Raw genomic sequence first — 46362 nt, forward strand, 5'->3', positions numbered from 1 at the left:
CCAGATGCCCACGGCGCCCTCGGCCGTGCGTGCCCGCTTGTTGAACCGCGACCACGCGGGGCGGTGGGCCTGCCCCGGCGCCGACGCGTACGAGTAGAGCTTCTCGAGCGACGACCAGTACTGCACGAGGTACGGGCCCCGCGCACCCAGCAGAACGGTGAATCCCTTCAGCCCCGATTCGGGGTCGGTGCTCAGCTCGCGCAGCATCGGGCCCATCTCGCCGAGGATCGGCATCCATTTGTCGGGGCGGTACCAGCGGTTGATCGTCATGCCGATGTGGAAGACGACGAGTTCGCCCTCGTGGTGGTGGGTCATGCGACCGCGGAGAAGGGATGCCATGGCTCGTCCTTACTGGATAGTGGTGCTATCTAGTGTTGGATAGTCTTGCTATCGAGTCAAGGGGGAAGTGATGCGCATCTCGGAATTGGCGATGACGAGCGGGGTCTCCGTCCCGACGATCAAGTACTACCTCCGTGAGAAGCTCCTGCCCGAGGGGGAGCGCACCTCGCCCACGCAGGCCTCGTACGGCGAGGCCCACCTGCAGCGCCTCGGGGTGATTCGTGCCCTCGTCGACGCGGGAGTCGGGATCGCGGGCGTGCGCCGCGTCGTCACGGTGCTCGAGGATCCGCCGCAGAACCCCTACGACCTGCTCGGCGCCGCCAACGCCGCGGTGACCCCCGAGATCACCGCGGATGTCGACCTCACCGAGGCCACCGCACTGCTCGTGCGCATGGGGGGCAGCCCCGAGAAATGCTTCCCCGACCAGATCGCGGCCGTGGCCCACGCGTTGGCCGCTCTGGATCGCGCCGGGTTCACGGTGCCGGAAGCGGTGATGTCGGCGTACGTCGAACACCTGTCGGCGATCGGTGAGGCCGAGCTCGCCGCGACGCCCGACACCTCCCTCGAGGATGCGGTGCGCTACGTCGTGCTGGGAACGGCGCTGGTCGAACCGCTCGTGCTGGCCCTTCGGCGGGTGGCCGAGCAGATCGCCGCCTCGCGACGGTTCGGCGCCGGCTGACCCGTACCGCGCGTGCGGCGGCCGGGTCGTCGCGCCCGCGCGTCAGCCGTTCGGATTCGTCGCTGCTCCGTCGAGCCAGAGCGTGTCGCTCGCATCGCCGTGGGGACCGGCCCGACCGACGTGGGCGTCGGAGATCCTCGGCCCCTTCGTGATGACGTGCACGAGCGCCATCCCGTGACCGCGACCGAGGTCGTAATCGTCTTTGAGCCACTGCAGGATGGGCGTCGCCTTCGTTCCGGCGCCGAACCCTCGTTCTTCGGCGAGGGCGACGAACTGTCGCGGGGTGAGGCCCGTCTTGGTCTCGATGTTGTCGAGGTACGACTGGAAGGACATGACCGGAGGTTAGCGTCCGCCTCCGACATTGGTCTAGGTCCTTCGAGCCGCATCAGAGCGATGCCGCGCTGGTTCGGCCGCCTCGCGGCTCGCGGCCCCGGTGCGACGATGTCGGGCGCCCGCGATACGGTCGGATGATGGCCGTCATCCTGCACCGGGCGCCCGTCGCCGAGATCGACCCCCGCACCCTCTACCGCATCCTCTGGCTGCGCGTGGCGGTGTTCGTCGTCGAGCAAGAGGCCGCGTACCCCGAGATCGACGGCCGAGACATCGAAGAGGGGTCGGAGCTGCTCTGGGCGACCGAGGGCGACGACGTCCTGGCGACCCTCCGCCTGCTGCGTGAGCCCGCCAACACGCGCATCGGTCGCGTCGCCACCGCGACCGCCGCACGCGGGCGCGGTATCGCGGCCGACCTCATGCGCGCCGCCGTCGACGTGCTCGACGCCGAGGCTCCCGGCATCCCGATCCTGCTCGACGCGCAGGCGCACCTCGCCCCCTGGTACGCCCGCTTCGGCTTCGTCGTGTCGGGGCCGCCGTTCGCCGAAGACGGTATTCCGCACCTGCCCATGCGGCGCACCCGCCTCGCCACCGATCGCCTGGTGCTGCGCGATTGGACCCGCTTCGACGAGGACCGCGCGTTCCTGTTCGACATGTACCGTCGGCCCGAGGTGCGGCGGTACCTCGGCACCGGAGACGTGATGACCGACACCGCCGAGGTCGACGCCCTGCTCGATCGTTGGGTCGGTCTGGCCGACGGCATCCTGGGGGTGCGTGCCGTCGAGACGACCGACGGTCGCCGCCTCGGCTCGGTGCTGCTGAAGCGCATCCCGTGGTCGTCCGGGGCGGGCGACGGTCGGCCCGAAGACATCGAGATCGGTTGGCACTTCCACCCCGACGCGTGGGGGGCCGGCTACGCCACCGAAGCGGCCTCGGCCGTGCGCGCGCTCGCCGAACGCCAGGGGATCCGTGGTCTCGTCGCGGTGACGAACCCGGCGAACACCGCGTCGGGTGCGGTCGCCGAACGCATCGGCCTGCGCCCGGCGGGCGAGACGCGCGACTACTACAACGCCACCTGCGCCCTGTACGTCGGGCTCGGCGGCGACGCGTGAGGTTCCGTCCGCTCGTCACCACCGCACTCGCCCTCGTCTGCGTGGTCGTGCTCGCGGGGTGCGACCTGCGGTTCTCGCTCGGTTTCGGTACGGGATCCGACGGCTCGTTCGATGGGGACGAGATCACGGTCCCGGTGCTGTACGCCCACGGCGCGAAGGGCGGCGTCACCTCCCAGCGCATCACCGCGGCCTCGGCCGACGGCGGCGATCTGAGCATCGACATCACCGAGAACGACGTCTCGGGGGTCGCCCCCGTCACCCAGTCCGCGACCTGGACCGCCGTCGCCGCGGCGACGCTGCTCACCGGCGCCCGTCCCGACACCGCCTACACCTTCGGCCTCGACGCGCGCATCGACACTCCCGGGGCCGGCGCCGTCACCGCGGTCGGGGTGCTGGCGCTGTACTACGGCACCGAGGTGCAGCCCGGGGTCGCGCTCGCCGGTGGGGTCACCCCCTTCGGAACGGTGAGCCCCGTCGCCGGACTGCCGGAACAGGTGTCGGCGGCGATCGAGGCCGGCGGAATCGACACGATCCTCGTGCCCGCGGGGCAGCGCATCGCGGTCGACGCCGACGGGGCGGCCGTCGACCTCGACCAGCTCGCGGCGACGGGCGGAATGACGATCGCCGAGGTCGCCGACGTCGCGAGCGCCTACGCGGTCATGACCGGCGAAGACCTTCCCGAGGCGTCGTTCCCCACCCCGGCGGCCTCGCCGACGCCGCTGCCCAGCGCGACGGAGGGCTCCGAGTCACTCGCCGACGCACCCGGGTCAGAGGCCATTGCCGCCGCCGTCGACGACGCGCGAGCGCGGGCCGACACCGCCCTCGCTGCAACGGTCGACGACGCCCGAGCGGTACCCGCGCGAGCGGCCCTCGCCCGCGCGCAGGCTCTGCGCGAGGCGGGTGACGAGGCCGGCGCGCTGTCGGCTGCGGTGTCGGCGGCCGACCTCGCCGCGGTCGCGGCGGCCTCCGCGGTCTCGGTCGAGGACGCGATGGCATCCGCCACGGCGACGCGCGCGGCGGCCGCCGAGCTCCTCGCGACGTGGGCCCAGAACCCGCCCGACACCCTCGACGTGGCCGACCTCGCCCTCGAGGGCATCGGTGCTGCGGCAGAGGCGTACGCGCTGGCCGGGTACGCCGGCAGCGCCCTGGCGGAGCAGCCTGCGTCGGACGACGCCGACGACGGCGACCTCGAGGGGGGACGCACCGCCTCGGCGCTGGCATCGTCGTCGCTGGCGACGGCGCAGGCGAGCATCGACCGTCGCGACGTCGCCGATGACGGCGCGGGAGCGCTCGACCGCGACGCCGACCTCGACGGTCTCGCGTCGCTCCTGCGTCGCGCGGCGATCGCGGCCTCCGACGCCTACGACGCGCGAGCCGGAGACGGTCCCGTCGCCGCCGATGATCTGGCCGCCCTCCGTTCCCGAGCGCTCGCGGCGTCGCGCGACGACCTCGCGGCGCTCGCCGGCGACGACGGCAGCTGGCTCGCCGTGGCGATCGCGACGCTGTCGTTCGCACGCAGTACCCCACCGCTGCTGGCGCAATCCCGCGTCCGCGTCCCCGACGGGGTCGACCCGGCCGTCGCCGTGCAGCAGCGGATCGCGGTGGGCGACGAGTACGCCGTACGCGCGGTCGAGGCGCTCGCCGACGCCGGCGCCGCGGTGCCTCTCGTGCGTGGAGCGCTCGCGGACGCGACCGCCACCGCCGTCGCGTCGCCCACGCCGGGCGCCTCGACGGTCTACGCCACCCCGTTCCTTCGGGCCCGCGTGTTGGCGTTCGCCGCCGGGGTGGAGCGCGACTGAGTCGATGACCGGCCGCGTGATCGGCCGAGTCCCGCGTCAGTGCGGAGCGTGGTACTCGGCTGTGCCGCGCTTCCAGTAGCCCTTCACGACGGTCGCGGCGGGGTCGCCCGACCACCGGTCGAGAAGCAGGGCGCGCCCCGCGCGGACGATCGCCTGCTCCGCCGCGACGAAGCCGAACACGCACCCGTCGGGCTGCTCCTCGATGTCGAGCGCGTCGAGCCAGTCGGCGAGCTCCGCGCCGGGTGCGCGATCGCCGCGGTGCACCTGCACGACCTCCACGCCCGCGGGAGCGGCGACCGGGAGGTCGTGCGCGGCGTCGGGCACCTCGATCGCGATGCGGCCCACGGCGTCGTCGTCCATCGCCGCCGCGAAGCGACGGATCGCCGGAACGGCCGTCTCGTCGCCGGCGAGCAACCACGCATCGGGTCGGCCGACCAGCACCAGGGATCCGCGGGGTCCGCCGACGCCCGCCGGGGCGCCGAGGGGAGCGTGCTCGGCCCACCGGCTGCCGACGCCGTTCGCGTGCAGGGCGACGTCGATGTCGAGCCAGCCCGCCGCGGCGTCCCAGCTCACCGGCGTGTACTCGCGGTTGGGGGAGTCGCGCAGGTCGTCGGTGGGCGTGGCCGGGAAGAACACGCGGATGTGATCGTCGGCCCCCGGGGAGTCGAATCCGCGCAACTCCGCGCCCTCCAGGCGCAGGCGCACGTACGCCGGGGTCAGGAAGGTGCGGCGCGCGAGGGTCGCGGAGCGGAACACCAGCTCGTGACGGCGGGGCTCCAGACGGGCTCCGAGGGTCGGGTTCGACATCTTCACAAAGCTAAGGCTAACCTAACTTCTCGACCCGTCTCGGCATTCCCGTCGCGGCTCGAACCGACACAGCACTGGAGAGATTCGCATGAGTATCCGCCTGTTCCGTCCCCTCGCCGCCGCCTCCCTTGTGGCCACCCTCGCGCTCACCGGCTGCGCCGCGGGTGCTGCCGCCCCCGGCGACACCCCCGCCGCCGCGACCACCGTCACAGTCGAGGACAACCACGGCTCGATCGAGGTGCCCGTCGCGCCCGAGCGCGTGGTCGCGCTCGACAACACGACGTTCCAGACTCTCAGTGACTGGGGTGTCACGCTCGTCGCTGCACCCAAGCCGCTCATGTACGACCTGTGGCCCTCGCTGTCGGGCGGCGACGAGGTGCTCGATGTGGGTCTGCACCGCGAGCCCGACATCGAAGCCGTCCTGGCGGCCGAGCCCGACCTCATCGTCGGGGGCTACCGCTTCCGTGAGATCTACGCGCAGCTCAAGGACATCCAGCCCGCGACGATCGAGACGAGCCCGCGCGACGGTCAGGATCACATGACCGAGCTGAAGCGTCAGACGGCCATCCTCGGCCAGGTGTTCGACAAGAACGACGAGGCCACCCAGCTCTCCGCCGACCTGGATGCCGCGATCGCCGACGCCCGTGCGGCCTACGACCCGTCGCAGAGCGTCATGGGCCTCATCACCTCGGGCGGCAAGATCGCCTACGCCGCGCCCGGCGAGGGTCGGGGCGTCGGCACGCTGTTCCCGACTCTCGGCCTGACCCCCGCGCTCGAACGCTCCGCCGAGGATGCGTCGCACGGCGACGACATCAGCGTCGAGGCCATCGCCGCGGCGAACCCGGAGTGGCTCTTCGTGCTCGACCGCGACGCGATGTTCGGCGAAGACGGCTACGTCTCGGCGAAGGACCTCATCGACAACGCCGAAGCGCTGAAGAACGTCCCCGCCGTCCAGAAGGACCAGGTCGTCTACCTCGACGGCAGCTTCTACCTCGACGAGGGCATCCAGGCGTACACGAAGCTCTACCGCTCGGCCGCCGAGGCCTTCGCCTCCTGAAGCCCGACCCCACCCCCGCTCGCGCGACGGGTCGAGAATCCGACCCCTCGCGCGAGCGGGGAGGGAGGGATGCCATGACCGCCACCGCCCTCCGCCCTCGTGCGCGGCTCGCGTTGCCCGCCGCTTTCGCAGGCGTCGCCGCCCTCGTCGTGCTCTCGCTGTTCGTCGGCGTCTACGACATCGCCGGCGACGGCTTCGGCGCCGAGATGTTCCTCATCTCGCGCGTGCCCCGCACCCTCGCGCTCGTGCTCGCCGGCTGCGCGATGGCCGTGTCCGGCCTCATCATGCAGTTGCTCACGCAGAACCGTTTCGTCGAACCGTCGACCACGGGCACGTCCGAGTGGGCCGCGCTGGGGCTGCTGGTCACGGTGCTCGTCGCCCCGGCCGCGCCTCTTCCGGTGCGCATGGTCGCGGCATCCGTCGCCGCCTTCGTCGGGACGATGGTCTTCATCGGCATCCTGCAGCGCATCTCGCTGCGTTCCTCGCTCGTCGTGCCGCTCATCGGGATCATGCTCGGCGCCGTCATCTCGGCGTTCACCACCTACCTCGCCGTCTCGACGAACTCGCTGCAGATGCTCGGCACCTGGTTCATGGGCAGCTTCACCTCGATCGTCCGCGGACGCTACGAAGTGCTGTGGATCGTCGCGCTCATCGTCGTGCTCGTGTTCCTCTACGCCGACCGCATCACCGTCGCCGGTCTCGGCCGCGACCTCGCGACCTCGGTGGGCCTCGACCACACCCGCGTCCTGCTCGTCGGCACCGCCCTCGTCGCCGTCGCCACGGGAGTGACGACCGTGGTCGTGGGCTTCCTCCCCTTCCTCGGGCTCGTCGTTCCCAACCTCGTGTCGATGTGGCGCGGCGACAACGCGCGCGCGAACCTCCCCTGGGTGTGCCTCGGGGGAGTCGCGGTCGTCGTCGTCTGCGACATCGTCGGCCGTGTCGTAAGGATGCCGTTCGAGGTGCCCGTCTCGATGATCCTCGGCGTGGTCGGCTCCGCGGTGTTCATCACGCTGCTGCTGAGGATGCGTGCCCGTGGCTGAGATCCTGACCCGCCCCGCGCCCGCCCGCGCGGCCCGCCGTCGGCGGATCGGCCTGCGTTTCGGCATCCTGGCCCTCATCGTGATCGTGGCCGCCGTCGGCGTGCTCACGTGGAACGTGCCGGGCGTGCCCGGCTCGCGGGGGTTCTGGATCGCGGTGAACCTGCGCGTGGTGAGCGTCGCCACGATCGCCCTCGTCGCCTGTTGCCAGGCGGTGGCGACCGTGCTGTTCCACACCGCCACCGCCAACCGCATCCTGACGCCGTCGATCATGGGTTTCGACGCTCTGTACGTCGTGATGCAGACCGCGTTGGTGTTCTTCTTCGGCAGCGCCGCCCTGTCGGCGACCGACGGGCTGCTCAAAGTCGTCGTGCAGAGCGTGCTCATGGTGGGCTTCGCGACGCTCCTGTACGGCTGGTTGTTCGCGGGTCGCCGCGGCAACCTGCACATCATGCTGCTCGTCGGCGTCGTGCTGGGGGTCGGCTTCGGCTCGCTCTCGACCGTCATGCAACGACTGCTCACCCCCAGCGACTTCGACATCCTCTCTGCCCGCCTGTTCGGCAACCTGTCGAACTCGGATGCCGAGTACCTCCCGTGGGGAGCCCTGGTCGTCGCCGTGGTGCTCGCTCTCGTCTGGCGCGCCCGTCACCGACTCGATGTGCTGGCGCTGGGACGCGACACCTCGCTCAACCTCGGCCTGGCCTACCGTCGCGAGGTGATCGGGATGCTGGTCCTGGTCGCGGTGCTCATCTCGGTCTCGACGACGATGGTGGGACCCATGACGTTCTTCGGCTTCATCGTCGCCACCCTGGCGTACCAACTCGCCGGCAGCTCGCAGCACCGGGTCGTGCTGCCCTTCGCCGTGCTCCTCGGCATGGCGTCGCTGCTCGGCGGGTACTTCGTGCTGCGCCACGTGTTCTACGCCGCGGGCATGCTCTCGATCATCATCGAGTTCGTCGGTGGCGTGTTCTTCCTGGTCTACCTGCTGCGAAAGGGAAGTCTCTGATGCTCTCCTGCTCACCGGGGCGGTACGTCTCGTGATCTCCCTCACCGACGTCACCATGACCTACGGCGACCTGACCGTCCTGGGTCCCGTGACCCTCGACATCCCCGCCGGCGGCATCACGGCCCTCGTCGGCCCGAACGGCGCGGGCAAATCGACCCTGCTGACGATCGTGGGGCGCCTGGCGACCGCCACGAGCGGCCGCGCCACGATCGCGGGCAACGACGTCACCACCACGCCGGGTCGTGCCCTGGCGAAGATCGTGTCGATCCTGCGTCAGGAGAACCACTTCGTCACCCGCCTCACCGTGCGCGAGCTCGTGGGTTTCGGGCGCTTCCCGCACTCGCAGGGGCGCCTCACCGCCGAGGACCACGTGAAGATCGACGAGGCCATCGCGTTCCTCGATCTCACCGAGCTGTCGGGCCGCTACCTCGACCAGCTCTCGGGCGGGCAACGGCAACGCGCCTACGTCGCGATGGTGCTCGCTCAGGACACCGACTACATCCTGCTCGACGAGCCGCTCAACAACCTCGACATGAAGCACGCCGTGGCGATGATGGGCCAGCTCCGTCGCGCGGTCGACGAACTGGGCAAGACCATCGTCATCGTCGTCCACGACATCAACTTCGCCGCGGCCTACGCCGATCGCATCGTCGCGCTCGCCGACGGGCAGGTCGTGCACGTCGGGACCCCCGACGAACTCATGACCCCGACGACGCTCGAGCAGGTGTTCGGCACCCCCGTCGACGTGCGCCGAGACGGACCCTATCCGCTGGCGGTCTACTACCGATGACCTGCACGCACCGCCGCCGCCCCGGCGTGCGCAGCGGGGAACGCCCGCGCGGGGGCGTCTTACAGCTGGATGCCGTTGTCGGGATCGTTGACGCCGACGTTGCGCCCTCGGCTGGATTCGTAGGCGATGAGCCACCCCACCGACACCGCCGCGGCGATGACGACACCGAGCCACACGTTCTGCCACACGAGTCCGAACAGGATGCCGAGACCCAGCAGCAGCAGGGTGCCGAGGATCCAGTACGTGCGTCCGCGCGGCCAGCCGGTCCCTGTCTGCATCATGCGCCCAGCCTAGGCGGCCGCGCGCGTCCGCGCCGGTCGTCGCCCACCCGTCCCCGAGAGAACGAGGAAGCCCGATGACCACACGCGTGAAGCCCGAGAAGAGCGAGCTGCTCACCCTGCACGTCCTGCGCCGGCAGCGGCTGTCGCCGTCGTTCGCCCGCGTCACCCTGGGCGGCGACGATCTCGCGCGCTTCGTGCCCCTCGGTCGCGACCAGTGGTTCCGCCTCTTCCTCCCGGTCGCCGAAGGCACCCTGACCCGCCTCCCGCAGCGCCTCGACTCGTTCGCGTACCTGCGGTACCTGGCGATCGCGAAAACGGAACGCCCGGTTCTGCGCAACTACACCGTCGCCGACTTCCGCCCGGCGGGGGAGCAGCTGGCGGAGCTCGACGTCGACTTCGTCCTGCACGGATCCGCCGCCGAGGGGACGGCGGGTCCGGCAGCAACGTGGGCCGAGACGTGCGCCCCGGGAGACGCCGTCGCCATCCTCGACGAGGGGGTGCTGTTCACCCCGCCCGCCGATCTCGCCGGCCCGATCGCCCTCGTCGGCGACGAGACCGCGCTGCCGGCGCTCGCCGGCATTCTGGCGTCGCTCGATCCCGCCGCGACGGGGACGGCCGTCGTCGAGGTTCCGGATGCCGGCGATGTGCGAACACTCGCCGCCCCGGACGGCGTCGACGTGCGGTGGGTCGTGCGCGCCGATCCGCACGCGACGCCGGGAGTGGCCGCGCGCGACGCGGCGACCGAGGCGGCGCCGGGTGATGGACTCCCGGCCTACGCGTGGGTGGCGGGCGAGCAGTCGCTGGTCAGCGCGATGCGTCGGCACTGGGTGCGGGCGGGCGTCGACAAACGGGCGATCTCGTTCACCGGCTATTGGCGGGCCCCGCGCGGACACTGACCCGGGGGGTCGGCGACGACCGCCGCCTCCCTGTGCCGCCCGCGGGGGGCGCCGCGCGTGCGCAGGCTCACTCCGCTTCGGCGATGACGACCATCCACGCGATCCCGAAGCGGTCGACGAGCGTGCCGTAGCGACCGCCCCAGGGAGGGGTGTCGAGCGGCATCTCGACCGTGCCGTCGACGGCGAGGGCCTCGAACCACCCCTCGAGCTTCTGCTCGTCGTCGCCGGTGAGCGCGATCGAGAACCCCGCCGCCGGCGTGTGGGGCATCTCGCTCGGAACATCGGATGCCATGAGCACGAAGCCGTCGTCGGTCCGCAGCCGCGCGTGCATGGTCAGCTGACCTTCGCCCTCACCGACCGGCATGCCGAAATCGTCGAACGAGGCGACGTCGAGCTGACCGCCGAAGACGCTGCGGTAGAACTCCATGGCCTCGCGGGTCTGGGAGCGGAAGTTCAGGTAGGTGATGAGCGCTGTCGTCATGGGGCCAGTGTGGCCCGCGCCACCGACATTGTCACCGTTGGTCCCGGGCTCGAGACGTCGACTCAGCGATCGCGGTGATCTTCGGGGTGCAGCCGCGGGCCGCGACGCGGTTCGAGGCCCGACCCGGCGTAGATCAACCGGATGACACGCTGACGGTGACCGGCGAACGGCTCGAGCAACTCGAGCATGCCGTCGTCGTCGGTGCGATGGCCCGTCAGCGCGAAACCGACCTGGTGGGCGAGGTGGTAGTCGCCCACGCTCACGGCATCCGGATCTCCGAACGCGCGGATGCGCGTTTCGGCGCTCGTCCAGATGCCGACGCCGCGCAGGCTGATGAAGACGCGGTCGCGGGCCTCGCCGTCGACCGCGGCGCTCGCCGCGCGCACGATCGTCGGGCCTCGACGCGCGGTCTCGACGATGGTCCGCGATTGCGGCGGCTCGAGGCCGGCCCGGTGCCAGGCCCACGACGGAACGTGGCGCCATCCCTCGATGTCGGGGGGAGCGAACAGGGGCCGCGGAGGGGGACCCGGTGCGCGCTCGCCGTACCAGGTGACGACGCTGCGCCAGGCCGAGAAGGCCTGCATGCTCGTGACCTTCTGCTCCATGATGGCGCTGACCAGGGCGTCGAACACCAGGTCGGTGCGGCCGATGCGCAGGTCGGGGTGCCGCCGGTGCCATTCGGCGACCAGGGGATGCCGGGAGGCGTCGAACCCGTCGGCCTCGTCGAGCTTTCCGCACAGCGCCGGCAGTTGGTCGATCGCCCACTCGGCGCCCGGTCCCCAGGCGGCGGCACGCACGGAACCGCCCATGCTCTGTCGGAGAGCCAGGGTCGCGACGCCGAGGGGCGTGCGGCTGGCCCGCCACACGACGCCTCCGTCGCGCAGGGGCGCCGTGGCGAAGAACGTGGGGTCGTTACGACCGTGCCGCTGCGCCGAGACCGCGCGACCGATGTCGACGGGCCGCGCGGGACGGTATTCCGACTCGATCGGGCGATCCGCGACGACCGGCGATTCGCGCGGTGACTGCCGCGCGCGCACCCCGGTCGATCTCATGCCGACACCCTACGTCGGCCCTCCGACATCGCGGCATCCGGGATGCCGTGGGGCCGTGGGGTTCGCGGCGCCGGTCGCGGCTGGTGTTCGGCTCATCTGCATGACCGAGCCATCCGCTCGCGTCCTTACACTCCCTCCCGTGCACTCCAGCCCCACCGATCATGCAGACTGACCGCGACCAGTGCGCACAGAACACCGGATGCGGCGGCGAGCGATCAGAAGCGGTCGGGCGAGGGGGTGCCGTGGCCGTAACGGATCGAGACGTCGGCGTGCCGGTCGAAGCGGTACCCGACGCCGCGGACCGTGCGCACGATGTCCTCGTAGGCGCCGAGCTTCGCACGCAGGCGCCGCACGTGCACGTCGATGGTGCGTTCGCCCGGGGCGTCGTCGTCGGTCGAGCCCTCCCACAGCGAAGCCACCAGTTCGGTGCGTTCGATCGTGCGCCCCTCGCGCAGCACGAGGTACTGCAACAGCTCGAACTCCTTGAAGGTGAAGGCGGCCGACTCGCCGTCGATGAGCACGCGCTTGCGCGAGATGTCGACGACCACGCCGCCGGGGGCACGGTCTTCTTCGACGGGTTCGTCCTTGGTGCGGGCGACGGCCGACGGCTCGTGCAGCGCGAGACGGACGACGTCGACGTCGCGGCCACCGGCGCCGGCCGGGGCGAGGGCCACCGTGGCGTAGGTCTCGGCGGCGGGGGCGAGCTCGCTGAGCGTGCGGCGGAGGGCCTCGACGAGGGTGCCGAGGCTGACACCGGCGGCGGCGGCCTTCTCTTCGTCGATGCCGACGTAGAGGGCGAAGCCGCGGGGGGCGGTCCCGGCGACGGGGCGCGGGGCGGCGGGTGCTTCGGCGGGGGCGGAAGCCTGCGTACGGACGGCGGAGGGCTGGGTGCGGTCGAGAACGGCGGAGATCGACATGAGTGATGAAGTCCTTGGGTGGTGAACCCGTGCGTCACGATGCGGGGTTCAGCGGGAGGTGAGGGCCGAGAGGGCCGGGGTGCGGTGTCGGGGTACGCGTGATCGACGCGGACGCCAGACGACCGGGGGACGAGGTCGGCGTTCAGAAACCGAGGTCGTCCGTACGAGGGGTCGCGGTTAGCGGCACATTCGACAACACATGACAACGCGGCCGGGCATCATCATGCCGGCAGTCCTGTTCGCCTCCCGGGCGGACAGAGAACGCGCGTTGACAGTCATGGGGGGATTATGACGCACCGAGTCGGATCGCGTCAAATCGAGCGATCGTGTGCCCCGTTGCGCATCATGCGCGATGTTCGTCGCGCACACGCGCACAATCCGAGCATTCTGCTGCATCGGCGCCCGGAGTCGCGAAGCGGCGTACCCTCGCGGAATGGCCGACCTGCACTTCGCCGATGACAAGACCGCCTCGCGATTCACCCTGCACGACGGCGACGACCTCGTGTCGGTGCTCGACTATCGCGACGACGGGCGCACCATCGCCCTCACGCGCGCGTTCACCATTCCCACTTTCCGTGGGCATGGGTACGCCGGTGTGGTGACCGAACGCGCCGTCGACGCGATCGAGGCGGCCGGTGGCCGCCGGATCCTGCCGGTGTGCTGGTACGTGGGGGAGTGGTTCGAGGCCCATCCGGAACGCGCCGGCCTCCTGCATACGCGGCCGTCCGCCTGAGGCGACGCCTATGCAGGAGCCGCAATGCCGTCAACCCCCGCTGCGGGGGACGGTGGCGCCGCGATGCTGGAGAGGTCGAAAGGGGAAGTCATGACAGACGACCGCGACCTGCCCGAGGGTGTCATCAACGCCGACCCGCCCGGTGGCTGGGAGAGTGGTGCCGTCGCCGACGGCGAGACCGCTCAGCAGAACGAGAACGCGAAGGGTTCGCCGCGCCTCAACGACGCCGAGCCCTCGGACCCGATCGAGGGGGATGCCGCCAGCCAGGGCATCGACCCCGACTTGAGCACGGAGGACTGACATGTCGGACGAGACCCGAGCCCCGCAACCTTCCGCCGGTCCCGACGGTGGCGCGTCGCCCGCCGACTCCGTGGGCGGTGCCGTGCACGAGGAGAGCAAGCGTCCCGCGCGCCCCGACGAGCAGTCGGAGCCGATGATGGACACCCACCCCACCGACGACGAGGCCCGCATCGCCGGCGTCGTGGTCCAGACCCGCGCCGACGTCGGCGGCAAGAGCGACGAGCGCGTCGCCGACGTCCTGCGTCAGCGTTTCGCCGACATCGGTCTCGATCTCGGAGACGACCGCATCCGCGCCCTCGTCGCCGAGGTCAACGGGGCCTGACAACCGATCGACGGNCAGGCAGGCGTTTGCTGCGAGCCGATGTCGGAGGTGCGACGTACCGTGTCTGCATGCGCATCCTGCACACCTCGGACTGGCACATCGGGCGATCGTTCCACGGGCACTCGACGCTCGACGCCCTGCGCGGCGTGCTCGATGCCCTCGTCGTCCAGGTCCGCGAGAACGACGTCGACGTGGTCATCGTCGCGGGCGACGTCTTCGACTCGGCCACTCCCGCAGCCGCGTGCTACCCGCTCCTGTCCCACACCCTGGCGGCGGTGACCGACGCGGGCGCCCGCGTCGTGGTCACCAGCGGCAACCACGATTCCGCCGCCCGTCTCGGCTTCCAATCGGCGCTGTTGCGCGACGACATCACCGTCGTCACCGATCCGCTGTCGGTGGGAACGCCGGTCACCGTGCACGACGAGCACGGGCCGGTCCACATCTACGGCATCCCCTACCTCGAACCCGCCATCGTGCGTCACCTGTGGGAGGGCGTCGAGCTGCGCAGCCAGGCGCAGACGATGGCGCACGCCCTCGACCTCGTGCGCGACGATCTGGCCGAACGCGGCGGCCGCTCCGTCGTCGCGGCGCACTGCTTCGCCGCGGGAGTGGAGGCCACCCCCGGCGTCGAGCGCGAGATCCGTCAGGGCGGCCTCGACGTCGTTCCCCTCTCGGCCTTCGACGGGCCCGACTATGTCGCGCTCGGGCACATCCACGGCCGGCAGCAGCTGTCCGATCGCGTGCGGTACGCGGGAGCACCGGTGCACTACAGCTTCGGCGAGGCGGGCAAACCGCGTGGTTCGTGGCTGGTTGAGCTCGACGGCGACGGTCTCGCCGACGTGCGGTGGCTCGATCTGCCCGTTCCGCGCCCCCTCGTCACCCTGCGTGCTTCTCTCGACGACCTCCTCTCCGACGAACGTTTCGACGGCCACGACGAGCACTGGGTGCGCGCCGAGTACACCGACGCGACTCCTCAGCCCGATCCCATGCGACGGCTGCAGGCACGATTCCCGTGGTGCGCCACCGTCGCGCACGTTCCGGCCGAGACCCGGGCCGACGACGGCGTCGGTTACGCGAGACGCGTGCGGGCGGCCCGCGACGACGCCGAAGTCATCGACGCGTTCCTCGCTCACGTGCGCGAGGGCGAGGGTGCCACCGAGGCCGAGCGATCCCTCATCCGCGAGGTCCTCGACACCCGAGCGGTCTCCGAGGCGCGCGCATGAAGCTCCACCGGCTCGAACTCGAGGGTTTCGGCCCGTTCCTCGACACGCAGGCGGTCGACTTCGACGCCTTCGCCGACGACGGCATCTTCCTCATCACGGGGCGCACGGGGGCGGGTAAGTCGAGCGTGCTCGACGGCGTCTGCTACGCCCTGTACGGGGGCGTGCCCCGCTACGACGGAGCGGAACGGCGCCTGCGCAGCGACCACTGCACCCCCGACGACCCGACGCGCGTCACGCTCGAGTTCAGCGCCGATGGCGAGAAATGGCGCATCACCCGCTCGCCCGAGTTCGAGCGGCCCAAGCGCCGTGGCGGCGGCACCACGAAAGAGCCGCACCGCGCCCTTCTCGAGGTGCAGACCCCGCAGGGCTGGACCGGCGTCGCGGCCCGCCCCGTCGACGTGGCGACCCGCCTCGACGAGATCGTGGGGCTGAGTCAGCAGCAGTTCCTCCAGGTCATCCTGCTGGCGCAGAACCGTTTCGCTCGATTCCTCCTGGCCAAGAACGACGAGCGACTGACGCTTCTGCGCACCCTGTTCGGCACGCGTTCGTTCGAGCAGTACACCGCAGATCTCGACGAACGTCGCAAGCGCGCCCAGGTGCGCCTCGCCGCCGAGGGGATCGAGGTCTCGACCCTCCTCGACGAGGCCGAGCGTCTGGCGGCGGAACTCGACGGCGGTGCCCCCGACTCCGAGGTCACGTCGTCGTCCGGCGATTCCCCGGCGTCCGACGACGCCCCCCGCGCCGTCGCCGACAGGCTGGCGTTCGTCGTCCGCGCCGTCGAGAGGGCCGCCTACCTCGTCGATACCCTCGCCCGAGATCGAGAGTCGGCCGATGCGGGTTTCGATGCGGCTCTCACGGCGGAACGCGAGGCCGCCACGCTGCACGAGCGTCAGCGCGACCGCGTGCGCGTGCGCCGGGAGCTCGCCACCCTCGAGGCGCAGAGCGACGCGGTCGAGCGCGCGCGCGACGAAGCGGCCGCGGCGGCCGCGGCCGAGGCGCTCCGGGCGACGGTCGACGCCGCGGAGCGGGCCGCGACCGCGGTGACCGCCGCAGAGAAGCGTCACGGGACAGCCCTCGACCGTGCGCGCGCCCTGGGTGAAGGCGACGCCGACACCGACGACGCCCTCGCCGCACGTGACGATGAGCTGACGGCACTGCTCGCCCAGGCCGAGGCCGCGCGTGTCGCCGAACAGCAACTGGTCGACGCCGACGCCGCGGTCGCGCAGGCCACCGCGCGCGTGCAGACGCTCGAGCGGCAGCGCGACGCCCTCGTCGAGGGACGCCGCGAGGTGCCCGACCTGCTCCAGACGCTCGACGAGCGCCTCACCACCCTCCAGGGCGCCCCCGACCGGCGACAGGCCGCGCTGGCAGCTCGCGACGAGGCTCGACGTCGGCTGGATGCCGCTCACCAGGCGTCGCGACTGCTCGAACAGCGCGACCAGGCCGACCTCTCCTCTCTCGTCCGCGCCGACGATCTGCAGCGCGCGGTCGACGCGTGGACGACGCTGCTGCGGCGTCGCCTGGCGGGCGCCGCCGCAGAACTCGCCCACGAGCTCGTCGACGGAGAACCGTGCTCCGTCTGCGGCTCCCGAGAGCACCCGGCCCCCGCCGTGGGCGGCGACGCCTCGGTCACCGACGAGCAGATCGCCGCCGCCGAAGATCGCAAGAACGCCGCGGTCGACGCCGACCGGCTCGCCTCCGACGCCGCCCGGATCGCCCGCGACGACCACGCTCTCGCCGCCGCTCGGGCGGGAGGAGACAGCGTCGCGACCCTGACCGACCGCCTCGCCACGGCCGAGACCGTGCTCGCGAGCGCTCTCGCCGACGTCGCCGACCTCGAGCATCTTCAGGCGGAGCGGGCGCGTGCCGTCGAGATCGACGTGGCCATCGCGGCGCGGATCGAGAGCCTGACGGCCGACCTCGCCACGGCGCGGCAGGATGCCGCCCTCGCGCAGCAGCGAGGCGACGCCCTGCGCGACGACGTGCGTCGGGCGCGCGGCGACTTCGCGACCGTCACCGAGCGACAGAACGACCTGCGGTCGCATCGGACGGCGGTGCGCGACCTGCTGACCGCGCGCGCCGATCTGGTCGCCGCGCGGGCCGCGCTCCTCGACGCCCGGACGACCCTCGACGACCTCGTGGCCGACACCTCGTTCGACGACATCGACGCGGTCGTCGGCGCCCTGCGGCCCGCCGCCGACCGCCGACGTCTCGACGCGCTCGTCGCCGAGCACGCGACGGCGATCACGTCCGCCCGTCAGCGCCTGTTCGACCTGGAACTGGCGCTCGTCGACGCGAGCGACGAGCCGCTCGATCTCGCGCCGTTCACCGCCTCCGTGCGGCAGGCGCGCGAGTCCGTGCAGCAGGCCGCCGCCGCGCACGCCGAGGCGCGGACTCTCGCTGACCGTCTGCGAGGCCTCGCCCAGCGCGCCGATGCCGGACACTCGGCCATCGCGGAGCTGGCCGAAGAGCACGCGGTCGTCGCCCGTCTGGCGGATACCCTCGCCGGACGCGCGCCCAACACCCGCCGCATGACGCTCGAGACCTTCGTGCTGGCCGCCGAGCTCGAAGAGATCGTCGTGGCCGCCAACCTGCGTCTCGAGCAGATGTCGTCGGGCCGCTACCGACTCCAGCACACCGACGCGCTCGCGGCCCGCGGGGCCGCCAGCGGGCTCGGGCTCGAGATCATGGACGCCTTCACCGGCCAGTGCCGTCCGCCGCACTCGCTCTCGGGCGGTGAGACCTTCCTGACGTCGCTCGCTTTGGCCCTCGGGCTCGCAGAGGTGGTCACGGCCCGGGCGGGGGGCATCCGGCTCGACACCCTCTTCATCGACGAAGGCTTCGGCTCGCTCGACGACGACACCCTCGATCTCGCCATGCGCACCCTCGACGAGCTGCGGCAAGGCGGCCGTACCGTGGGCGTCATCAGCCACGTGGCGTCGATGAGAGACCAGTTGCCCGCGCAGTTGCAGGTGACCGCGACACCGAGGGGACCGAGCGTCATCTCCCAGGATGCCGCCCTGCTCCCCGCCTAGGCTGGTCACATGCGCAAGAGCACCCTCTGGACCATCCTCGGCGTCATCGTCGCCGTGGTCATCGCCTGGGTCGTCGTGAACATCCTCCTGTCGATCCTCGCGTTCGCGTTCCGGGTGGTCGCCGTGGCGATCGTCGCGGTGATCGTGTTCTTCATCCTGCGCGCGGTCTTCGCTCGTCGCGACATCGACTGAGCGCGCGGAAGGCTCGGCGCCCCGGTCCTCGGGCGCCGGCGGCCCGCCGAGCGAGATCGTCCGCGATCACGGTGCCGGCGGGACGGTCCACGCAAGCCCGACCGTCGTGTCCGACCCCCGGAGTAGCGTGGCACGCGATGTCTGATCAGCCCCCTGCCCCCTCGGGCTCCGCCCATCCCCCCACGCGCGATATCGTCCTGTCGTCGAAGCATCGCTGGCGTGCCTATTGGGTCGCCGTGGCGGTCGCCGCGCTCACGATCCTCGACCTCACCAAGGTGAACGTCGCCCTGCCCTCGATCGAGGCGGCGTTGAACGCCGGGCCGACCGAGTTGCAGCTCGTGGTGTCGGGCTACATCCTCACCTTCGGTCTCGTGCTGGTGCCCGCCGGTCGTCTCGGAGACCTGCGCTCCCGGCGCGTGCTGTTCCTCGTCGGCCTGTCGCTGTTCCTCGTCACGAGCCTGGCGTGCGCCCTCGCCCCCAACACCGGAGTGCTGCTGGTCGCCCGGCTGCTGCAGGGGGTGGCCGCCGGCATCCAGATGCCGCAGGTCCTCGGGCTGGTGCAGCAGCTGTTCCAGGGCAAAGAACGCGGTCGCGCCTTCGGACTGTTCGGGGCCACCATCGGCATCGCCACCGCGTTCGGTCCCACGCTCGGCGGTCTGCTCATCGCCCTGGGAGGCGAGACCGACGGCTGGCGTCTGATCTTCTGGATCAACATCCCGCTCGTCGCGATCGTCATCGCCCTGGCCGCCTGGTTGCTGCCCGACACCCGCACCAAGTCGCGTCGCAAGCTCGACCTCGACCCCGTCGGCGTGCTGCTGTTCGCGCTCACGATCCTGGCCCTCATGTGGCCGTTCCTCTTCACCACGGGTGCGCCCGGCGACGATCCCCGCCGCTGGTGGCTGCTCGTGGTGTCGGTCGTCTTCGCCGCCGGCTTCGTGTTCTGGGAGCGCCGGTACGCGGATCGGGGCGGGATGCCGCTCATGCCGTTCTCGATCTTCGGTCTGTCGTCGTATCGGAACGGTGTGCTGATCTCGACCGCGTACTTCGCTGCGATCCCCGCGATGTTCCTGCTCGGCACCCTTTTCCTGCAGGGCGGGCTGGGACTCGAACCCGTGTTCGCAGGCATGGTGACGATCGGGTTCGCGGTCGCATCGGCGTGGAGCTCGTGGATCGGCGGCAATCTGGTCACGCGTCTGGGGCGCCCGCTGGTGGTGTGGGGCATCCTGGGCATGGTCGCCACGGCCGCCGGTCTCGTGCTGGTCGCGTTGTTCACCGCACCCGAGTGGACGCCGTGGGCGATGGCCGGGGTGATGGTCGTCGGCGGGTTCGCCGGCGGTCTGGTGATCTCGCCCAATCAGACCCTCACGCTCGCCGACATTCCCGTCACCAGCGGGGGTGTCGCGGGCTCGGTGGGTCAGTTGGGACAACGCATCGGCACCGCCGTGGGCACGGCCATCGCGCTCGCACTTTTCTACGCGACGGTCTATCGCGAGCAGGACACCGCCGACATGACGGTGGTCTACCACGACGCCTACGCGTCCGGCATGATCACCGTGGGCGTCTTCCTGGGTATCGCGCTGATCGTGGGCGTCGGCGATCTGGCGGGTCGGGCTCGCTCGGGGTCTCAGACCCCGTAGAGCTCGCCGACTTTCGCGCGCAGCTCGTGGCTGCAGCGCTCGACGACGACATCCCACAGTTCGGTCGCGCCGTCTTGCGCGCGGTCCGAGACGGCCCGCAGGATGCGGATCGGCACGTCGAACTGCTGCGCGACCCAGATGAGCGCGTACGACTCCATGTCGACCAGCCGCGCTCCGAGGCCGCGAATGAGCCGAACCGCCTCGGCGTCGTCGACGAAGTGGTCGCCGGTGGCGATGACGAGCCCTTCGGCGCCGGTGTCCACCCGCGTCGGCAGTGACACGTGCTCGCCGAACGTCCCGTCGAGCCCCTTCACGTCGTGCTGGATGGCTCCGGCGATCTCGTAGATGCCCCCCTCGACGTCATCGTCGATCGCCCCCGCCGTGCCGACGACGACGATCTCGTCGTAGTCGCCCTCGCAAAGGGCGCGTGTGAGGGCGTAGGCCGCGGGGATCTTCCCCACGCCCGTCAGCAGCCGGGTGAAGCCGGGGATGTCCTCCTCGAAGGCGACGAGTTCGGACACATGGGCGGCGACGAGGAGCTTCACCCCTCCATTGTCGTCGATGACGTCACGACGATGACGTCACGAGGATGACGCGCTCGGGCGTCGCCCGACCGCCGGGGTCCGAAGACGCAGCGAGGCCCCGACACGGTGCGTGCCGGGGCCTCACTGCGATCGACGTCAGTCCTGCGCGGCGTCCGACGCCCGCGACAGGTGGGCGAGCTCGTCGACGCTGAGCTCGAGGCGCGCGCTCGCGAGCAGATCGGCGACCTGCTCGACCTTCGACGCGCTGGCGATCGGGGCGGCCACCGCGGGCTGCGCGCGCAGCCACGCCAGCGCGGTCGTCGCGATGGAAGCGCCGTGGGCGTCTCCGACTTCCTCGAGCGCGTCGATCAGCGCGAGGCCGGCGGGGGTGGCGAGTTTCGCGGCGCCCTCGGCACGGGGCGAGTCGCCCGTGGCATCCGCCGTCCGGTACTTGCCGGTCAGGAAGCCACTGGCCAGGGCGAAATACGGCACGAGTGACATGCCGTACTGCTCGGCGACGGGCACGATGTCGCGCTCGACGTCGGTGCGGTGCACGAGGTTGTAGTGCGGCTGGATGGCGACGGGCAGGGCGACGCCCGAGGCCTCGGCCAGCGAGACCCATTCGCGGATGCGCTCGGCGGTGTAGTTCGACACGGCCACGTGGCGCACGAGACCGTCGGACACGAGGTCGCCGAAGGCGGCCACGGTCTCTTCGAGCGGGGTCTCGGCGTCGTCGAAGTGGGCGTAGTACAGGTCGATGGTGTCGACACCCAGGCGCTGCAGCGAGGCTTCGGCCGCCGCGCGCACGTTCGCCGCCGACAGGCCGCGGAAGTCGGGGTGGGTGCTCACCTTCGTCGCGACGACGACGTTCGACGGCTTGCGTGACGCGAGCCACTCGCCGATCAACGTCTCGCTCTCTCCGCCGGAGTTGCCCGGGACCCACGCGCTGTAGCCGTCAGCCGTGTCGATGAAGTTCCCGCCCCCGGCATGGAAGGCGTCCAGTACGGCGAACGAGGTGTCGCGGTCGGCGGTCCAACCGAAGACGTTCCCGCCGAGCGAGAGGGGGAGGATGTCGAGGTCGCTGCGTCCAAGGCGCGTCATGATGCCCTTCCTGTCGAGGTTCGTTGACCTCAGGGACAACGATGCTCGGCAGCGGGCATTCCCTCGACGCGCCGTGACCCGCCGTGCGGCAGGGGCGGCCGGCCCGGGGCTCAGCGGAGTGGGCTCAGCCCCGCCGACTCACGAACCGCCCGACAGGATGCCGATGAGGCCGCTGATGAGCAGCCAGAGGCCGATCCCCGCACCGGCGATCCAGATGACGACCGTGCCGGTCGGGTACTTCTTCTTGCCGTCGGGGCGGTCGGAGCCATCGGGGACGCTCACGAGCGCACCATCGTCACGATCGATACGACAAGCACGGTGAGACCTCCGATGACGGCGATGGCGGCGATGATGGGGCCGCCGCCGGCGAGGAACGCGGCGACGCCGAGCGCGAGGAAGAGGACGGCGAGCACGATGCCGCTCACCTGGTAGACGCGGAACCTGCCCCCGCCGTCTGTGACTTTCTGTTCGCTCACGTCGACCCCCTGCTCCCAGGCTACCGAAAAGCCGGATGTCTCCCGTGACGGCGAACGCACGATCAGATCTCGATCCGCATCCCGCCCCGAGGCGTAGCGTAGGGATATGGTGCGCCCCGTTCCCGATCCCGTCCGCCCCGGCCAGGAGTCCGTGTGGGACTACCCCCGCCCGCCTCGCGTCGAGACCGTGCGAAAGCGCGTGCAGATCGACTTCGGCGGGGTGCGCATCGTCGACACCGATGACGTCGTCCGCGTGCTCGAGACGAGCCACCCGCCCGTCTACTACCTGCCGATCGCCGCCTTCGGTGAGGCGTTGACCCTGGGCGAGGGCGCGTCGTTCTGCGAGTACAAGGGCGGAGCGCGCTACTTCGACGTGCACGGTGGTGGGGGAGCGGTGGCCGCGCGCGCGGCGTGGAACTATCCGAACCCCATGCCGGGGTACGAGATGCTGGCTGACCGCGTGGCCGTCTACGCCGGGCCGCTGGACCGCGTGGTGCTGGGCGGAGAGACGGTGCAGCCGCAACCCGGAGGCTTCTACGGCGGGTGGGTGACGAAGGACCTCGCGGGCCCGTTCAAGGGTGTTCCGGGGTCGATGGGCTGGTGACCCGGGGTCGCCCTCGCCCGCGTTCCGCTATACCGATGACGGAGTGACCGGCTTCGTTGGGCGGAGAGACCGCGTCAGTCGTCGAACGCCTGCGGAACGGCGGCGTGCAGGTCGGCGAGCCAGGCCCGCGCGTTGCCGTCGGACGGCGCCCTCCAATCGCCGCGCGGTGACAGTGAACCGGCGGGAGAGACCTTGGGGCCGTTCGGGATGGCCGTGCGCTTGAACTGCGCGAATCCGAAGAACCGTTGCAGGAACACCTCGAGCCACCGCGCGACCGTCACGAGGTCGTACGCCGGCCGCTCACCCTCGGGATAACCCGCGGGCCAGGTTCCGGCATCCGCATCCTTCCAGGCGTGCGCGGCGAGGAACGCGACCTTCGACGGGCGGAACCCGAATCGCAGCACGTGGTACAGCGTGAAGTCGTGGAGGTTGTACGGACCGATGCGGTCTTCGGTGGACTGCATGCGCCCGTCCTGACCGGCCGGGACGAGCTCGGGGCTGATCTCGGTGTCGAGCACGGCCTGCAACACCTCGACGGTGTCCGCGCTCAGCTCGCCGGCCGAGATCACCCAGCGGATGACGTGCTGGATGAGGGTCTTCGGTATGCCGGGATTGACCGAGTAGTGGCTCATCTGGTCGCCCACGCCGTAGGTCGACCAGCCGAGGGCGATCTCGGACAGGTCGCCCGTGCCCACGACGATGCCGCCGTTCTGATTGGCCAGACGGAAGAGGTAGTCGGTGCGGAGCCCCGCCTGCACGTTCTCGAAGGTGACGTCGTGCACCGGCTGCCCCGAGGCGAAGGGATGCCCCATGCGGGCGAGCATCTCGGATGCCGCGGGTCGGATGTCGATCTCTTCGATCGAGGCGCCGACGGCCTCGGCGAGGGCGATGGCATTGCGCTTGGTCTTCTCGCTCGTCGCGAAGCCCGGGAGCGTGTACGTGAGGATGTCGCTGCGGGGACGCCCCATGCGATCCATCGCCTGAGCGATGACGAGCAGCGCATGGGTGGAGTCGAGGCCACCGCTCACACCGAGGACGGGCTTTGGATCGCCGATCGCCCGCAGACGCTGCACGAGCCCCGACACCTGGATGTTGAAGGCCTCGTAGCAGTCCTGAGCGAGACGAGCGGGGTCGTCGGGCACGAACGGGAAGCGGTCGAGGGTGCGGCGCAGGCCGATGTCGGTCGCGGGCGGCGCGAGCTCGAACGACACGGTGCGGAACTGCGGGCCGACCGTGCGACGGTTGTCGTCGAAGGTGCCCTGACGCAGGCGGTCCTGACGCAATCGATCGAGATCGACGTCGGCGACGCTCCGGCGTGGACCATCGGGGAAGCGCTCGGTCGTCGCGAGCAGCTGTCCGCCCTCGTAGATCATCGTCTGGCCGTCCCACGAGACGTCGTTGGTCGACTCGCCCTGGCCCGCGGCGGCGTAGACGTACGCCGCGAGGCACCGCAGCGACTGCGACTGCGACAGCAGGGTGCGGTCGTCGGCACGGCCGATCGTGATGGGACTGCCCGAGAGGTTCGCGAGCACCGTGGCTCCGGCCAGAGCCGCACCCGACGACGGCGGGATCGGAACCCAGACGTCTTCGCACACCTCGGCGTGCAGCGTCAGCCCCGGCACGTCGACGGCGTCGAACAGCAGATCGGGGCCGAACGGCACGGTGGCGCCGGCGACGGTGATGTGCTGGCCCGCCTGGTCGTCGCCGCGGGCGTACCAGCGCTGCTCGTAGAACTCGCGATAGGTGGGCAGGTAGGCCTTGGGGACGACGCCGAGCACCCGACCGCGGTGGATGACCACGGCGCAGTTGAACAGCCGATTGCCGTGCCGCAGGGGAGCGCCCACCATCAGCACCGGGAGGAGGTCTGCGGATGCCACGACGAGACGCCCGAGCGCCGCCTCGACCGCGTCGAGCAGGGGGTCCTGCATGACGAGGTCGTCGATCGAGTAACCCGTGAGGCACAACTCGGGGAACACCGCGACGGCCACGCCCTCGGCGTCGCACGCGCGGGCGGAGTCGAGCACGGCGTCGGCGTTCGTCGCCGGGTCGGCCAGGGCGACGGGGATCGTGCACGCGGCGACCCGAGCGAAGCCGTGCCGGTAGACGCTCTCGAACGGCAGGTCGGTGATCACCCGTCCAGTCTGTCAGGTGCCTCCGACACGATGGCAGTCCCTTCGCGGCCCGGTCCGGCCTGTGGAGGCACGGATCGTGATGTCGGTGGTCCCCGTTAGCGTGGGTTCCCATGCGGTACATCGAACAAGACGGGCGGATCGTCTGGAGCGCCAGCGATCTCAAGGCGGCGGCCGAGTGCGAATTCGCGTGGCTGCGCGCCATCGACGCCAAGATCGGCCGCATCGCCCCCGTCGACGACCCCGCAGACGCCACGCTCGAACGCGCCGCACAGCTGGGCACCGCGCACGAACTGCGGGTGCTCGACGACTACCGGGCCCGTCTCGGCGGCGCGGTCCGCGAGATCCCCGCCGCGCGTTCCTCCGACGCGGTCGCGCTCGCCGAGGCCGTGCGCCTCACCGACGCGGCCCTCGCCGACCCCACCGCCGAGGTCGTCTACCAGGCCGCCTTCGCCACCGACGAGTTTGTCGGTTTCGCCGACTTCCTCGTGCGCGAGACCCACCCCCGCCCCGACGGCACGCGGCCCTGGGTCGTGCAAGACACGAAGCTCGCCCGCCGCGCCCGCGTCACCGCCCTCATGCAGCTCGCCGCCTACGTCGACCAGCTCGATCGCCTGGGCGTCGCGCGCTCCGACCGCGTGGAGCTGCTGCTGGGCGACGGCTCGACGAGCACGCACCGTGTCGACGACCTGCTGCCGGTCTTCGGGCTGCGGCGCACGCGTCTTCGCGCTCTCATCGCCGACCGCCGCGTCGGGCTCGGTGTCGCCGGCCCGGTCATCGAATGGGGCGACGCGCGGGGTGACCTGGGCGTCGTGGCCTGCGGCCGCTGCGCCACCTGCGAGCTCGAGGTCGTCGCGCACCGTGATCTGCTGCTGGTCGCCGGCATGCGTCCGGTGCAGCGCGATCGGTTGCGCGCGGGCGGCATCCCCACCATCGACGCGCTCGCCAGCGCGACCGAGCCCCCGGCCGCCATGGGATCCGACACCTTCGTCTCGCTTCGCACCCAGGCGCGACTGCAGCTCGACAGCCCGGCGGGCGTCCCCACCGACGCGACGCCGGCGCACGCCGTGCCCACCTACGAGGTCGTCGCACCCAAGTCGCTGGGAGTGCTGCCGCGCCCCGACCACGGTGACCTGTTCTTCGACTTCGAGGGCGACCCGCTCTACACCGAGGGCGTCGGCGCGCACTGGGGCATCGACTACCTGTTCGGTTGGGTCGACACGCGCGAGACCTACGGGGCGCTCTGGGCCCACACATTCGACGAAGAGCGCGTCGCGCTCGAGCGCTTCCTCGACATGGTGGCGCTGCGCCGTCAGCAGTACCCCGGAATGCACATCTACCACTACGCCCCCTACGAGCCCACCCATCTGCTCACGATGGCGGCCACCTACGGGGTGCGCGAAGCCGACGTCGATCGACTGCTGCGCGACGGGATCTTCGTCGACCTCTATCCCGTGGTCCGTCGTGCCCTGCGCGTGGGATCCCGCTCGTACTCGATCAAGAAGCTCGAACCTCTCTACATGGGCGACGAGGTGCGCACGAGCGATGTGCAGCGCGGCGACGACTCGATCGTGAAATACGTCGAGGCCCGGGCGCTCGCGGCCGACGGCGACGCGGTGGGTGCGCAGCGCGTGCTCGACGACCTCGCCGACTACAACCGCTACGACTGCGTGTCGACCCGCCGCCTGCGCGACTGGCTCGTCGACCGGGCGCGCGAGGCCGGTGCGGTGCCGGCCCACGGCGCCGATCCCGACGAGCAGGCCTACGAGCCTTCGCCCCGGGCGACCGCCCTGCAGCGGTGGGCCGCCGCCGTCGAGGCGGGCGCCGATTCTCCCGATGCGACAGCGCTGCGCCTCGCCGCCGCCGCGATCGACTACTACCCCCGCGAAGAGAAGAGCTACTGGGCGACGCACTTCCTTCGCTTGCGCGAGCCGATCTCGGTGTGGGAAGAGACGCGCGACGTCGTGGTCGTCGACGCCGCCCGCTCGCGGGTCGTCACGGACTGGCACATCGCCGAGTCGGGGCGGGGCTCCGAGCGCCGCCTGGTGGAGCTGCGCGGAGAACTCGCCCCCGGAACTCGCCTGAGCCCAGATGCCGAGCCCTTCGCCGTCTACGACCTGCCGGCGCCGTTCCCGCTCGACACCCGCCCGCGTTGGATCCACGGTGCCCGCCGGGTGACGGTGCGCGAGGTGCTCGACGACGGCGCGATCGTCGAAGAGATCGCCGCCGACGGCGTCACCTGGGACGACCTGCCGCTCGCCCTGACCCCGCCGGCCCCGCCGCGCGCGGGCAACCAGCAGAAGGCGATCGACGCGTGGGCCGACGCGGTGCTGACGGTCGCCCCGGCGATGCCCGACCGCGCCGCCGCCGACGTTCTGCGTCGAGTGCCGCCGCGCACCCGTTCCGGCGCCTTGGCACCTGTCACCGCCGTCGACGGTGCCCCGGGCGACGACGAGGTCACCGCCATCGCCCGCAGCGTGGCCGATCTCGACCACAGCTATCTCGCCGTGCAGGGCCCGCCCGGCACCGGCAAGACCTACGTCGGGTCGCACGTCATCGCCCGCCTGGTCGCCGAGCGGGGGTATCGCATCGGCGTCGTCGCGCAATCGCACGCGACGATCGAGCACATGCTCGATCAGGTCATCGCGGCCGGGGTCCCGGCATCCCGGGTCGGCAAGGCGCCGAAAGACCCGAGCGTCCCGCATGCCTTCACGGTGCTCCCGAAGAACGGCGTCGCCGCCTTCACCGCCGAGAACGCGGCGCAGGGTTTCGTCGTGGGCGGCACCGCGTGGGACTTCAGCCACGAGACGCGCATCCCCCGCGGCAGCCTCGACCTGCTCGTCATCGACGAAGCCGGACAGTTCTCGCTCGCCTCGACGATCGCCGTCTCGCTGGCCGCGCAGCGACTGCTGCTGCTCGGAGACCCGCAGCAGTTGCCGCAGGTGAGCCAGGGCACGCACCCCGAACCCGTCGACACGTCGGCGCTGGGGTGGATCATCGACGGCGCCGAGGTGGTGCCCGCCGAGCTCGGCTACTTCCTCGCACGCACCCGGCGTCTGCACCCCGAGGTCGCGGGTCCCGTGTCGCGGCTGTCGTACGAGGGCCGCCTCGCCGCCCACCCGTCGACGGCCCTGCGCCGACTCGACGGCGTCGAACCCGGGGTGCACATCGTTCCCGTGCGCCACCAGGGCAACTCGACCTGGTCGGCCGAAGAAGCGGCCGAGGTCACACGCCTCGTATCCGACCTCGTCGGCCGCGAGTGGACGGGCGCCGAGGGAGGGGCCGGTGATTCGGCCGTCGTGCACGAGCCGCGGCCCCTGCGCGCCGACGACATCATCGTGATCACGCCCTACAACGCTCAGCAGGTGGCCGTCGAAGAGGCCCTGGCCGCGGCGGGCTTCTCGGACGTCCCCGTGGGCACCGTCGACCGCTTCCAGGGCAAAGAGGCGGCGGTCGCCATCCTCACCCTCGCGGCGTCCTCGGGGCGCGAGGCACCGCGGGGCTTGGAGTTCCTCCTGCTGCGCAACCGCATCAACGTCGCGATCTCGCGTGCGATGCAGGCGGCGTACGTCGTGTATTCACCCGCGCTGCTAGACGACCTTCCGCGTACTCCCGAGGGGGTGGCGCGCCTCAGCGCCTTCGCACGGTTGGTCGACGGAGTCGAGTGAGGGGCCGGGCTGCCCGATCGCCGTCGACCATGGCGCCGAGCCCGGCCCGTTCACCGCACACAGATCGCCGGGCACCGGGTGCGGGCCGTGCCCGTTCGCCGGGAACCGGGTGCGGGGCGGGATCGTGCGGCCGGGGTTCGGTTCTCACGCCCCGCCGCTCGCCGCACCGAATCGGGCCGAACGAACGCGTCAGGCCGTGCCGTACAACCGGTCGCCGGCGTCGCCGAGACCGGGCACGATGTAGCCCTTCTCGTTCAGTCGCTCATCGACGGCGCCGAGCACGAGGGTGACGTCGTGTCCCTCGACCTGCTTCTCGATGGCGGCGACGCCCTCGGGGGCGCCGAGCAGGCAGATCGCGGTGACGTCCTGCGCGCCGCGGGCGAAGAGGAAGTTGATGGCCGCACCCAGCGAGCCGCCGGTGGCGAGCATGGGGTCGAGCACGAAGCACTGGCGGTCGCTCAGGTCGTCGGGCAGGCGTTCGGCGTATGTCGTGGGCTCGAAGGTCTCTTCGTCGCGCACCATGCCGAGGAAGCCGACCTCAGCGGTGGGCAGAAGCTTCACCATGCCCTCGAGCATGCCCAGACCGGCGCGCAGGATCGGCACGACGATGGGGCGGGGCTCGCTGATCTTGACGCCCTGGGTGAGGGTCACCGGGGTCTGGATCTCGATCGGCTCGACACGCACGTTGCGGGTCGCCTCGTAGGCCAGCAGGGTCACCAGTTCTTCGGTGAGCTGGCGGAACACCGGCGAGGATGTCTGCACGTCACGCAGCACCGTGAGCTTGTGGGTGATGAGCGGGTGGTCGGCGACGTGGACACGCATAGGCTCAAGGCTAGCCGCTTCCCCTGATCTCCCTCGTCCGTTTTTTCGGAGCCCCCGTGACCCCCACCGCCGCCGACCGCTCCGCGATGCGTCGCGCGTTCGCGCTGGCCGCCGAGGCCGCCGTCGACGGTGATGTGCCCGTCGGCGCCGTCGTCGTCGACGCCGAGGGGCGGATCCTCGGCGAGGGCCGCAATCTGCGCGAGGTCACGGCGGACCCCACGGCGCACGCCGAGGTGCTGGCGCTGCGGGCCGCGGCCGAGGCCCTCGGGTCGTGGCATCTCGCCGACTGCACGCTCGTGGTGACCCTCGAGCCGTGCGTCATGTGCGCGGGTGCGATCATGCAGGCGCGCGTGCCCCGGGTGGTCTTCGGGGCGTGGGATGCCAAGGCCGGCGCCGCGGGTTCGATGTACGACCTTCTGCGCGATCGGCGCCTGCCGCACCGCGTCGAGGTCGTCGGCGGAGTCGACGAGGACGAAGCCGCCGCGCAGTTGACGGCGTTCTTCGAGCTTCGGCGCGAACACCCTAGCGACCACGACGCCTAACCGGGCGCCCGGGCACCCGCCCTCCGCGCCGCGGTCCGCGTGCGCGTCAGCGGGGCAGCAGGGGGAGCAGCTCGGTGCCGACGAGATCGGCGTGCGCGACGTCGCGCAGATCCACCAGCTGGAAGTACACCCGCTCGGCGCCCAGCGCCCGCAGGCGCTCGACCTTGTCGGCGATCTGCGCCGGAGTCCCGATGAGGTTGGCGCCGTTGTCGAACTGCGCACGGGTCTGCCCGATCGCGGCGACCCGTCGCTCGATCTCGGCGTCGTCCGTGCCCACGATGGTCGGCAGAGCGACCGAGAGCTTCAGCGTCGCGGGGTCGCGCTCGGCGGTCTCGCACGCGGCGCGCACGCGCGCGAAGGCAGCCGAGATCTGGTCCTCGGCGACGAAGCCGATGTTGAACTCGGTCGCGTACCGCGCGGCCAACGCCGGCGTCCGCTTCGGACCGCCACCGCCCACGATCACGGGCACCGGTGACTGCACGGGACGGGGGAGGGCGGGGGCGGCGTCGAGACGGTAGTGCTCTCCGTCGAACGAGAAGGTCTCGGCATCCGGGGTCTGCCACAGGCCCGTCACCACCTGCAACTGCTCTTCGAGCAGGTCGAAGCGCTTGGCGGGGAAGGGGATTCCGTAAGCGGCATGTTCGCGCTCGAACCAGCCGGTCCCGAGGCCGAGCTCGACCCGGCCGCCGGACATCGCGTCGATCTGCGCGACCTGGATGGCCAGGATCGCGGGCACGCGGTAGGTCACCGACGACACCAGGGTCCCGAGGCGGATGCGCGACGTCTCGCGGGCGAGACCGGCGAGCGTGGTCCACGCGTCGGTCGGCCCGGGCTGCGGGTCGCCCTCGCCCATCCGCAGGTAGTGGTCGGAGCGGAAGAACCCGTCGAGGCCGTGCCGCTCGGCCGACTGCGCGAAGGCGAGCTGGTCGTCGTACGAGAAGCCCTGCTGGGGCTCGGTGAACAGGCAGTACTCCACGGGAGCCTCCGGGAAGATCGGGTGGTGCGACGGAGAGGGCGGGACGGGCCGAGTCGAGTCGCAGCGCTCAGTCGGCGGAGCGCAGGATGATCGCCTCGGTGGGCGGGGCGGGATCGGCCGGACGGCCGACGTAGCCGATGTGCGTGAGCAGCGCCCGGCGGAACGCGGAGGGACGCTCGAGATGAACCGAGTGGCCTGCTCCCTCGACGGGCACCTCGGTGACCTCGCCGCCACGGGCGGCGTAGGCGGAGAGCACGTCGCGCGTCTGCGACACCATGGGCTGCGCGGGGGCGATCTCGTCGCCGGGCCACCCGGGAACGACGCCCAGGGCGCCCAAGTGGTTCACGTCCGAGAACGAGGCGTCGGAGACGATGGCATCCGCCGTTCCGTAGATCCACAGCACCGGGGGCTTGTCGGCCAGGTCGACGATGCCCGAGACGTCGAAGAAGAGGGGCGACAGCGTGTTGAGCGCCCCCGTGCGTCCGGGGGCGAAGCCGGGCCAGGCGGCGGTCGTGACCGACTCGCCCGGGTAGTTGCCCACGGCCGTCGACGTCGAGAGCATCGCCTCGACCCAGACGTCCTCGTGCTCGCTCGTGTACCCGGGCGCGACGTAGGTCGAGCGGAAGACCGAGCGCGGCGACGTGGGGGCGTCGGCGCTCGTGTCGCCGTCGGTGAGTCGCTGGACGAAGTCGGGGTTGGCGGCGCCGGCGCCGGTGCCCGCACCCTCGTCGTCGAGCCGCGAGCCGTCGCGTCGGGTGCCGCCGAAGCCGTAGGGCGAGACCGGCGACTGGAGGGTCAGCGAGAGCACCGGGTGATCGAGGGCGTACTGCAGCACGACACCTCCGCCGAGCGACCATCCCACGAGGTGGGCGGAGGCGATGCCGAGGGCTTCGAGCGTCGCGTGCAGGTCGTCGCTGAAGTCGCGCACGCCGCGGGTGGCGTCGATGGGGGTGTGCTCGGTGCGACCGAAGCCGCGGAGATCGACCGCGACGACGCGCAGATCGCTGGGGAGGTCCTGCATGATCTCTTGCCAGAACAGCGACGACGCGACGTTCCCGTGCACCAGCACGACCGTGTGCTCCGGGGGCGTCGAGGGGTCGTCGCCGACGCGCTCGAGCACATTGACACCCAACCGGTCGGTCTCGATCAGGCGCGCGGTGATGCCGTCGAAGAGAGTCATGGAAGGTCCTCCGTGTCGATCGCGGGTGCCCCGGTACACCGTCGTCCGACTCTAACGCCCGCCCCTATCGGTCGCACTCAGGGTTGCCTGTCGCGGCGTCGGGGCGCTTCGTAGACTGGAGGCATGACGGATGCCATCACCTCGCTGCCCCCGATCGCGATCCTCGGAGCTGGCTCGATGGGAGGGGCCATCCTGCACGGCCTCGTCGCCGCGGGCCTGAGCGCGGGCGGCGTCACCGCGACCAACCGCTCGATCGCGAAGGCCGCCGAGCTCGCCGATCTCGAGGGAGTGACGAGCGTCGCGCTCGAGGCCCACCCGAACGGCAACATCGAGGCCGCGGCATCCGCCGATGTGGTGTTGATCGGCGTCAAGCCCGCAATGGTGCCCGACCTTCTCGACGAGATCGCCCCGCACCTGCGGGACGGCGCGGTCGTGGTCAGCCTGGCCGCGGGGGTCACCCTCGACACCTTCGCCCGCCACCTCGGTGCGGGTGTCGCGACGCTGCGCTCCATGCCGAACACGCCGTCGCTCGTCGGCAAGGGCGTGACAGGTCTGGCCGCGGGGCCGGCTGCTTCGGCCGACGATGTGGCCGTCGTCCGCGCTCTGTTCGAGACCGTGGGTGCGGTGCTCGAGGTGCCCGAGGAACAGATCGACGCGCTCTCGACGATCTCGGGATCGGGCCCGGCCTACGTCTTCCTGCTGGTCGAGGAGTTCACCAAGTCGGCCGTCCGCATGGGCTTTGACGACGCGCAGGCGCGTCTGCTCGCCGAGCAGACCTTCATCGGGGCCACGACGCTCCTGGCCGCCTCCGACGTCGACCCGGCGGAGCTGCGTCGCCGCGTCACCAGCCCCAAGGGCACGACCGAGCGGGCCGTCGCGGTGCTGCAGGAGGCCCGACTCGACGACACCTTCACCGAGGCCGCCGAGGCCGCACTCGCGCGCGCGAAAGAGCTCGCCGAGGGGCGGTGACGTGCCGGCCGAGCACGGGGCCCGTTACGGGCGAAGGCTCCAGGGCGAAAGACTCCGAGCCACTGCTCAGCGGTCGAGCGACGCGAAGCGTTCGATGTCGGAGTTCGTCCCCGACACGATGATGAGGTCGTGGTTCGTGACCACGGTGTTGGCTTCGGCGTAGCGGAACGCCCGCCCGGGGCTCTTCACCCCGACCACGGTCACGTTGTACTTCGAGCGGACACCCGACTCGTTCAGGCCCACGCCGCGTACGAGCTTCGGCGGGTACATCTTGGCGAGCACGAAATCGTCGTCGAAGCGGATGAAGTCGAGCATGCGTCCGCTCACGAGGTGCGCGACGCGCTCGCCGGCTTCGGCCTCGGGGTAGATCACGTGGTTGGCGCCGACACGGGCCAGGATCTTGCCGTGCGACTGCGAGACGGCCTTGGCCCAGATCTGCGGGACCTTCAGGTCGACGAGGTTGGCGGTGATGAGCACCGACGCCTCGATGAGCGAGCCGACGGCGACGACGGCCACCTGGAAGTCCTGCGCGCCGATCTGGCGCAGGGCGTCGATGTTGCGCGCGTCGGCCTGAACGGCGTGCGTGACACGCTCCGACCACTTCTGCACGAGTTCGAGGTTGCCGTCGACGGCCAGGACCTCGCGGTCGAGGCGGTCGAGTTCGCCGGCGCACGCCGCGCCGAAGCGCCCGAGGCCGATGACCAGCACGGGCGCGTCGCTGCGGATGCGTTCAACCAACGATGGGCCTTTCGACGGGCAGCGCGTACAACTGCGATCGAGACGACGCAGCCACGGCCGCGGCGAGTGTCACTGTACCAATGCGGCCCATGAACATCGTGGCGGCCATGACGTAGACGGCGGGGTCGGGAAGCTCCGCCGTGAGACCGGTCGACAGGCCGACCGTCGCGAATCCCGAGATCACGTCGAACAGGACGTGCTCGATGGGGGCGTCGGTGATGCGGCTGATCGTCACGGTCGAGATCGCGACGATCGTGGCGCCCCACGCGACGACCGAGAGGGCCACGCGCTGCACGTCGCTGGGGATCCGGCGCCCGAACGCCTGTACCGACGGCCGCCCCTTGGCCTCGGAGAAGACCGCGAGGGCGAGCACGGCGAGGGTCGTCACCTTGATGCCGCCGGCGGTGGATGCCGAGCCGCCACCCACGAACATCAGCATCGAGCCCACGATGAGGGTCGCGCCGTTGAGGTCGCCGATGTCGATGACCGAGAACCCGCCCGACCTCGTCATGGCGGAGAGGAAGAACGCCTGGAAGGTCGTGTCCCACGCATCCATGCTTCCGAATGTGAGGGGGTTGTCGTATTCCAGCAGCAGAATGACGCCCGCGCCGAAGAAGAACAGGATGACCGTGGTGATCAGGGTGAGCTTCGTGTGGAGCGACCACAGACGGAATCGCCAGTGGTGCCGCCACAGGGTGAAGATCACCGGGAAGCCGATCGAGCCGAGGAAGACGCCGATCATCAGCACCGACAGCAGGAAGTAGTCCTGGGCGAAGGGCGTCAGCCCGTCGGCGTTGGGGACGAACCCGGTGTTGGTGAAGGCCATGGCGGCGTAGTACGGGGCCTCCCACAGGGCGACGATCGGGTCGATGCCCCCGATGATGAGCGAGGGGTAGATGAGCACGGTGAGCCCGGCCTCGATCACCAGCGTCGACAGCGCGACCGTGCGCAGCAGCTGGCCGACCTCGCCCAGACGGACGGTCTGCCCCTCGTTCACCGGTCCGCCGTGCGCCCGCAGGGGGTTGCTGTCTCCGGCGGCGATGAGCTTCGCGCGGAGCCCCAGGCGCTTCGAGATGACCAGGCCGAGGATCGAGGCGAGGGTGAGCACGCCGAGCGCACCGACGTTCACCCCGACGTAGGTGATGACGTGCCCGAGCGGAGACCAGTGCGTGTACATGTTGACCGTCGACAGACCGGTCACGCAGATGGTCGACACCGCCGTGAACAGCGCGTCGGCCAGGGGCGTCGCTCGCCCGTCGGCCGACGCCGCGGGCAGCGAGAACAGCGCGGTGAAGAGAAGGATGAGCGTCACGAACACCAGCACCGCGAAACGCGCGGGTGATGCGGTGGTCAGATTGCGCAGTCGATCCCATGCCGTGAACGCGATGCGTCTCACGCGCACGGCCAATCGCACCTCGTTCGGCGTCGCCGCCATGCGCCGCTCCCTTCGGTGCCCGAACCCGAATCATGGTACTCGGGCCGGGGCGCCGCTAATCTGATGCCATGGCGGACATCTTCGACGTGATCGCTGACGGAACGCGTCGCGACATCCTTCAGCTCCTTCTGGACCGGGCCACCGGTGGCGAACGCGGAACGAGCGTGTCGCAGATCGTGGCGTCTCTGGGGGTGAGTCAACCGACCGTCTCCAAGCACCTGAAGGTGCTGCGCGAGGCCGAGCTGGTGTCGGTGCGCGAAGAGGGTCAGCACCGCTATTACAGCCTCGCGGTCGCGCCTCTCGACGAGGTCGACGACTGGCTCGTGCCGTTCTTCTCGGTCGACGAAGAGAACGAGCCCGCACTTCCCGAGTCCGCCGTCCACGCCGCCGAAGTGGTGGGTCGTGCCGCGGCGTCGGTCAAGCATTCCTTCTCGACGGCCTTTCGCAAGCTTCCGGGACGGTGAGGTGCACGGATGCCGCGGAAGAGCGGCATCCGTGAAGCACGTTCGTCACAGCACGCCCGGAGGTTTACAGCCTTCACAGCCAGACCCTAGAGTGTGCACAGCATCAGAGGGTGAGTTCACCCGTAACGAGGGGTGAACCATGGCCGAGCTGCCCGACGTGCGATTCCTGACCGTCGCCGAGGTCGCCGAGCTCATGCGCGTGTCGAAGATGACCGTCTATCGTCTCGTGCACGCCGGCGAACTCCCCGCGGTGCGTTTCGGGCGCAGCTACCGCGTGCCCGAATCGGCCGTCGCCGAGGTCGTGCAGCGGCCGGTGTCCGACGTCGGCTAGACTGATCCGAGGCATTTTTTCATCGCCTGCTGTTCCCGGGGGCCGACCACGGCACCCAGACCCCGACTTAGTGAGGTTTTCCGTGGGTTCTGTCATCAAGAAGCGCCGTAAGCGCATGGCGAAGAAGAAGCACCGCAAGCTGCTTCGCAAGACTCGTCACCAGCGCCGCAACAAGAAGTAACGCGGCACGACACCGAGCGCCTGTCCTCTGCGACGGGCGCTTCGTGTATCCGCCCGCGCCGTTCGCCCTCTCGGAGGTAAGCATGCAGTCCATCTCGATCCACGACCTGCACGCGGGACGCGAGCGTCCGCTCATCGACGTGCGCGAGGAACACGAGTTCGCCGCCGGGCACGTTCCCGGGGCCGTGAACCTTCCCATGTCGACCCTGGGCGAACATCTCGACGAGCTCCCCGCCGAGCCGTTCGACGTGATCTGCCAGGCCGGCGGCCGCTCGGCGCGTGTGGTCGAGGCGCTCTCCGCGCGCGGTCACGACGCCACGAACGTCGAGGGCGGTACGGGCGACTGGGTCGCCGCGGGCTACGACGTCGCATCCTGATCCGGTGCCCGGACCCGCGTCATCCCGCGCGTCCCGAGCGCCGCGATCCACGGCCCTCCTAGGATGAAGGCGTGACGACCCTCACGCTGATCGGAAAGCCCGGCTGCCATCTCTGCGATGTGGCCGAGCAGATCGTCGAGACCGTCGTGGCCGATCTTCCCGCCGACGTCGCCGACCGTGTCGAGATCGCGCACGCCTCGATCGCCGACGACACGGCGTTGTATGAGAAGTGGTGGGAGAAGATCCCCGTCATCCTGATCGACGGCGAGCTGCACGCGCACTGGCGCGTGTCGGCCGACCGCCTCCGCGCCGCGTTGCTGGCGTCCGAGCCCGAAGGAGCCTCCGCGTGAGCATCCGACACATCGTCCTGTGGAAGCTCGCGGCCGACGACGCCGACACCCGGGCTCTGCACGCCGAGCAGATCGCGGAGCGCCTGCTGGCTCTTCGCGGCGTGATCGACGAGATCGTGCATCTAGAGATCGGTCGCAACGTCGCGTACCCGCAGAACAACTGGGACGTCGCCCTGGTGAGCGAGTTCGCCGACGTCGAGGCGTTGGAGCGCTACCAGGTGCACCCCGCCCACCAAGAGGCCGCGGCCTTCGTGCGCTCGGTCGTCGCCGAGCGGTCGTCGGTCGACTACCCGTTCTGACGCCCGTTCAGCCGATGGGGCGAACGCTCATCGGCCCGGATGCGAGAGCGATCCGGACGTGCGCCCGATCGTCGAGGCGCTGATCGGGCGCGTGCTCGACGACGACGCGATCGCCGTCGGCGGTGAGAACGGTCGAGCGGCGCACGCTGCCGAGGAAGATGGTCTCCTCGACGACCGCATCGACTCCCGGGGCGCCGTCGCCCACGAGCACGACCTGTTCCGGGCGTACGACGACCTCGCAGTGACCGTCGCTCGCCGCGGCGGCGAGAGGGAGCTCCTGCCCCCACACCTCGACGACGGCTCCCTCGACGATTCCCGGCACGGCGCTGACCGGACCCAGAAGGTCGGCCACCGCGAGGTCGCCGACGCGCGCGAAGACCTCGTCGGGGCGCCCCTGCGCGGCGATACGGCCCTGGTCCATCACGACGAGATGGTCGGCGACCGCGGCGGCCTCGGCGGTGTCGCGCGTGACCCACAGGGTGGTGACCCCGGTCGCACGCAGTTCCCGCACGACGCGATCGCGGGTCTCGGCGCGCGCCGAGGTGTGCAGCGCGGCCAGCGCGTCGTCGAGCACGAGGGCCCGCGGCCGCGACGCGAGAGCCCGGGCGACGGCCCACCGCTGCCGGTCGCCGTGCGAGAGGCGGTGCACCAGCCGGTCACCGGCGCCGAGCCCGACGAGCGCGCCCAGACGTTCGGCTTCGGCGTCGGGGTCGGCGGTGCCCGCGCGACGGGCGGCGGCCACGATCGCGGCGCGCACCCGCCCGAAACGGGCGACCGGGGTGCGGTCCCGCACCTCGACGACGCGGGGCGCGGCGGCCCCGGTGCGCCCGTCGATCGTCACGGTGCCGGCATCCGGCCGCTCGGCTCCCGTGATCAGGCGCAGCAGGGTCGACGCGCCGCAGCCCGACGGTCCGACGACGGCGACGATGCCGCCCGGCTCGATCTCGAGGTCGATGTTCTCGAGCACCGGGACTCCGGCGCGCGCGCGGCCGACATCGCGGAGCGAGATCGCCCACCCCGTGCGCGATCGTCCCGCCGGAGACGGGGCGGCCGAGGTGAGGGCGTTCATGGCCCCACGGTAGAACGGCCGATGAACGCGACGACGCCCGGGGAGTGAACCCCGGGCGTCGGTCGCTCGAACCTTACGGAGCGAGGCGGGTCGGGCCGCGGAAGAGGTACGTCACCTCGCGGATCGACGACTCGCCCAGCATGAGCATCAGGACGCGCGCGAGGCCCATGCCGAAACCACCGTGCGGCGGGGCGCCGAAGCGGAAGAAGTCGAGGTAGAAGTCGAGGTGCTCGGGGTCGAGACCCTTCTCTTTCGCCTGCTCGATCAGCACGTCGACGCGGTGCTCGCGCTGCGCGCCGGTCGTGATCTCGACGCCGTTGAAGAGCAGGTCGTACGACTTCGTCAGCCCGGTCTCTTCGTCGCGCATGTGGTAGAAAGCGCGGATCTCGGGGTGGTAGTCGGTGATGAAGACGAACTGGTGACCGAACGTCTCGGCCACGTGCGCCGCGATCTGACGCTCACCCTCGGGGTCGAGGTCGCCGTCGGTGCGCGGGATGTCGTACCCGCGCGCGGCGACGATCTCACGCGCCTCGGCGAGGGGGATGCGCGGGAAGGGGAGCGTCGGAACCTGCACCTCGATGCCGAAGAGCTCCTGGATCTCGGCGCCGTGCTTGTCGGCGACGGCCTGGAAAGCGCTCTGCAGCAGTTCCTCCTGCATACGGGCGACGTCTTCGTGCGAGTCGATCCAGCTGATCTCGGCGTCGATCGAGGTGAACTCGGTCGCGTGACGGCTCGTGAACGAGGGGTCGGCGCGGAACGCGGGGGCGATCTCGAAGATCTTGCCGAAGCCGGCGACCTGGGCCATCTGCTTGAAGAACTGGGGGCTCTGCGCGAGGTAGGCCGTCTTGTCTTCGAAGTAGGGCACCTCGAACAGTTCGGCGTTGGACTCCGAGGGCGACGCCATGAGCTTGGGGGAGTGCACCTCGATGTAGTCGCGCTCGACCCAGTAGGTACGCATCGCGTGCTCGAGAGTGGTCTGCACGCGGAAGATGAGGTTGTTGCGGCGCTGGCGCAGGTCGATGAAGCGCCAGTCCATGCGCTTGTCGGGGCTGCTGTCGGCCGCGATCGGGGTCTCGGGGTTGGCTGCCGCCGCGATGACGAGCTCGCCGACCTTGATCTCGACGCCGCCGAGCTTGACGCGCTCGTCGTGCTTGAGCTCGCCGCGCACGGTCAGGAAGGTGCCGGTCGACAGGGCGCCGATCGTCTCGGTGAGGGCGAGGGCGGCGGCATCCTGATCCGTCGCCTCTTCGGAGGGACGCGTCGCCGGGTTCACCAGCTGCACCGCGCCGGTCTCGTCGCGGAGGACGACGAACTGCACCTTCTTCTGGTCGCGGACGGTTTCGACCCATCCCGACACCTCGACGGGGCCGGCGGGAAGGGATTTCAGCTGGTTGACCAGGACGCGTTCGCTCACGATCGACCAGTCTACGTGCGCCGTGCGCGCGCACCCGGGCGCGAATCTACGATGGGGGCGTGACCTACTCGTTGCCGCCGGAATCTTTCCGGACGATGCGTCCCGAACCGACAGTGCGCAAGGCGCGTGGCTGGGACGTCGCGCTCACGATCATCCTGCTCGTGCTCCTTCCCCTGCTGGCGCTGGGGGCCTCGTACGCGGGAGTGCTGCTGGCGTTCGCCGCCGACCAGTGCGGGCCGTCGAACTGCGACACGGGGCTGATGAACATCGGCTTCTGGACGGCCGTCATCTCGCCCTGGGTCATCCTGCTGATCGGCGTGGTCGCCGCGATCGTGCGCCTCGTGCGCCATCGCCTGGCGTTCTGGGTGCCGCTGGCCACCATCGTCGGGATGGCGGCGGTGTGGTTCATCGCGGCCGCGTTCGTCGGCGCCGGGGTCTCGGCATCCTGAACCGCTCGGGGGCAACCCCCAGGAACCGCGCATGACCGGACCGTAGCCTGGAACGGGCGTCCGGTCGGGCGGCCGATCACCGAGCGCGAAGGCACCCGATGACCGACACCACCCTCACTCTCTCCCCCCTGCGCGCGAGCTCCGGCTCCGAGGACGGGCAGTCGTGGCTCACGTCGCTGGCCGACTGGACCGTGTCGCTCATGGAGATCATCGGACCGGTGGGCGCGGGCGTCGCCATCGCCCTCGAGAACCTCTTCCCGCCGCTACCGAGCGAGGTCGTCCTGCCGATGGCCGGCCTCACCGCCAGCCGCGGCTCGTTCACGCTGTTCGAGGCGCTGCTGTGGACGACCGTCGGCTCGATCGTCGGCGCCTTCATGCTCTACGGCCTCGGGCGGTGGCTCGGAGCCGCGCGTCTGCGCTCGTTCGCCGCGAAGATGCCGCTGCTGCACCCCGAAGACGTCGACCGCACGGTCGCGTGGTTCGAGCGCCACGGCGGCAAGGCCGTGTTCTTCGGGCGCATGATCCCGATCTTCCGCAGTCTCATCTCGATCCCCGCCGGCGTCGCCAAGATGCCGATGTGGCGGTTCGGTCTGCTCACGGGCGCCGGCAGCCTGATCTGGAACACGATCTTCGTGCTCTCGGGCTTCCTGCTGGGCGAGAACTGGCACATCGTCGAGGAGTACGCCTCGATCCTGCAGTACGTCGTGATCGCCGCGGTCGTGATCGGAGTCGCGTGGTTCCTGTACGCGCGCATCCGTTCGCTTCTGGCTTCCCGCAACGACGCCCCGGCGTCGCGCACCGACGCCTGAGGGCGAACGCCGCCGGGTCAGGGTTTCCCCGACGCGCGGGCACACCCGGTGCAGGGTCGGGAGGTGCGGTATCTCCACGTCGAAGCAACCCGCCCCCTCGCTCAGTCAGACCACAGAACCCGCCCGTAGACTGGCGTCGTGCCCGCCGATCGCCTTCATCTCGTGCGCCACGGAGAGGTCCACAACCCCCGTCGCGTGCTCTACGGTCGGCTCCCCGGATTCGGCCTCAGCGTCGACGGGCGGCAGATGGCGCGCCAGGCCGCCGAGTACGTCCACGGCCTCGAGCGGCCCGTCTCGGCTCTCATCGCCTCACCGCTGCAGCGCACCCGCGAGTCGGCGGAGCCGTTCGTGACGCTGTTCGGCATCGAGCCCGTGATCGATGAGCGGGTGATCGAGCCGACCAACGTCTTCGAGGGGCGGCGGATGAAGCGGGCGCTCGCCAACCCGCTGAACTGGCGGCATCTGCGTCAGCCCGCCGTTCCCAGCTGGGGTGAGCCCTACGAGCGCGTCGTGGCGCGAGTGACCGAGGCCATGGGCGACGCGTGGGAACGCGTCCTCTCGGGCGACGTCGTCATCGTCTCGCACCAGCTGCCGATCTGGGTGACCCACCTCGCCCTCTCCCACCAACCCACCCGCCACGACCCCCGCAAGCGCCGCTGCGCGCTGTCGAGCGTGACGAGCTTCGAACGGCGAGACGGCGCCGACGGCTCGACGCGCTGGGTCGAGGTGGCGTACGCCGAGCCGGCCACCACCGCCGGAGCCGTCGACGTAGGAGCCGTCTGATGCGCCGAATCCTCACCGCCGCCGGAGCGATGGCCGCCGCCGCGGCCCTCGTGATGGGCCTCGCGGCCTGCACGCCCGACCCCCTCGCCGAGCAGTACCGGGCGGGTGACAACAAGGGCTACATCGCCGCCAACGGGCTGCAGTGGCAGGAGATCCCCGAGTCCGACCGCGGCGAGGCCGTGGAGTTCTCGGGCAGCCTCGACAACGGCTCACCGGTGTCGAGCGCCGACTACGCCGGCAAGGTGCTCGTCGTGAACTTCTGGTATGCCACGTGCGGCCCGTGCATCATCGAGGCCCCGCGCCTCGAGCAGGCCTATCAGAGCTTCCAGGGCCAGGACGTGGCCTTCCTCGGCATCAACACCTACGACCAGCCCGCCACGGCGCTGTCGTTCGCCCGCGATCACGGGGTGTCGTACTCGAGTGCCATGGCCGTCAACGACGGGGAGCTGAAGCTCGCCTTCGCCGACAAGACCCCCATCAACGCGACGCCCACCACCCTCGTGCTCGACAAGCAGGGCCGCGTCGCCGCCCGCGTCATCGGCGAGCTCCCCGAGGCCTCGATCCTCGAGTCCATGGTGCGCACGCTGGTCGCGGAGCCCGCGTGAACCCGGGCGCTCTCGTCTTCGACGGCGCACTCTGGGTGGCTCTTCCCCTCGCGCTCGCCGCCGGTCTCATCTCGTTCCTGTCGCCGTGCGTGCTGCCGCTCGTGCCGGGGTACCTGGGGTACATCGGCGGTGCCGTCGCCCCGCGCGGGGGCTCGGCATCCGGAGCCGGCCGGGGGCGCCTGCTCGGTGGGACCCTCCTGTTCATCGCGGGATTCACCGTGGTGTTCATGGCGATCAACGTGCTCGGCGGGGCCGCCGGCATGTTCTTCACCCGCTACGGCGACGTCATCACGCGCGTCATGGGTGTCGTCATCATCCTCATGGGGCTCGTGTTCATCGGCCTCTTCGGGGTGGCGCAGCGCTCGGTGCGGCTGCAGTCGCGCGGCAACCTGGGCCTGATCGGTGCCCCCCTGCTCGGCATCGCGCTGGGCATCGGCTGGACCCCCTGCATCGGCCCGACGCTGGCGGCGATCCTCTCGGTGTCGTACAACCTCGGCGACCCGGGCCGGGCGGCACTGCTGGGACTGGCGTACTCGCTGGGGCTCGGCATCCCGTTCGTGCTGCTCGCCCTCGGCTTCGGGTGGGCGACGCGCTCGGTGTCGTTCGTGCGCAAGCACATCCGCGTCGTCAACCTCATCGGCGGCGGCCTTCTCATCGCGCTCGGCCTGCTCATGGTCACGGGCGTCTGGGGCCAGTGGATGTCGACCCTGCAGGGAGTGATCGGCAATGTCCAACTCCCGCTCTGATCGAGGAAAGACCGTGACCGAACCCGCCGACGGCGTGCTGCGCCCGTCCGACCACGCCGACTCCGTCGTCGCGGACGGCTCCGGCGACGACATCGTGCAGCCGCGCCTCGGCGTCGTGGGATGGGCGCGCTGGGGGTGGCGTCAGCTCACCAGCATGCGCACCGCCCTCGTGCTGCTGCTCCTGCTCGCGATCGCCGCCGTCCCCGGCTCGCTCGTACCGCAGCGCACCGCCGACCCCAACGGCGTCACCCAGTACTTCACCGACAACCCCGACCTGGCGCCGGTGCTCGACAAGCTCAGCCTGTTCGACGTGTACAGCTCGCCGTGGTTCTCGGCGATCTACCTGCTGCTGTTCATCTCGCTGATCGGCTGCGTGCTGCCGCGCACGAAACACCACTGGAAGGCCCTGCGCTCGCAGCCCCCGCGCACGCCCGCGCGGCTGTCGCGCTTGGACGACCACCGCACCCGCCGCCTCACGGTCGCCGGAGACGCGGATGCCGTCGCCGCGGCCCCCGTCGACAGCGCCGCCGCTCAGCTGCGCAAGAGCGGATACCGCGTCGCCCGGTACGACGGGCGCGGCACGTACTCGGTGTCGGCCGAGCGCGGCTACCTGCGCGAGACGGGCAACCTGGTCTTCCACGCAGCCCTGGTGGGCGTGCTCATCGCCGTCGGCGTCGGAGGCGGCTTCACCTACACGGGGCAACGGGTGCTCGTGGAGGGCCAGGCGTTCGCGAACAGCCTGCTCGACTACTCCTCGTTCAACCCCGGCCGCTTCGTCGGCGGCGACACGCTCACGCCGTACTCCATGACGCTCGACGCCTTCGACGTCGCCTACGTGCCGCCCGGCCAGCCCGGCTCGGGTCAGGCGGGGGACTTCGTGGCGCACATGACCACGCGAGCCCCGGGCGGCGAGCCCGAGGACGGCGAGGTGCGCGTCAACCACCCGCTCGACGTGCAGGGCGACCGTGTCTACCTGCTGGGCAACGGCTACGCGCCCACCGTGACGATCCGCGACGCCGAGGGGCGGGAGGTCTTCCACGACTCCGTGGCCTTCCTTCCCCAGGATGCCAACATGACCTCGCTCGGCGTCATCAAGGTCGCCGACGGACTGCCGCAGCAGCTCGGCCTGCTCGGCTTCTTCTACCCGACGATGGACGTGCTGCCTTCGGGCGCGCTCACCTCGACCTACGGCGCGCTGGAGTACCCCGTGCTGACGCTGCGCGTCTACGAGGGCGACCTCGGCATCGACGACGGCACGCCCCGGTCGGTCTACACGCTCGACCCCTCGGGGATGACGCAGATCGCCGGCGGTGACAGCGGCACCCCCGCCCTGCAGCTCATGCCGGGCGAGACCCAGGACCTGCCGAACGGTCTCGGCACCATCACGTTCGAGAACGAGGCCCCCGCCGGCGCCTCCGGGTACGACGGTTCGGTGAAGCGCTTCGCCTCGCTGTCGATCCACCGCGACCTCGCCGGTCCCTGGGTGCTCGCCTTCGCGCTGCTCGCGCTGTTCGGGCTCATGACCGCCCTGTTCGTCCCGCGTCGGCGCATGTGGGTCAAGGCGACGCCGCAGGGCGACGCCGTGACCGTCGAGTACGCGGGCCTGGCTCGCGGTGAAGACCCCACCCTCGGCGCCGCCGTCGCCCAGCTCGCCGAGAAGCACGCCTCGTCCCTTCCGACTCCGCGCCACCCCGACACCGGAAAAGTAGACTGACACCATGCCCGGAACCGACCCGCTTCTCCTCGACGAGATCTCCCTCCTCCTGGTGTGGACGGCGGTCACCATCTACGTGCTGGCGTTCATCGCCTACGCGATCGACCTCGCACGACGCTCCGACCTCGCGCTGAAGGCGAAGGACGACGTCGTCGCCCGCGAGCTCGTCACCGCGGGGGCCGGGGGAGTGATCGGCGGATCCACCGGGTCGTCGGCATCCCCTGCCGCAGCGAAGCCCCGTTACCTCTGGGCGCGGCTGGGAACGGTGCTGACGGCGCTCGGGTTCGTGTTCCACCTCACCGCGACCGTGCTGCGCGGCATCGCCGCCGAGCGCGTGCCGTGGTCGAACATGTACGAGTTCGCGATGACCGGTCTGCTGCTCATCATCGCGGTGTACCTCGCCGTGCTCACCCGCTACGACCTGCGCTTCCTCGGCGCGCTGATGACGGGCCTCACCGTGCTGCTGCTCGGCGGGGCGACGCTCGCGTTCCACGTCGACGTCGTGCCGCTGGCCGACCCGCTGAAGTCGGTGTGGCTCGTGGTCCACGTGTTCGTCGCCAGCCTGGCCACGGCCCTGTTCGCCCTGGCGTTCGGGCTGTCGGTGGTGCAACTGATCCAGACGCGCCGCGAACGCAAACTCGCCGAGGCGGCGCCGTCGGACGACGCGCCCAAGCGCAGCTTCCTGCGGACGGTCCCCAAGGCCGACGCGCTGGAGTCGCTCGCCTACCGCTTCGCCATCGTCGGCTTCATCTTCTGGACGTTCACCCTCATCGCCGGGTCCATCTGGGCGAACGACGCGTGGGGCCGGTTCTGGGGCTTCGACACCAAGGAAGTCTGGACCTTCGTCATCTGGGTGCTCTACGCCGGATACATCCACGCCCGCGCGACCCGCGGCTGGCGCGGCACCCGCTCGGCGTGGCTGTCGATCATCGGCTTCACCGCCGTGCTGTTCAACTTCACGATCGTGAACGTGTTCTTCAAGGGCCTGCACGCGTACAGCGGTCTGACGACCTGACGCGGGGCGTCGGTCTGCCCGTTGAGTGTCCAAGACACGCCGCGTGCCCGCTGTGCGTGGCGGCGTGTCTTGGACACTGGACCGTGTTGTGGCCGCTGAGGGGCGCCGGCTGAGCGCAGGCGGCGCTCCGTCGCGCACGCGCGCCGCGGCCGGACCCTTCCCGTTGAGTGTCCAAGACGCGCCGCGTGCCCGTCGTGCGTGGCGGCGTGTTGTGGACACTCAACGGTGCTGTAGCCGCTGAGGCGCGCTCGCCGAGCGCGGGCGGCGCTCCGTCGCGCGCACGCCGCGAGCGGGCGGGCGCTCTTGCCGGGCCTCTGCCGTGGCTCGCGCCGCGGCCGGGGCTTGCCCGTTGAGTGTCCAGGACGCGCCGCGTGCCCGTGGTGCCTGGCGGCGTGTCTTGGACACTGGACCGTGTTGTGGCCGCTGAGGGGCGCCGGCTGAGCACAGGCGGCGCTCCCTCGCGAACACGCAGAGAGGGCGGACGGTCGGTCGCGCACGCGCGAGAGCGGGCGGGCGCTCTTGCCGGGCCTCTGCCGTGGCTCGCGCCGCGGCCGGGGCTTGCCCGTTG

At 70.9% G+C, this 46362-nt stretch carries 51 protein-coding genes (1 of these 51 running past the window's edge); 32 read left to right on the plus strand and 19 right to left on the minus strand.

Annotated features, from left to right (window positions below; all coding sequences use genetic code 11):
• A protein-coding gene (locus IFU40_RS15065; protein ID WP_191926835.1) for a DUF4188 domain-containing protein crosses the window boundary here: on the minus strand, window positions 1-339 show its 5' portion. 162 nt of this gene lie to the left of the window's left edge; only the first 339 of its 501 coding nucleotides appear in the window; its start codon is at window positions 337-339; the stop codon falls past the left edge of the window.
• A 70-nt stretch (window positions 340-409) separates the two neighbouring features.
• Here IFU40_RS15065 and IFU40_RS15070 point away from each other — a divergent pair, with 70 nt between their 5' ends.
• A complete protein-coding gene (locus tag IFU40_RS15070) occupies window positions 410-1018 on the plus strand; it encodes a MerR family transcriptional regulator (protein ID WP_191926836.1) in 609 nt (202 codons plus the stop codon).
• A gap of 42 nt (window positions 1019-1060) precedes the next feature.
• Here the strand turns inward: IFU40_RS15070 and IFU40_RS15075 are convergent, their stop codons facing one another.
• Window positions 1061-1351: a DUF4287 domain-containing protein gene (locus tag IFU40_RS15075; RefSeq protein WP_055939000.1), complete on the minus strand. Its 291-nt coding sequence runs from the start codon at window positions 1349-1351 to the stop codon at window positions 1061-1063.
• 137 nt (window positions 1352-1488) lie between these two features.
• Between IFU40_RS15075 and IFU40_RS17265 the strand changes: the two genes are divergently transcribed.
• Together IFU40_RS17265 and IFU40_RS15085 are read left to right on the plus strand one after the other, a co-directional pair.
• Window positions 1489-2460, plus strand: coding sequence for a GNAT family N-acetyltransferase (locus IFU40_RS17265; protein ID WP_191926837.1), 972 nt, complete (start codon window positions 1489-1491; stop codon window positions 2458-2460).
• On the plus strand, window positions 2457-4259 hold the full coding sequence (locus IFU40_RS15085; RefSeq protein ID WP_191926838.1) for a S16 family serine protease: 1803 nt from the start codon (window positions 2457-2459) through the stop codon (window positions 4257-4259). Before IFU40_RS17265 ends, IFU40_RS15085 begins: the two co-directional genes overlap by 4 nt.
• 36 nt (window positions 4260-4295) lie before the next feature.
• Here the strand turns inward: IFU40_RS15085 and IFU40_RS15090 are convergent, their stop codons facing one another.
• Window positions 4296-5066 (minus strand): siderophore-interacting protein, encoded by a 771-nt coding sequence (locus IFU40_RS15090; protein WP_191926839.1) that lies wholly within the window; start codon window positions 5064-5066, stop codon window positions 4296-4298.
• Between the two features lie 88 nt (window positions 5067-5154).
• Between IFU40_RS15090 and IFU40_RS15095 the strand changes: the two genes are divergently transcribed.
• From IFU40_RS15095 to IFU40_RS15110, 4 genes are all read left to right on the plus strand, one after another.
• Window positions 5155-6123, plus strand: coding sequence for a siderophore ABC transporter substrate-binding protein (locus IFU40_RS15095; RefSeq protein WP_191926840.1), 969 nt, complete (start codon window positions 5155-5157; stop codon window positions 6121-6123).
• A 74-nt stretch (window positions 6124-6197) separates the two neighbouring features.
• Window positions 6198-7163 (plus strand): ABC transporter permease, encoded by a 966-nt coding sequence (locus IFU40_RS15100; protein ID WP_191926841.1) that lies wholly within the window; start codon window positions 6198-6200, stop codon window positions 7161-7163.
• Complete coding sequence (locus IFU40_RS15105) at window positions 7156-8166, plus strand: iron chelate uptake ABC transporter family permease subunit (protein ID WP_342343543.1); 1011 nt, start codon at window positions 7156-7158, stop codon at window positions 8164-8166. The genes IFU40_RS15100 and IFU40_RS15105 overlap by 8 nt, the downstream gene beginning before the upstream one ends.
• Window positions 8167-8197: 31 nt before the next feature.
• Window positions 8198-8956: an iron ABC transporter ATP-binding protein gene (locus IFU40_RS15110; RefSeq protein WP_055839192.1), complete on the plus strand. Its 759-nt coding sequence runs from the start codon at window positions 8198-8200 to the stop codon at window positions 8954-8956.
• 59 nt (window positions 8957-9015) lie between these two features.
• Here the strand turns inward: IFU40_RS15110 and IFU40_RS15115 are convergent, their stop codons facing one another.
• Window positions 9016-9237, minus strand: a complete 222-nt coding sequence (locus IFU40_RS15115; protein ID WP_055839190.1) for a hypothetical protein — start codon at window positions 9235-9237, stop codon at window positions 9016-9018.
• Window positions 9238-9311: 74 nt separating this feature from the next.
• Here IFU40_RS15115 and IFU40_RS15120 point away from each other — a divergent pair, with 74 nt between their 5' ends.
• Complete coding sequence (locus IFU40_RS15120) at window positions 9312-10133, plus strand: siderophore-interacting protein (protein ID WP_191926843.1); 822 nt, start codon at window positions 9312-9314, stop codon at window positions 10131-10133.
• 67 nt (window positions 10134-10200) lie between these two features.
• On the opposite strand, the gene IFU40_RS15125 is transcribed toward IFU40_RS15120, so the two are convergent.
• The 3 genes from IFU40_RS15125 to IFU40_RS15135 form a co-directional block, all read right to left on the minus strand.
• Window positions 10201-10614, minus strand: coding sequence for a VOC family protein (locus IFU40_RS15125; RefSeq protein ID WP_191926844.1), 414 nt, complete (start codon window positions 10612-10614; stop codon window positions 10201-10203).
• A gap of 62 nt (window positions 10615-10676) precedes the next feature.
• Entirely contained in the window at window positions 10677-11666 is a 990-nt protein-coding gene (locus tag IFU40_RS15130; RefSeq protein WP_194717101.1) for a DNA-3-methyladenine glycosylase family protein, read from the minus strand.
• Between the two features lie 215 nt (window positions 11667-11881).
• Window positions 11882-12583 (minus strand): winged helix-turn-helix domain-containing protein, encoded by a 702-nt coding sequence (locus IFU40_RS15135; RefSeq protein ID WP_191926845.1) that lies wholly within the window; start codon window positions 12581-12583, stop codon window positions 11882-11884.
• 433 nt (window positions 12584-13016) lie between these two features.
• Between IFU40_RS15135 and IFU40_RS15140 the strand changes: the two genes are divergently transcribed.
• The 7 genes from IFU40_RS15140 to IFU40_RS15170 all read left to right on the plus strand — a co-directional run bounded on the left by IFU40_RS15140 (window position 13017) and on the right by IFU40_RS15170 (window position 20025).
• Entirely contained in the window at window positions 13017-13316 is a 300-nt protein-coding gene (locus IFU40_RS15140; RefSeq protein ID WP_055839180.1) for a GNAT family N-acetyltransferase, read from the plus strand.
• Between the two features lie 90 nt (window positions 13317-13406).
• Window positions 13407-13616: a hypothetical protein gene (locus IFU40_RS15145; protein WP_055839177.1), complete on the plus strand. Its 210-nt coding sequence runs from the start codon at window positions 13407-13409 to the stop codon at window positions 13614-13616.
• Window position 13617: 1 nt separating this feature from the next.
• Window positions 13618-13938 (plus strand): hypothetical protein, encoded by a 321-nt coding sequence (locus IFU40_RS15150; RefSeq protein ID WP_082509557.1) that lies wholly within the window; start codon window positions 13618-13620, stop codon window positions 13936-13938.
• Window positions 13939-14006: 68 nt separating this feature from the next.
• The gene (locus tag IFU40_RS15155) at window positions 14007-15161 is read left to right on the plus strand and encodes an exonuclease SbcCD subunit D (protein ID WP_191926846.1); all 1155 of its coding nucleotides are present in this window, start codon (window positions 14007-14009) and stop codon (window positions 15159-15161) included.
• Complete coding sequence (locus IFU40_RS15160) at window positions 15158-18196, plus strand: AAA family ATPase (RefSeq protein WP_191926847.1); 3039 nt, start codon at window positions 15158-15160, stop codon at window positions 18194-18196. Before IFU40_RS15155 ends, IFU40_RS15160 begins: the two co-directional genes overlap by 4 nt.
• A 9-nt stretch (window positions 18197-18205) precedes the next feature.
• A complete protein-coding gene (locus tag IFU40_RS15165; RefSeq protein ID WP_055839166.1) occupies window positions 18206-18388 on the plus strand; it encodes a hypothetical protein in 183 nt (60 codons plus the stop codon).
• 137 nt (window positions 18389-18525) lie between these two features.
• On the plus strand, window positions 18526-20025 hold the full coding sequence (locus IFU40_RS15170; RefSeq protein WP_235561635.1) for an MFS transporter: 1500 nt from the start codon (window positions 18526-18528) through the stop codon (window positions 20023-20025).
• Here the strand turns inward: IFU40_RS15170 and IFU40_RS15175 are convergent.
• The 4 genes from IFU40_RS15175 to IFU40_RS15190 form a co-directional block, all read right to left on the minus strand.
• Window positions 20013-20570: a phosphorylase family protein gene (locus tag IFU40_RS15175; protein ID WP_070409328.1), complete on the minus strand. Its 558-nt coding sequence runs from the start codon at window positions 20568-20570 to the stop codon at window positions 20013-20015. The genes IFU40_RS15170 and IFU40_RS15175 overlap by 13 nt on opposite strands.
• A gap of 135 nt (window positions 20571-20705) precedes the next feature.
• Window positions 20706-21650 carry an aldo/keto reductase gene (locus IFU40_RS15180; RefSeq protein ID WP_191926848.1) on the minus strand — a complete coding sequence of 315 codons (945 nt, stop codon included), beginning with the start codon at window positions 21648-21650 and terminating at the stop codon, window positions 20706-20708.
• A 138-nt stretch (window positions 21651-21788) separates the two neighbouring features.
• Window positions 21789-21932 (minus strand): hypothetical protein, encoded by a 144-nt coding sequence (locus IFU40_RS15185; protein ID WP_156458827.1) that lies wholly within the window; start codon window positions 21930-21932, stop codon window positions 21789-21791.
• On the minus strand, window positions 21929-22126 hold the full coding sequence (locus tag IFU40_RS15190; protein ID WP_055839154.1) for a hypothetical protein: 198 nt from the start codon (window positions 22124-22126) through the stop codon (window positions 21929-21931). The genes IFU40_RS15185 and IFU40_RS15190 overlap by 4 nt, the downstream gene beginning before the upstream one ends.
• A 106-nt stretch (window positions 22127-22232) precedes the next feature.
• On the opposite strand from IFU40_RS15190, the gene IFU40_RS15195 reads away from it, so the two are divergent.
• A complete protein-coding gene (locus IFU40_RS15195) occupies window positions 22233-22730 on the plus strand; it encodes a DUF427 domain-containing protein (protein WP_191926849.1) in 498 nt (165 codons plus the stop codon).
• A 74-nt stretch (window positions 22731-22804) separates the two neighbouring features.
• Here the strand turns inward: IFU40_RS15195 and IFU40_RS15200 are convergent, their stop codons facing one another.
• On the minus strand, window positions 22805-24862 hold the full coding sequence (locus tag IFU40_RS15200; RefSeq protein ID WP_191926850.1) for an NAD(+) synthase: 2058 nt from the start codon (window positions 24860-24862) through the stop codon (window positions 22805-22807).
• Window positions 24863-24972: 110 nt separating this feature from the next.
• Between IFU40_RS15200 and IFU40_RS15205 the strand changes: the two genes are divergently transcribed.
• Window positions 24973-28527: a TM0106 family RecB-like putative nuclease gene (locus IFU40_RS15205; protein WP_191926851.1), complete on the plus strand. Its 3555-nt coding sequence runs from the start codon at window positions 24973-24975 to the stop codon at window positions 28525-28527.
• Between the two features lie 189 nt (window positions 28528-28716).
• On the opposite strand, the gene upp is transcribed toward IFU40_RS15205, so the two are convergent.
• Window positions 28717-29349, minus strand: a complete 633-nt coding sequence (upp, locus tag IFU40_RS15210) for a uracil phosphoribosyltransferase (protein WP_055839143.1) — start codon at window positions 29347-29349, stop codon at window positions 28717-28719.
• A gap of 86 nt (window positions 29350-29435) precedes the next feature.
• Here upp and tadA point away from each other — a divergent pair, with 86 nt between their 5' ends.
• Window positions 29436-29891: a tRNA adenosine(34) deaminase TadA gene (gene tadA, locus IFU40_RS15215; RefSeq protein WP_191926899.1), complete on the plus strand. Its 456-nt coding sequence runs from the start codon at window positions 29436-29438 to the stop codon at window positions 29889-29891.
• A gap of 46 nt (window positions 29892-29937) precedes the next feature.
• On the opposite strand, the gene IFU40_RS15220 is transcribed toward tadA, so the two are convergent.
• Both IFU40_RS15220 and IFU40_RS15225 read right to left on the minus strand, forming a co-directional pair.
• Window positions 29938-30867, minus strand: coding sequence for a TIGR03560 family F420-dependent LLM class oxidoreductase (locus IFU40_RS15220; protein ID WP_191926852.1), 930 nt, complete (start codon window positions 30865-30867; stop codon window positions 29938-29940).
• Window positions 30868-30934: 67 nt separating this feature from the next.
• Window positions 30935-32047 (minus strand): alpha/beta hydrolase, encoded by a 1113-nt coding sequence (locus tag IFU40_RS15225; protein WP_191926853.1) that lies wholly within the window; start codon window positions 32045-32047, stop codon window positions 30935-30937.
• Between the two features lie 123 nt (window positions 32048-32170).
• On the opposite strand from IFU40_RS15225, the gene proC reads away from it, so the two are divergent.
• Window positions 32171-33016: a pyrroline-5-carboxylate reductase gene (gene proC, locus IFU40_RS15230; protein WP_191926854.1), complete on the plus strand. Its 846-nt coding sequence runs from the start codon at window positions 32171-32173 to the stop codon at window positions 33014-33016.
• A 66-nt stretch (window positions 33017-33082) separates the two neighbouring features.
• On the opposite strand, the gene IFU40_RS15235 is transcribed toward proC, so the two are convergent.
• Both IFU40_RS15235 and IFU40_RS15240 read right to left on the minus strand, forming a co-directional pair.
• Entirely contained in the window at window positions 33083-33754 is a 672-nt protein-coding gene (locus IFU40_RS15235; RefSeq protein ID WP_055839130.1) for a potassium channel family protein, read from the minus strand.
• Window positions 33747-35189 carry a TrkH family potassium uptake protein gene (locus tag IFU40_RS15240; protein ID WP_156459471.1) on the minus strand — a complete coding sequence of 481 codons (1443 nt, stop codon included), beginning with the start codon at window positions 35187-35189 and terminating at the stop codon, window positions 33747-33749. The genes IFU40_RS15235 and IFU40_RS15240 overlap by 8 nt, the downstream gene beginning before the upstream one ends.
• A gap of 68 nt (window positions 35190-35257) precedes the next feature.
• Between IFU40_RS15240 and IFU40_RS15245 the strand changes: the two genes are divergently transcribed.
• The 6 genes from IFU40_RS15245 (at window position 35258) to IFU40_RS15270 (ending at window position 37190) form a co-directional block, all read left to right on the plus strand.
• Entirely contained in the window at window positions 35258-35653 is a 396-nt protein-coding gene (locus tag IFU40_RS15245) for an ArsR/SmtB family transcription factor (RefSeq protein ID WP_055839127.1), read from the plus strand.
• A gap of 139 nt (window positions 35654-35792) precedes the next feature.
• Entirely contained in the window at window positions 35793-35984 is a 192-nt protein-coding gene (locus IFU40_RS15250; protein WP_055839125.1) for a helix-turn-helix domain-containing protein, read from the plus strand.
• An 82-nt stretch (window positions 35985-36066) separates the two neighbouring features.
• Entirely contained in the window at window positions 36067-36165 is a 99-nt protein-coding gene (locus IFU40_RS15255) for a 30S ribosomal protein bS22 (RefSeq protein ID WP_003792170.1), read from the plus strand.
• 82 nt (window positions 36166-36247) lie between these two features.
• On the plus strand, window positions 36248-36541 hold the full coding sequence (locus IFU40_RS15260; RefSeq protein ID WP_191926855.1) for a rhodanese-like domain-containing protein: 294 nt from the start codon (window positions 36248-36250) through the stop codon (window positions 36539-36541).
• A 71-nt stretch (window positions 36542-36612) separates the two neighbouring features.
• The gene (locus tag IFU40_RS15265; protein WP_070409335.1) at window positions 36613-36891 is read left to right on the plus strand and encodes a glutaredoxin family protein; all 279 of its coding nucleotides are present in this window, start codon (window positions 36613-36615) and stop codon (window positions 36889-36891) included.
• Complete coding sequence (locus tag IFU40_RS15270) at window positions 36888-37190, plus strand: Dabb family protein (RefSeq protein WP_055839115.1); 303 nt, start codon at window positions 36888-36890, stop codon at window positions 37188-37190. The genes IFU40_RS15265 and IFU40_RS15270 overlap by 4 nt, the downstream gene beginning before the upstream one ends.
• 7 nt (window positions 37191-37197) lie before the next feature.
• Here the strand turns inward: IFU40_RS15270 and IFU40_RS15275 are convergent, their stop codons facing one another.
• Together IFU40_RS15275 and aspS are read right to left on the minus strand one after the other, a co-directional pair.
• Window positions 37198-38259 carry an ABC transporter ATP-binding protein gene (locus IFU40_RS15275; protein ID WP_191926856.1) on the minus strand — a complete coding sequence of 354 codons (1062 nt, stop codon included), beginning with the start codon at window positions 38257-38259 and terminating at the stop codon, window positions 37198-37200.
• Window positions 38260-38332: 73 nt separating this feature from the next.
• Window positions 38333-39673, minus strand: coding sequence for an aspartate--tRNA(Asn) ligase (gene aspS / locus IFU40_RS15280; protein ID WP_055839110.1), 1341 nt, complete (start codon window positions 39671-39673; stop codon window positions 38333-38335).
• Between the two features lie 113 nt (window positions 39674-39786).
• On the opposite strand from aspS, the gene IFU40_RS15285 reads away from it, so the two are divergent.
• The 7 genes from IFU40_RS15285 to ccsB all read left to right on the plus strand — a co-directional run bounded on the left by IFU40_RS15285 (window position 39787) and on the right by ccsB (window position 45794).
• Window positions 39787-40122: a hypothetical protein gene (locus tag IFU40_RS15285; RefSeq protein ID WP_055839107.1), complete on the plus strand. Its 336-nt coding sequence runs from the start codon at window positions 39787-39789 to the stop codon at window positions 40120-40122.
• 98 nt (window positions 40123-40220) lie between these two features.
• Window positions 40221-40931 (plus strand): DedA family protein, encoded by a 711-nt coding sequence (locus tag IFU40_RS15290; RefSeq protein WP_055839102.1) that lies wholly within the window; start codon window positions 40221-40223, stop codon window positions 40929-40931.
• Between the two features lie 138 nt (window positions 40932-41069).
• Window positions 41070-41714 (plus strand): histidine phosphatase family protein, encoded by a 645-nt coding sequence (locus IFU40_RS15295; protein WP_191926857.1) that lies wholly within the window; start codon window positions 41070-41072, stop codon window positions 41712-41714.
• Complete coding sequence (locus IFU40_RS15300; protein WP_055839098.1) at window positions 41714-42319, plus strand: TlpA family protein disulfide reductase; 606 nt, start codon at window positions 41714-41716, stop codon at window positions 42317-42319. The genes IFU40_RS15295 and IFU40_RS15300 overlap by 1 nt, the downstream gene beginning before the upstream one ends.
• Entirely contained in the window at window positions 42316-43065 is a 750-nt protein-coding gene (locus IFU40_RS15305; RefSeq protein ID WP_055839095.1) for a cytochrome c biogenesis CcdA family protein, read from the plus strand. Before IFU40_RS15300 ends, IFU40_RS15305 begins: the two co-directional genes overlap by 4 nt.
• Window positions 43046-44779, plus strand: coding sequence for a cytochrome c biogenesis protein ResB (resB, locus tag IFU40_RS15310; RefSeq protein WP_191926858.1), 1734 nt, complete (start codon window positions 43046-43048; stop codon window positions 44777-44779). Before IFU40_RS15305 ends, resB begins: the two co-directional genes overlap by 20 nt.
• Before the next feature lie 4 nt (window positions 44780-44783).
• Window positions 44784-45794 carry a c-type cytochrome biogenesis protein CcsB gene (ccsB, locus tag IFU40_RS15315; RefSeq protein ID WP_191926859.1) on the plus strand — a complete coding sequence of 337 codons (1011 nt, stop codon included), beginning with the start codon at window positions 44784-44786 and terminating at the stop codon, window positions 45792-45794.
• Window positions 45795-46362: the final 568 nt, after the last annotated feature.

It is taken from the genome of Microbacterium sp. CFBP 13617, assembly GCF_014839445.1.
In the GTDB taxonomy this organism is placed as follows: Bacteria; Actinomycetota; Actinomycetes; order Actinomycetales; family Microbacteriaceae; genus Microbacterium.

Excerpts from the sequence above, each read along its gene's own strand:
- IFU40_RS15070 (WP_191926836.1), top strand. The coding sequence starts at position 410 with ATGCGCATCTCGGAATTGGCGATGACGAGCGGGGTCTCCGTCCCGACG.
- IFU40_RS15170 (WP_235561635.1), top strand. The coding sequence starts at position 18,526 with ATGTCTGATCAGCCCCCTGCCCCCTCGGGCTCCGCCCATCCCCCCACG.
- IFU40_RS15290 (WP_055839102.1), top strand. The coding sequence starts at position 40,221 with ATGACCGACACCACCCTCACTCTCTCCCCCCTGCGCGCGAGCTCCGGC.
- IFU40_RS15275 (WP_191926856.1), bottom strand. The coding sequence starts at position 38,259 with ATGAACGCCCTCACCTCGGCCGCCCCGTCTCCGGCGGGACGATCGCGC.
- IFU40_RS15140 (WP_055839180.1), top strand. The coding sequence starts at position 13,017 with ATGGCCGACCTGCACTTCGCCGATGACAAGACCGCCTCGCGATTCACC.
- proC (WP_191926854.1), top strand. The coding sequence starts at position 32,171 with ATGACGGATGCCATCACCTCGCTGCCCCCGATCGCGATCCTCGGAGCT.
- IFU40_RS15300 (WP_055839098.1), top strand. The coding sequence starts at position 41,714 with ATGCGCCGAATCCTCACCGCCGCCGGAGCGATGGCCGCCGCCGCGGCC.
- IFU40_RS17265 (WP_191926837.1), top strand. The coding sequence starts at position 1,489 with ATGGCCGTCATCCTGCACCGGGCGCCCGTCGCCGAGATCGACCCCCGC.
- IFU40_RS15205 (WP_191926851.1), top strand. The coding sequence starts at position 24,973 with ATGCGGTACATCGAACAAGACGGGCGGATCGTCTGGAGCGCCAGCGAT.
- upp (WP_055839143.1), bottom strand. The coding sequence starts at position 29,349 with ATGCGTGTCCACGTCGCCGACCACCCGCTCATCACCCACAAGCTCACG.
- resB (WP_191926858.1), top strand. The coding sequence starts at position 43,046 with ATGTCCAACTCCCGCTCTGATCGAGGAAAGACCGTGACCGAACCCGCC.
- IFU40_RS15260 (WP_191926855.1), top strand. The coding sequence starts at position 36,248 with ATGCAGTCCATCTCGATCCACGACCTGCACGCGGGACGCGAGCGTCCG.
- IFU40_RS15100 (WP_191926841.1), top strand. The coding sequence starts at position 6,198 with ATGACCGCCACCGCCCTCCGCCCTCGTGCGCGGCTCGCGTTGCCCGCC.
- IFU40_RS15225 (WP_191926853.1), bottom strand. The coding sequence starts at position 32,047 with ATGACTCTCTTCGACGGCATCACCGCGCGCCTGATCGAGACCGACCGG.
- ccsB (WP_191926859.1), top strand. The coding sequence starts at position 44,784 with ATGCCCGGAACCGACCCGCTTCTCCTCGACGAGATCTCCCTCCTCCTG.
- IFU40_RS15145 (WP_055839177.1), top strand. The coding sequence starts at position 13,407 with ATGACAGACGACCGCGACCTGCCCGAGGGTGTCATCAACGCCGACCCG.
- IFU40_RS15090 (WP_191926839.1), bottom strand. The coding sequence starts at position 5,066 with ATGTCGAACCCGACCCTCGGAGCCCGTCTGGAGCCCCGCCGTCACGAG.
- IFU40_RS15165 (WP_055839166.1), top strand. The coding sequence starts at position 18,206 with ATGCGCAAGAGCACCCTCTGGACCATCCTCGGCGTCATCGTCGCCGTG.
- IFU40_RS15075 (WP_055939000.1), bottom strand. The coding sequence starts at position 1,351 with ATGTCCTTCCAGTCGTACCTCGACAACATCGAGACCAAGACGGGCCTC.
- IFU40_RS15135 (WP_191926845.1), bottom strand. The coding sequence starts at position 12,583 with ATGTCGATCTCCGCCGTTCTCGACCGCACCCAGCCCTCCGCCGTCCGT.
- IFU40_RS15195 (WP_191926849.1), top strand. The coding sequence starts at position 22,233 with ATGGTGCGCCCCGTTCCCGATCCCGTCCGCCCCGGCCAGGAGTCCGTG.
- IFU40_RS15155 (WP_191926846.1), top strand. The coding sequence starts at position 14,007 with ATGCGCATCCTGCACACCTCGGACTGGCACATCGGGCGATCGTTCCAC.
- IFU40_RS15125 (WP_191926844.1), bottom strand. The coding sequence starts at position 10,614 with ATGACGACAGCGCTCATCACCTACCTGAACTTCCGCTCCCAGACCCGC.
- IFU40_RS15120 (WP_191926843.1), top strand. The coding sequence starts at position 9,312 with ATGACCACACGCGTGAAGCCCGAGAAGAGCGAGCTGCTCACCCTGCAC.
- IFU40_RS15095 (WP_191926840.1), top strand. The coding sequence starts at position 5,155 with ATGAGTATCCGCCTGTTCCGTCCCCTCGCCGCCGCCTCCCTTGTGGCC.
- IFU40_RS15130 (WP_194717101.1), bottom strand. The coding sequence starts at position 11,666 with ATGAGATCGACCGGGGTGCGCGCGCGGCAGTCACCGCGCGAATCGCCG.
- tadA (WP_191926899.1), top strand. The coding sequence starts at position 29,436 with ATGCGTCGCGCGTTCGCGCTGGCCGCCGAGGCCGCCGTCGACGGTGAT.
- IFU40_RS15115 (WP_055839190.1), bottom strand. The coding sequence starts at position 9,237 with ATGATGCAGACAGGGACCGGCTGGCCGCGCGGACGCACGTACTGGATC.
- IFU40_RS15160 (WP_191926847.1), top strand. The coding sequence starts at position 15,158 with ATGAAGCTCCACCGGCTCGAACTCGAGGGTTTCGGCCCGTTCCTCGAC.
- IFU40_RS15245 (WP_055839127.1), top strand. The coding sequence starts at position 35,258 with ATGGCGGACATCTTCGACGTGATCGCTGACGGAACGCGTCGCGACATC.
- IFU40_RS15240 (WP_156459471.1), bottom strand. The coding sequence starts at position 35,189 with ATGGCGGCGACGCCGAACGAGGTGCGATTGGCCGTGCGCGTGAGACGC.
- IFU40_RS15250 (WP_055839125.1), top strand. The coding sequence starts at position 35,793 with ATGGCCGAGCTGCCCGACGTGCGATTCCTGACCGTCGCCGAGGTCGCC.
- IFU40_RS15180 (WP_191926848.1), bottom strand. The coding sequence starts at position 21,650 with ATGACGCGCCTTGGACGCAGCGACCTCGACATCCTCCCCCTCTCGCTC.
- IFU40_RS15150 (WP_082509557.1), top strand. The coding sequence starts at position 13,618 with ATGTCGGACGAGACCCGAGCCCCGCAACCTTCCGCCGGTCCCGACGGT.